Source organism: Photorhabdus bodei, from assembly GCF_003287735.1.
Taxonomy (GTDB): domain Bacteria; phylum Pseudomonadota; class Gammaproteobacteria; order Enterobacterales; family Enterobacteriaceae; genus Photorhabdus; species Photorhabdus kayaii.
The window spans coordinates 115343-173013 of record NZ_NSCM01000003.1; the positions used below are offsets into that span (position 1 = coordinate 115343).

Consider the following 57671-nt stretch of genomic DNA (forward strand, 5'->3'; position numbering starts at 1 on the left):
TTGCACAGGAACTACACCAGCAGAAGTTACCAGTGATTCAAACTCACTGAGATTATCTGTGTCTTTATCCTGCGAGAAAAAAACATGCACCACAACGGCTTGTTCGCCGCCTTCATAACGTTCAAACAAAGGTGCGACCTCTCAGGCTGAGTAAAAAACTACAGGAAAAAACATAGGTAAAACCCCCTCCCTATGTTTTTCTTCATTCTATTACTGCTCTCAAACTTATTCAGTGCCATCACTTTCCTGTTGCGCTGCCGGAGCAGAAACGCCACCAGAATGATAATTACCTACGCTCGCCCCTACACTCGTATTGCTACTGTGATGAGAAACTGGGCGGGAAGGTACAACAGTAGAGATGGCATGTTTATAAACCATCTGGCTAACCGTATTTTTCAGTAAAATGACAAACTGGTCAAAAGATTCAATCTGACCCTGCAATTTGATGCCGTTGACCAAATAAATAGAAACCGGGACCCTTTCACGCCGCAATGCGTTCAGGAACGGATCTTGCAAAGATTGCCCCTTAGCCATTCTATATTTTCCTTATTTTGTTGTTTTTAACTAAGAACCTAAAGGTTCGAAAAAATGAACTACTCAAAAATTGCGCTTTGGTACTCATCAATTGTACACAATCAATAAACCTATGCACTAACAACCTGCATAACTGTGCTTAAAGCTTGCTCTGGTTGAGAACTATCCAACCAATGAACCGACTTCCAACCTCTGAGCCAAGTTACCTGACGCTTTGCCAACTGGCGCGTCGCACAAATACCGCGATAAATCATTTCATCGTAGTCAATTTCGCCGGAAAGATAAGACCACATCTGACGATAACCGACACAACGAATAGAAGGTAAATCCACATGCAAATCACGACGAGCATAAAGTGCTTTAACTTCCTCTTCAAACCCTGATTCAAGCATTTGATGAAAACGCGCTTCAATGCGTTGATGAAGGAGCTCACGTTTTGCCGGTGCAATAGCAAATTGATGAACACGATAAGGCAGCGATTCTCCTGACAATTTAGTCAGTTCAGTGAGAGTTTTACCTGAAATAAGAAAAACTTCCAGTGCCCGAGAAAGTCTCTGTGGATCATTAGGATGAATTCTTAACGCCGCCACAGGATCAATCTTCTGTAGTTGCTGATGCAATGCATCCCATCCTTGCTCTGCCGCCTGTTGTTCTATTTGTGCCCGAATAACCGGATTAGCAGAAGGTAAAGGCGACAAACCTTCAAGTAACGCCTTGAAATAGAGCATCGTTCCTCCCACCAGCAGAGGAATACGACCAGAAGCAGTAATTTCCGCCATCTCCTTCAATGCATCATGACAAAAATCAGCAGCAGAATAAGGTTGAGAAGGGTCCAGAATATTGATTAAACGATGAGGTGCCAACGCTTGCTCTTCGGTTGTTGGTTTGGCGGTACCAATATCCATTCCACGATAAATTAACGCAGAATCAACGCTGATCAGCTCCACAGGAAGATGCTGGCGTAAAGCAACAGATAAAGCTGTTTTGCCTGAGGCCGTCGGACCCATAACAAAAATTGCCGTTGGTAGATGTTGAGTTTTCTGATCACTCATGAGTAAGAGATGCCACCACTGCTTGTAAATCAATTAATTGTAATAACCCATCTGGTGGAGATTTTACCAGTTGTGGGCAAAGACGCTCAACATCAGCTAATAACTGCACCGCCTGAGCAACGTTCCACGTTCCATACTCACTGCCGATATGACGAGCAAGCCAGGTTACAACCTGTTCTGCCGATGCTGATGGCTGTTGTGCTAAATAACCTAGCAACTCAGGAATTAATTTAGGCAGATTTTGTTGACGTAATGGTAACGATACCGCACATAGTATCGCTTTTCCATGAGATACAGATGCTTCAATACCAAAAGAGCCCAATAAGTCACTATAACGATTTAAAGCATCAGCTTCCTCTTTACTAAGAGATAGTTTCAGCGGTATCAACAATGGCTGTGATTTCAGCCCTTGCTCTGTTGGTGTTAACTGTGCTTGTCTTAACCAGCGTTCAGCTACCGGCAAAGATAACAACCCAATTCCCAATGGAGATTCAATCAGAGCATAACATGGTGAATATATGCTCAATACCTTACCAAAACTATGATTGCTATTTTTAACCTGAACAAGAGCAGAAGTGACCTTTTCTGCCATAACCGGAGCGGTTCTTGCTGGAAACAGCTCCCTTTTTTCTTCAGGTTCAGACTGCATCAGTTTCTGATATACCTCACCCTGACGTTTCTGATAATGATCTCCATGATATTGGCGATTTTCACCACCGCGAGAGCCCCCCATATTCCCTTTACTTGACAAAACCTCTTTTGGTGATGATGTTGCCACAGATGTCGCATTGTTTTGCCGAGAAAAATGATTTCCCCCTGCTGATGGCCGGTTTTCCGGCTCCCAGGCTGGCGCAGGTTCACAGCAAGCCATATCCAGTTCGGCGCCGCTTCCGCGCTGTTTCAATACGGCGGTTACACCCTGATAGATAAAATCATGTACCAAACGGGCTTGATGGAAGCGAACTTCATGCTTCGCAGGATGCACATTCACATCCACTTGATGTGGATCAACCTCCAAATATAAAACATAAGCAGGCTGTTGTTCTCCTCGGAGCAAATCTTGATAAGCCTGACGGATAGCATGATTAATTAAGCGATCACGCATCATACGCCCGTTTACATAACAATATTGAATATCGCCACTCGCCTCAGTATTCATCGGGTCAACAACCCATCCTTTAATCGATAAATCGCCGTGCTGCCAGGAAAGAGAAAGTGCCCGTTGCATAAAAGCGGTACCACAAATGGAGGCCAACCGCCGCTCATACTGCGATTCATCTTTTGCCGGCCGGTATTGGCGCACCAATTTACCGTTATGATGCAAATTGATTAATACATCCAAACGCGCCAACGCAATGCGTCTAACGACTTCATCAATATGACCAAATTCCGTTTTTTCTGTTCGCAGAAACTTGCGCCGCGCGGGGGTGTTATAAAAGAGATCCAATACTTCAACAGTACTGCCTACTGGATGTGCTGCCGGCTTTACGGTCACTGCCATATCCCGCCCTTCCGCGTAAGCTTGCCAGGCTTCATGCTGTTCTTCAGTACGGGAAGTTAATGTCAGACGCGAAACTGAGCTGATACTAGCCAGCGCCTCTCCACGGAATCCCATACTGATAATGGCTTCCAAATCATCAAGGGTAGCAATCTTACTGGTAGCATGACGAGCCAGCGCTAGCGCAAGATCCTGATGGTTGATGCCACAGCCATTATCACGGACACGAATAAGTTTTACTCCACCGCGCTCAATTTCAATATCAATACGGCTAGCGCCAGCATCAAGGCTATTCTCCACCAACTCTTTTACTACTGATGCAGGGCGTTCTACGACTTCGCCAGCCGCAATTTGGTTTGCTAATTGAGGAGGTAAGATCTTGATCGCCATATTTAACCTTTACTTCTTGGCTGTTTCAGGTACAGCCTGTAATGGATTTGCTAGAAAATAGTTGCGCAACCCCCGATGGATAGCACTTGCTAGCTTATCCTGAAAATCATTGGAACCCAGTAATGCTTCTTCAGCCGAGTTACTGATAAATCCTGTTTCCACCAAAATTGAAGGAATATCTGGTGAACGTAACACACCTAAGCTAGCATGTTCTGGCGAACGTTTATGTAATAAACCGACCTTGCGCAATTCACTCAAAACCTGTACTGCAACGTTATAGCCCACCCGCTGGGAGTGGCCGAATTGCAAATCCAGCACCGCCTGGCTTAGATAAGGATCAGCACCATTTGCCAAGGCATTACCTGCACCACCCAGTAACTCAGACTGTTTCTCATGCTGTTCAAGCCAATTACCCAATTCACTGTTTGCACGCTTGTTTGACAGCACCCAGACAGAAGCACCACGCGCACTGCGATTAGGAGCGGCATCCGCATGAATAGAAATCAGCATATTTGCGCTATGTTTACGTGCAACCTCAGAACGACCAGCAACAGAAATAAAATAGTCTCCATTACGGGTCAAAACGGGTTTGAACATAGGATCATTGCGTAACAATGCTTCAAGTTTGCGCGCTACACTGATAGTCACATTTTTCTCTTTCAATCCACGTTGCCCAATCGCACCGGGGTCTTGACCACCATGTCCTGCATCAATAGCGACAACTACCCGCTGACCGCCCTTAGAAGTTGCTTGCAAAGCAGCCTGTTTTGTCGTCTGCAATTTGCTGTTAGTAAGTGATAGCTTACCTGTAGCAGCTTGTGAACTCTCTCTAAAAATAGACTTGCCAGTAGATACCCCAGAGGCCCGCAGGGTAAAAATCACCCGATATTCACTATCCGATTGCTGCACTATAGAGTTGACTTTAACTTTATTATTTAGTTCAAATACAATGCGTTTTTTTTGTCGATCAGGTGCCTGGCTGGAACGGATTTTCCTCACTAAATCCTGCCCCGGTAGATTCATAGGTAAACCAACAATTTTTTCTGTTTGATGGATATCTACCACTAAACGCTCTGGCGAATGCAATGGAAAAAAACTGTAATTAGGGCGACCACCGGAAAAAACCATTGTCACTTTAGATTCATTTATGCTGTTACTGACGTGAATATTGGATAAAGTCGCCGCAGTGGCGGTTGTTACCACTAAACTGCTCATCATAATAAACAACCAGCACATTATCATAAAACTGATCTGCCATTTCTTTATCATTTTTGCGACTAAAGGACACATCATGGTCGGGTGATCCCTTATAAATATTTCAAATTATCTAACAGGCTCTCACCATATTTAGACAAAGCAATAAAATGTGCCAGTCTCCCTTCGGACTGGTAACTCAAATGTAATTCAATATCTGCATCCGGTAATACGCCTTCTCCTTGCTGAGGCCATTCCACCAGACAAATGGCATCTTGATGGAAATAATCACGTATTCCCATAAATTCCAGCTCTTCCGGATCTGCCAATCGGTAAAGATCGAAATGGTAAACCGACCTCGGTGTTAAAGCATAAGGCTCAACCAAAGTATAAGTTGGGCTTTTTACATGCCCTTTATGACCCAGGGACTGCAAAAAACCACGGCTAAACGTAGTCTTACCGGCACCCAAATCACCATATAAATAAATTACACTACCACTATTACAGGCAGCAGCAACCGCGCTTCCAAGAGAAACTGTCGCATCTTCATCTTTAAGTGATAAAATAAGTTCTTTCATCGAATAATATCTGTTGTTTTATTAATTCATCAGCTAAAACGATAACCCTAACACACTTCTATTATCAACATTTAACATCTTCTGCTCAGTTTCATTATCAAACCCACTATTTTTGGGCTGAAACAAATTATGCTACACTGCAACACCTTGCAGTATAAGCCGATTTCCACCATGACAACGCCTCTCGATCTTAATCTTTTAGCCGTCAACATCAAACAATGGGGTCTTTCTCTTGGTTTCCAACAAGTTGGCATTTGCGATACCGATTTATCCGTGGAAGAGCCAAAACTTCAGGAATGACTGGATAAACAGTATCACGGGGAGATGGCATGGATGAAACGCCATGGCATGATGCGTGCTCGCCCGGATGAACTTTTTCCAGGGACATTGAGAGTTATTAGCAAAAACCTATCCTGTGTGACGATGGCAAAGATGCGCCGGAAAAGCCGGGCGTTATCACCCGCGTGACAGGATGTGATATGGGTTTATCTCACTATCTTATCCAGTCGACTGGAGAAAAGGTCAATAACCCGCATCACCTTATCAACACCACCCGTAACCTGCGTCGAAAGCAGAAATCGCTGTCCCGCAAACAAAAGGGCAGTGCTAACCTCAGCAAGGCCCGTTTACGTCTGGCGGCAGTCCATGAGCGGATAGCCCATGCCCGGTTTGTCATGTCGAACATGACCGCGATATCAATGCGGCGATCAACATCCAGCGCAAGGGCATACTGGAATTACAGGCGGCGGGACTCGTCGTTTCTGCCCACGGAGGCCAGCGTAAATCCGTCATAAAGACGGTGGCGGCCTGAGAAGTGGGAAGCCTTGCCATTTTTTACGGCGAGGAGTCGTCACAGCGATAACCAAGGGCTTGCCCAGAGATGCTTAATTATTAGCCATCTTTATGACGTATAAAAAGATTCAGATAATTTTCCTGTGAATAAAATAAAAACCCCTTGTTGATCAATGCTCAAAAAAAGCGCAAGTGATCAATGTGATATTTCTTAACAAAGGATCATTCCGAAAAATTATCAATAAGTTACAAAATAAATACTCATTTTGTAACATTCAAAGTCAGAAAAATTCAAATGCAACAGCCTGTGGATAAGTCTGTGTGATAATTTTAAAGCATCGAACTTATTTACCGGGAAACCAACTTCCGGGCTGTGGATAAAAAATAGAAATCTGTACTGCGAGGATATAACCTAAAAATCAAATCAAAGTAAGTGAGTACAACCATTGAGGAAGAAACTTAGAGCGGGAAGTAAATCCTTCGAATATCAGCTAATTCATTGATTCAAAAGAGATTTTACCCATGCCTCATTGACGAAAGGAGTGCATTATGTACTACCTCAAAAAGTTTGGCAAGCAGAAGTTGAAAAAATATTTTGCAATTATAAGGATAATACTTTCTTCACCCCTATAAATACCACCCGCTGAACTGAGCACAATCGGAATATAAAGCTGGCTACCGATGTCGAAAAAGACAAAGAATCTACAACCAAACAATACCCCTTTAGGCATAAACATCACACAACATCGATCAAGCCAGCGCACAGATTCAAACATTCAGCCAAAGCCTTCACTTGATCCACTGTTATTGCAATGAGATTCTTTTTACTCGATCAAGAAGGATCTGAATAACCATGAGGAATCAATAAGCAAGCAATTTTCATGTGCGCCAGCCATATTGGATATCGCACATCTATTGCATGCAGATAACAGTAAGATAACTCACTAGCAATGAGGATTAAAGAATGAAAAGATTTACCAAAATTGCAGTAGGTTTTCTAGCGTTAACCACGGCTCAGCTCTCCTTTGCCGCTACCAGCATGTGGTCACAAACGAGCCGTGCCCCAAATGTTTATGCTGCCGGTTACACCAACTCAAATTTCTTTACCACGCCCTCTTCGGTACCGACAAGGGCAACTATTACGACAGTATCTTGGAATATCGGTTTATATAGCAATGGTGCGACAACTCAGACTTTCAGCGTTTGTTATACCCCACGATATTCATCCACCCCATCGCAATGCCTGGATGTCTCCGGTGCCCTAAATAGCACCACAAATGCCTTTAGCGGCCATGATGCCAAAGGTTCCTTTAGAATTAGCGGGATTCTCAACGGAGGTACTTACCCCGTTTACCCGTCCCATTACAATATGATCAAAGTTGATTATCAGTATTAAGCAATCCGACCTGAAGCCTCATGGCCTCAGGTCATTGATAGGAAAGTTACTTTAGACAATTCTTTTACGTTTTAAGCACAATATGTGCTAATGGAAGGACGTAGCGTGCTATAAAGCTGAGATCATTCACTGACGAGTTCCCTGGAAGCCAGGGAGACAGCCGAACTCACCATGCGAAATTTTTTAGTCGCCAATGCGATAAATGCTTTAGTGGCTGGTGACGATTGACGTTCATCAAGCACAGCCAACCCGACATGTCGTTTCACCTTTGGATTCAGCGCTTTCTTGACATAGTGAACATCACGAGCCGGCGGCAGAGATGACTCGGCAACAATCGTCACCGCATCCCCACGTTCAACCGTAGCCAAAGTACTTAACAATTGAGACGTCCGATAGCGAATATTAGGTTGCAATCTTGCCGATAAAAAAAGCCTGGAAACCAATTCAGCCGATCCGGCTTCTGTCAATGCGAATGGTCCAACACACAGATCTTTCAACGTCACCGTATCCTGCAATACCAAAGGATGATCTACCGGCAACAAAGCCACCATCTGGTCTTCAAGAATCGGATAAGTGTCGAATTGATCTTCCGGCAAGGTCACAAATCCCACATCCACGCGCCTATCCATAAGCCATTGCACTACCTGTCTATCTGGCCCCTCATCAATATGGACCTCAATGCCGGGGTAAAGTCTGCGATAATCGGCCAGTACCGTTGGCAACAGCCACAAGGATGAAGTCGGTCCAAACGATCCAATTCGCAACGTACCTCGTTTCATTCCCCGAGCATCCGCGGCCTCTTGCCGCATGGTCTCAGCCAGACCAAGAATGGCCTGGGCTTTTTGTAGCAGACTTTCTCCTATATCTGTCAGTTCGACAGCTCCTTGATGCCGATGCAGTAGCTCTACGCCAAGCTCCTGTTCAAGGAGTCTGATGGCATGGGAAACCCCAGACTGAGAGATCTTGAGCTGGGCCGCAGCTAAGGTAAAGCCCTTCCGTTCAGCAACAACAGCAAAAATTTCGAGCTGGGTTAAAGTCATTATCTCCCCCTTGAGTAATCACTCATTTCCGCATGATCATACATCTGAATAAGTATATGCAATGCGGATATAAAACAATAGGCGAAGCATGCTCGCCGAGCGCTCAACCGAGTTTCCAAACCATAATTAATTAAAAAAGGGGATTTTATGAGTTACCAATGGCCTTCAGATGGCTCATCTTCCATATGGCCGGAGATAAACAGCATGTTCTTATCCCTCCGTGGATTTTCAGACGAATTTATTCCCATGAATGACACTCAGCGAACCTACAAAAAACTCCTGATGGGATTTGATGCCATCACCTCTTGCGAGATGAAAGAGCTTTATAAATTCAAAATCACATTAACTCAAATGAACGAGCACGACCTCTCTCTCCCTGAGCTTTGTCTTATCCATAAGGCATTCAGCGCATGGGTAAAATTTGATTACGAAAACGCGAGATCGCTTCTGACCCAACATATTCGAGCATACCCATCGGATATTATCGCGCTCTTCTTCATTCACATGCTTGATTTCTGCACTGGCAAAACAACCAACCTAAGGTCTCTTCTACTTTATTGTGACGAACACATTCCTGGCACTCACTACCTCTACCCATATTATCTTTCCATAAAATCATTCGTCCTTTGTGAAGCTCAATGTTTTGATGATGCCTTAGCGGTTGGTTTTAAGTCTGTTAAATTAATGCCGGACAATATCTATGGCATTCATGCTGTCGCACATGCCTTGCATGAGCTAGGTCGATGGAAAGAACTTTGCCACTTCCTGACCAATTGCAAAGAACATTGGATAACCAACGCCGGAATGGGAATGCATGTATACTGGCATCTCGCCATTGCGTATGAACGATCCGATGAAATCACGCTGGCATTGCAAGCTTTTGATGAATTATATGCGCTAAAAGACAATCCATTTGCTAAACAAGATTTGGACGCCGTAGAATTCTTGTGGCAGCTTAGGCTCAAATCTGCCGACGCTAAGTTCCAACCAATATGGGAGCGTCTTGCCGTCCTTTGGACAGGCAGCATCAGCTCATCCACCTCTTACTTCCACAAGATACATGCAGCACTTGCTTTTTCTGCAACAAATCAGTCTTTTCTTATTGAAAAGCTGATTGCGGAAAGCGATGGATTTGGCATCGAACCAGACACACATTCCACAGGGATAGACGTCCTTAAAGCGATCTTACTATTCACATCTAGACACTACGAAGAGTGTTTAAGCAAACTCCGTCTCAGCTATGAGAAATGGCCATTATTGGGAGGTAGCCGTGCTCAACGTGAAATATTGGAACAGACTATGGAATACGCCGCCTTGAAAGCATCTTCCACCCTATAAATTGCGATATTGACAAACATGAAAAGCAACCACGCATCAACGCAGTCGGTCAACAACTACTCAACCTATATCAAGCTGTCTCTTGTGGCTATCATCTGGGGAGGAACATTTGTTGCAGGTCGATACATTTCTGTCGAGACACCGCCCTTGCTATCAGCAAGTCTCAGATTCATTCTTGCGGGCATGACGTTAACTATCTTCCTCATTTTATCAGGAAAGATGTTCGTCAAGATTAGCCTATCTCAGTTATTGAAAATCACTGGACTTGGCCTCTGCGGAATATACACCTACAACCTGTTCTTCTTTTATGGTCTGCATCACACAACCGCATCCAGAGCTTCACTTATCGTGGCACTGAATCCAGCAGTAATGGCGATTTTCTCATATCTCTTTTATAAGGAAAGACAATCGCCATTGAAAATACTGGGAATTATTCTTTGTCTGCTTGGTGCAATGATCGTGATTTTTAGCAAAACACCACAACTGACGGTGGGAGAAGAGGGTAACTGGTTGGGTGACAGCTTGATCTTTGGCTGTGTTTTAAGCTGGGTTGCTTATAGCGTCTTCTGCAAGAACATTGTGAACCAAATCGGCCCGCTACATACCGTTACATACTCCATCCTGGCAGGCGCGATCATGCTGACAGCAACGGCCATTTTCACAGAGCAAATGAGTTTATCTGCAATACATACATTGCCCATAACTGATCTCTACAGCTTACTTTATCTCGGTGCAGTAGGTTCAGCGGTGGCCTACATCTGGTATTACGACGGAATCCAAAGAATTGGTTCCACTCGCTCTGGCGTATTCATTGCGCTTAACCCTTTGACCGCGGTATTGCTCGGCGCAGTACTATTAGACGAGAAATTAACATTCCCAATGTTCATCGGCGGTGCGCTTGTAATCGGAGGTATTTTGATCTGCAATAAGAGATCAACCGATAAAAAACTTATTCCACACAAATCTAAACCTGGAATCAACCATATGGTGAAAACAAAGAGTTACAGGAGATAAGCCAGAAATTTCCCCCTATCGACGCTTTGGTACAGAACAAAAGCGTCTATGCTTACAGAAATCTGATGGCAAGCCCGATTTCTGAACTTACCATTATTGACTTTTTATAGTCTATATTTGGTCTTTTTTGATGAGAAGGATTCTATGCGTTATTCAGAGAACAGATTAAGCCTATCTGCTACCTTAAAGCCAATGCAGCCAAGATAATGACGACACTCATTGAGTTCCACTCACCGATGATTATTACGCAAAATGGCGAAGCAAAAGTGGTGATTCAGGAAACTATGGCATTGTTAAAAATTTTGGCTTTAGGGAAACAACAGGTTAAAGCGAGCGAAATTACACTGGTAAAAGATGTGGTTCAACGTTTAAAGAATAAAGGGAAGTTCGCCTAATGCCATATTATGTCGCGCTGACTAGAAATCCGAAGCGATTTAGAGGATATTTATGATTACCAATGGTCGGAGGGATATGCAAACCCTGCTTACTCACCCCGGTTGCTAAATGGCTAGATTTTCTCTGCATATGTCACATTATCAAATAATTTATTCAATCCACACACAGTGCCGAACAATGAATGTTAAGCTCACAAGTTAAAGACAAAAAATCTAAATAGCCCAAACAATGCTTAAAACATCATGCAACGAATTATTGCGTGAAAACAGATTTAAAAAGGGAGTTTCTAAGTTATCGGCATGAAAGGAAGACTTGGAGCGGGAAACGAGACTCGAACTCGCGACCCCGACCTTGGCAAGGTCGTGCTCTACCAACTGAGCTATTCCCGCATTACTGACTGGTGATAACCTGAAATAATATACTAATCCTAGGAAATCAATTGCGAATCTAAACTTGGAGCGGGAAACGAGACTCGAACTCGCGACCCCAACCTTGGCAAGGTTGTGCTCTACCAACTGAGCTATTCCCGCGTCACCGATTGGCTAACGATAGCCAGAAATAACATACTGATTCCAAATCAAAATTTGGAGCGGGAAACGAGACTCGAACTCGCGACCCCGACCTTGGCAAGGTCGTGCTCTACCAACTGAGCTATTCCCGCATATCTTTTAGTATGCCATCCATACCTTATGAAATTCTTCATCGGTATGGGGAGCGCATTATACGAAAAATCGTTGCGCTCGCAAGCCCTTCAACGCAAAAAAACAAACTTTTCGGCCAAATGACGATTTAAACATCAACATAGATTAATTAATCGTCATACTGAGCTTGCGTTATCAAACCAGCTAAAACTTTCTGGCTTACAGTTGAATAAAATGTTCCCGATAATAGGCTAATTCAGCAACTGATTCACGGATATCATCCAGCGCCTGATGAGTATTCTGTTTCTTAAACCCAGCGAGGATTTCCGGCTTCCAGCGACGAGCTAATTCTTTAAGTGTACTGACATCCAGATAGCGGTAATGAAAGTAAGCTTCCAATTCTGGCATATAGCGGAACAAGAAACGCCGATCCTGACTCACACTGTTACCACAAATGGGAGAAACACCTGCCGGAACCCATTTTTCTAAAAATTCAATCGTCGCCTTCTCTGCCTCACGATCATCAATTTTACTGGCTTTAACACGTTCAACCAACCCACTGCCCGTATGGGTGCGCACATTCCATTCATCCATCAGAGCAAGTTGTTCATCAGACTGATAAACCGCAATGACAGGCCCTTCAGCCAGGATATTCAAATTTGCATCGGTGACAATTGTCGCAATTTCAATAATGCGATCCCGCTCTGGATCTAAGCCCGTCATTTCTAGATCTATCCAGATAAGATTGTGCTCACTTTTTGACATGTTATATCCTAGATTGGAGAGAGAGTTATTATTAATGGTGTATCATAGCGCTTTTAAGCAATAACAGCGATAAATGTGGAACAAGTGAGGTTCGGTGGCTAAGCATAAACTATCCAAAGGCCAGCAACGGCGGGTACAGGAAAATCATCAGCGCAGGCTGAAAAGACAGGATAATAAACCTGAAATGGATGATAGTCAGTTAGGTGAACCTCAGGAAGGGCTAGTTATCAGCCGTTTCGGCCAACATGCTGATGTCGAGGCAGAAGACGGTTCTATACAACGTTGTAATATTCGCAGAACTATCCGCTCATTGGTAACCGGCGATCGAGTGGTATGGCGTCCTTCGCTGCAAACCCAAGTAGATGTTAAAGTGAATGGTATTGTTGAAGCCGTTCACGAACGGACTTCCGTACTTACGCGGCCTGACTATTATGATGGTATTAAACCTATCGCCGCCAATATTGATCAAATAGTGATTGTGTCAGCCATTCTTCCTGAACTGTCACTCAATATTATCGATCGCTATCTTGTTGCCTGTGAAACATTGGGCATTGAACCGTTGATTGTATTGAATAAAATTGATCTTTTGGACGAAGAAAGCCGTGCATGGGTCAGCGAAATCATGTCCACATACCACAACATTGGTTACAGAGTATTGAAACTCTCAAGCCATACTGGCGAAGGTATGGAAGAATTAACGAAGATGCTCGCAGGTCGAATCACTATTTTTGCCGGTCAATCTGGTGTGGGTAAATCAAGTTTACTCAATACACTCTTGCCGGAAAGTGAAGCAGAAATCTTGGTCAATCAGGTTTCAGATGTTTCCGGTTTAGGTCAACACACCACAACAGCATCCCGTCTTTATCATTTCCCTCATGGCGGTGATGTTATTGATTCTCCTGGTGTTCGAGAGTTTGGCCTGTGGCATTTAACACCGGAGCAGATAACTCAGGGTTTTATCGAATTCCGTGATTATCTGGGCAGTTGTAAATTCCGTGATTGTAAACATCGGGATGATCCAGCGTGTGCGTTACGCAAGGCAGTGGAAGACAATGAAATAAATCAAGAACGTTTTGAGAATTATCACCGTATTCTCGATAGCATGGATCAAATTAAGCCACGCAAGACTTTTACAGATAACGATAGCTAACTGACATCAAATGAAAGGACAGGTACAATAACCCCCTTTTGTCTAATTTTGCCAATAGAATCCAAGAGGTTGACGTGCTGGATAACATTAAAATCAGGTTGCACTATTTACTGCCTAAACAGGGAATAACTCATCTAGCTGGCTGGTTTGCCAACAAAAAAGCTGGCTGGTTTACTCAACTGGCAATCAAGGCGTTTGCCCGTGTTTATAAAGTGGATATGAATGAAGCGAAAGCGCCTGAGTTTTCAGCATACACCACATTCAATGAGTTTTTTATCCGCCCATTAAAAGATGATATTCGCCCAGTTGTCAGCAATGAACACCAATTAGCTCTACCTGCTGATGGTACTATCAGTCAGTTAGGCAATATCCGAACATACCAGCTCCTTCAAGCCAAAGGACATCACTACACACTTGAAGCTCTACTCGCCGGCAATCACCAATTGGCAGAGATATTCCGTGATGGGCAGTTTGTAACGACTTACTTATCACCTAAAGATTATCACCGTGTACATATGCCTTGCGATGGATTACTGAAAGAGATGATCTATGTCCCAGGCGATCTATTCTCTGTCAATCCATTGACTGCTGCCAACGTGCCAAATCTGTTCGCTCGTAATGAAAGAGTCATCTGTCTGTTTGAGACTCAATTTGGGCCCATGATACAGATTCTGGTTGGTGCAACTATCGTCGGCAGTATTGAAATGGCTTGGTGTGGTACGGTTACACCACCACGGGAAGGTATTATCAAACGCTGGACTTACCCCGAAGCCGGCGCAACTGGCACAATTTCTTTAAAGAAAGGTGAAGAAATGGGGCGTTTCAAATTGGGTTCTACCGTCATTAACTTGTTTGCACAAAATCAGATACAGTTAGCCGGGCATTTAAGCAGTGGCTCAACAACCCGCATGGGTGAACTGTTAGCCCAAGCTATCATGCCTGACGAACCCACTGACAACATAAGCTAATCCCTTGCCAAGGAGAGCCCTTTATCGTGCGCCTGATTATCAGCTTACTGCTTAGCCTGATCATTATTAATCCGGTTCTTGCTGCGATTCCACTTGATGAGAACCAGCTCAAACAAGAACTGAAACAAATCGAATCCAGCAAAAACCCGCAGGATGCAGAAGTTACTCAGGCGTTGCAAGGCGCTCTCAATTGGATTGCCGATACTAAATCAGCTAACGACAGAACACAAAAGTATCAGACCGCCATTGATGATTTTCCTAAAATAACGAAAGAACTTCGTCAAAAATTACTTACTGAAAGTGATACTCCCCGCCCAATTCCTGCTAACCAACCCATAGCAAGCATTGAGCAACAGATCATTCAAGTCAGCAGTCGGTTGCTAGAACAAGGGGGGCAATTACAGCAAGAACAGGACAAAGGACGGGAAATCAGTGACTCTCTCGTACTATTACCGCAACAACAATCAGAAGCACGACGCTTGCTAACTGAAGCATCTTCTCGCCTGCAATCATTAGGAACACCCTCCACCCCATTAGCAGAAGCTCAATTTGCCTTAGCCCAAGCCGAAGTCAATGCCCACAAAGCGACAGTCAATGAACTCGAAATAGCTCAACTTTCTGCGAATAATCGACAGGAAATTTCCCGTATGCGGGTTGAACTGTTCAAAAAGCGATATCATCGACTTGATCTTGAACTGCAACAACTCCGTAGCCAACTTAATGCACAACGCCAGCAAAAAGCAGAATTAGCCCTAGAACATACCGAGATGCTGGCGGAACAAAGTGATCAGCTACCAAAATTTCTGCTTGATGAATTACAACTGAACCGGAATTTATCTCAGGAATTAAATCAACAAGCACAACGAATGAATGTCATCGGCTCAAAGCAACGCCAAGCCGCCAGTGATATTATTCAGGTCCGGCAAGCATTGAATACTATTCGTGAACAGGCACAATGGCTCGGTGGCTCTACAACACTCGGAGAAGCGCTCCAAACTCAGCTTGCCCGTTTGCCTGACATGTCTAAACCACAGCAACTTGATCGGAATATTGTCAAATTCAGGGTCGATAGGCTGAAATACGAAGACATGCTGGAGCAGCTACAAAAAGACACAAAACCCGTACAGAAAAGCAACGTTGCGTTAACTGCTGAACAAGAGAGGATTTATGATTCTCTTACCCGCACCCGCAAAGAATTACTTAATTCATTATTATCTGGTTACGACAGTGAAATCCTTGAATTGACCAAACTGAAAGTCGCTACCAGTCAGCTAAATGATGCGCTAACCGAAGTTAAAGAGGCCACACACCGTTATCTATTCTGGGTCGCGGATGTTAACCCCATTTCGCTCAATTACCCAATTAGTGTTGTGCAGGATCTGACCCGTCTATTATCGCTGGATACCTTCTCTCAGTTAAGCGGCGCTCTAATAGTCATGCTGACCACTCAGGATACGCTGCTGTATCTGCTTGGAACCCTATTCCTGGTTATATTCAGCGTCGGTTCTCTCCGCCATTATCATGCATTCCTTGAACGCGCGAGTAACCGTATCGGCAAAGTCACCTATGATCACTTTTCCCTCACTTTACGTACCGTATTCTGGTCGGTTGTGGTCGCGTTACCTTTGCCCATGCTCTGGTCCGCCATTGGCTATGGGCTGCAAAGCGCTTGGCAGTATCCTATGGCGACAGCTATTGGTTATGGTGTCAGTGCTACGACGCCCGTATTATGGATCTTCATACTAAGTGCCACTTTCGCCCATCCCAATGGGTTATTCATTGCCCATTTTCGTTGGCCGGAAGAACGTGTTAAACGGGCTTTACGATTCTACCAACTATCTATCTTTGCTATTGTGCCGTTGGTCATGGCATTGATAACGTTTGAACATTACAGTGATCGAGAATTTTCTTCCACACTCGGTAGGCTCTGCTTCCTCGTCCTGTGCATCTCCTTAAGCCTGATCACTAACAGCTTGAAACGGGCAAAAGTCCCGCTCTATCTGGATAAAAATGGCTACGGCGAAAATGTTATCAATATTGCTCTCTGGTGGATTTTACTCTCTGCGCCGATAGTCGCAGCGCTAGCTTCCATACTCGGGTATTTCAGCACATCACAAGCATTGCTAGGGCGTTTAGAGACTTCCGTTGCTATCTGGTTCTTCCTACTGGTTATTTACCATATTATCCGCCGTTGGATGCTGATTCAGCGACGCCGGATCGCTTTTGACCGGGCAAAACAGCGACGGGCGGAAATTCTGGCCCAACGCGCCAAAGGAGAAGACGACTCAACAGGTTCAAGCAGTATCGAAGGCGCCATTGAAGTTGAGGAACCCATTATTGATCTGGATGCAATCAGCGCCCAGTCACTGGGATTAATCCGTTCAATTCTGACTCTGCTTGCCTTGGTTTCACTCATTTGGCTCTGGTCTGAACTTCATTCCGCTTTCTCATTTCTAGAAAATATCCGACTGTGGGATGTCACCACCACAATAAACAATGTAGAAACTGTTCAACCCATCACCGTAGGTTCTGTCTTGATTGCTATCTTGGTGATTATTATCACCACTCAACTGGTGCGTAACCTGCCCGCGCTGCTTGAGTTGGCCCTACTACAGCATTTGGAACTTACGCCAGGTACCGGCTTCGCCATCACCACACTCACCAAATACACCATTACTTTGATTGGGGGTTTAGTGGGTTTCTCCCTGATTGGTATTGAATGGTCAAAATTGCAATGGCTTGTCGCTGCGTTAGGGGTTGGATTAGGTTTTGGTTTACAGGAAATCTTCGCCAACATCGTTTCTGGCCTGATGATATTGTTTGAAAAACCCATTCGTATCGGAGATACCGTGACTATCCGCAACCTGACCGGTAGCATCACCAAGATCAATACACGGGCAACAACCCTGTCAGACTGGGACAGAAAAGAGATCATTGTTCCTAACAAAGCCTTTATTACCGAGCAATTTATTAACTGGTCATTATCTGACACCATCACCCGTGTCGTGCTGACAATTCCTGCGCCGGCAGAAGCTAGCAGTGAAGAGGTCACCCAAATCCTGTTAACCGCGGCTAAACGCAGTTCTTTGATTCTTGATAACCCGACACCTGAAGCCTATCTGGTTGATCTTCAACATGGTATTCAAATATTTGAATTACGTATTTATGCTGCTGAAATGGGGCATCGCATGCCTGTTCGTCACGAAGTCCATCAGCTTATTTTGCAAGGATTCCGCGAACACGGCATTACTCTGCCATTCCCGCCATTTCAGGCGAGTATTGATGTGGTTGGTCGGGATATTCGCAGTGCGACAACAAATAGATCAGGCCGTAATCCACCACGTCAACCGGGTAGTTTGTAAAAAGATAATGAAGCACTGAGCATCTGTACTTGGATCAACTCACCCTATTTCAGGCAAAATATGGCCTTTTACCGCCATCCTATGCTTGAAATAGGCTTTGCGAAGCAATTAATGTCGCGCCACAAGAGGTTTTCATTCCCTCCAGCGCATACATTTGTCCATTGGAGCTGACTATTTTAGGCGTCCCTTCCACAATGGTTTGATTGCCACCACATTTTGGACAGGATACCGCATCCCCAACCCGAGCCGCTTTCTTCCCTAACACATCAAAGCCTCCATCACCGGCTAACACCTTGCCACCATGCGAAGTCGAATCACCGACCAAAATAATAGGACGTGACATATTTCCCTACATTAACTAATAATTAAATATTAATTTCAGCTTCCAACATCTGGCTATCATGACGCCATAACTTGATTAAAGAAAACTTATCTAAATAAAACTCATTGAAATAAATTACATAATTATGTTAATTGAACACCTAAAAAATTTACCTTATTAACTGTTTGAAACAAAAAATTACACATAATTAAATTATCAACCTTGATATCCATCAGCTCAAAATATAAATTTACATTAATATTTGATCGAAAAAAAGACAAAGGTGGATATGAAAAATTTTGAGGACTTCTATAGGGAAGCACTTTCACAAATAAAGCATGATCTGCGCAACGCGGCGCAAGAGCATCCACACCTAGCTCCGTTTACCCCCGAATCCGGCGACCCAGATATTCTCCGCGTACTGGAAGGTTTTGCGCTTATCACTGCCGGTCTTCAACAAAAAATTAATGATGGTTTCCCGGAAGTCGTCAACCCGCTTCTACGAAAAGTATGGCCGATACCTTTACATCCGATCCCGTCAACCAGCATTGTCCAGTTAGATATTCAACCGGGCAGCATGACTGAAACCACCAACATTGCCAAAGGCAGTGAAATTTCCGCCATACAGCAGAACCAATCCATTACATTCAGAACCACTCAAGATATCAATATTGAACCCATCACTTTGGTCCATAAAACGCTGACACACAGCGGAGACAAAAGCCTGATATCACTGACCTTTCAATATCATGGGCAAACTCCCCACTGGAAGACAGGGCAAATCTCACTTTTTCTCGGAGAAGATCAAAAACTGGCGTCTTTACTGACCAAATACATAGATCAATCGCTGAACAAAACTTATCTGAAAACATCCCTAAAAGAGACGAAGATGTGGCTGGCTATTGAGATCGCTCCACGCCTGAAAGAAAACTTGGTCCTGCCAAGACCACATGACTATTTCTGGCCGTTGCAGGTGTTATACGAATATCTCTATCTGCCACATATTAATGATTTTATGTCATTTGATTTATCGAGGGAAATTGCTGAGCTCCCTTTGGGAGAGGATAAGCAATTTACCATTATTCTAGAATTTGACTGTAATATTCCCATCGAGGATATTACCCCCGCATTTATTCCCCATTGCGCATCGGTTATCAACCTGGTTCCGGCAAGAACAAAACCGATAGTATTTGAAAAGGATAAATCGCGTTATGTATTAGCGGCAGATGAAATCTTTGGTATTGATAACGTTAAACTCCAATCCGATCCTGATGGAACATCCAGTGGATCTGACCACTGCATTCCTCTTATCAATAGAACGCGACTGGCCGCCTGCCATTTTGCCGAACCCAGTGACAAAATATTACTTATTGTCGATTGGGCCATTTTTTCTTGGTCATATTGAATCAGTCAGATCTCTGGTCAAACAACTTGATACCTTCGCGCGTCTGGACACCCCGCGTAGCCAGCATATCCAGCGCATGGCGGACGGTCTCAACGCTATCTACATTGAACCATACTACCATCTTGACAAGGGAATTCCTGTGAGAGGTCAAGCCATCACACTGCACATGACACCAGAACATTATGAACATGAAGGAGAAATGTATGCTTTTGCCAAAACACTACACACCGCTTTCTCCCTCTGCCTGGTTGAAACCAGCTTTCACAAATTAACCGTTATCAATAACGGCACCAATGAATGCTGGGAATTTTGCAAGATGCCCGGGCATCAGAAGATCATGTAACGTCATGAGGAAAAATTATGAAAACTGGACTCCGCTTTTCCTGCACTATCGGCAATCTGCCGCCCATGACTTTCGCGGTAGTGAATTTTACATTAGATGAAGCGCTTTCATCGCTATTTACCCTGTCTCTCACATTAGCGGCAAACCGTTCAAATATAGACACGGACACCCTGCTGCTCCAAACCGTCCGGTTCACCGTTACCCGTGACGATATTCTGCAACGTGAAGTAAAAGGATTGGTTGCAAGCGCGGTCATTGGGATCACAAATCGACATCAAACTCAATATCACCTGACAATCAGGCCAGAAATGTGGCTGCTGACACTCGATCAAGACAGCCGTATCTATCACCAGCTCAGTGTCCCCGATATTTTACAACGCATCCTGAAACAGAAGAAACTCCGGGCCAATATCCATTTGAATAACCCACATTCAATACGGGAATACGTCACCATGAAAAGGGAATCATCCTATGATTTCTTTACCCGCCTGGCGGCTGAGGAGGGGATTTTCTTCTGGTTCGCCGATGACGGGCTCTATCTGAGTGATAGCTACCTGAACATGAGAGCGCCGGATACGCTGATTTACAACCCGGACATTGCCAACGCAGTAGAAGAAAATGTTATCTACAAATGGTCTCTTGGCTCCTACATGCGCCCGGAATCTACCGACCAAAAAGACAGAAATTATCACAACCCCAATTACGCTTTACAGCATAACGCCACGGATTTTGAAGCGGAGAACGGCACGCCATTTCATATTTTTGAAAGCTACGGCCGTTTTCAGAAAGATAAAGAGGGCATCCCGTTTACCCAGTACCGGCTGGAAGCCCTGCGTGTTGACAGCAAATCAGGGCAAGCGGACAGTAATTGTATCCGATTAATGCCCGGCAGAATCTTTACATTAACCAACCACCCGATTGACGCCATGAATGATCGCTGGCAAGTCACCTCTTCCCAACACATCGGGCATGTCCCCGCCGTGCTGGGCGATGGCGGAACCGGCACTACCCTGAATTCACACACCCGGTTCATTCCTGGTCGCAATAACTGGCGTCCCCCATACCGCTATAAGCCATTGGCCGATGGCGACGAAGTTGCAACCGTTGTCGGGCCTGGGACTGAAGAAATTTACGTCAATAAAGATGGCGCGGTTCGCGTTCATTTCCACTGGAACCGTTATGACGCGCCTGACGACCAGGCTTCTTGCTGGGTGCGGGTTGCACAAGGGTGGAATGGCAACGGATTTGGTTTTCTGGCAACACCGCGAGTCGGTCAGGAAGTGATTATCTCCTATCTCAACGGCGATATTGACCGGCCTATTATTACCGGATGTACTTACAATGGCCTTAACCGCCCACCGCTGAATCTACCTGCGGAAAAGACGCGCACCACGTTCAGAACCAAAACACATTAAAGGTAATGGCTTTAACGAATTACGTTTTGAGGATGAAAACGGCAGTGAAGAAGTATTTATTCATGCTCAACGGGATATGAATACGCTGATTCTGAATGATGAAACCCACAATATTGGGCATAACCGGACACATCATATTAAACATGATGCCCATTTACGCATTGATAATGAGTACCGCGTACAGACGGGAAATGACATTTCCCTATCTACGGGGCAGAAACTCCATATCAAGACAGATGATGCCCTGTTAACTCAAAGCGGTAATGAAATTCACCTAAGTTCCGGCGCTAAAGTCGTGATTGATGCCGGCAGTGAACTGACCCTACAGGCCGCCGGGCACTTCCTTAAAATCGATGCGGGCGGTATTACCAGCAGTGCGAGCATTAACTTCGGCAGTGGATCACCCGGCAGCGGCTCAGGCTGGGGTGGCAAGCTACCGGATAGGCTGGATAAACTGAAACAAACCTGTGTCGTGCAGGCAGAAAAAGCCCTGACGACACCATTGAAAGAAATCTGTCTGACCTGTCTGATGAAAGCAGAATTGAATGGTACGGCAATGGTTATCAGGGGGCAGTCATGACGCCAGAATTACAGAAAAAATGGAGTGAATACAGAGAAACACATCCCGAAATGAAATGGTATGCCTTAGTCAGCGCCCTACAGTATGAACGTCATTTTGCTGAGGAGATTAAGTATATCGCCGGCATGAATAATCCCCTGTTCCGGCAATACCCGGATGCCAAAATTGCGTTCGCGGGACCGTGGTTGTTTGATATGGCTTATGCGAAATCATGGGAAGAAAAGTTATCTGCGCTGGAAAAGGCTGCACCTTCGGTATCCTGGCTACACACCACGCTGTCTTTAGACAAACTGACTCGTCACCTTGAAAACTACCTGAATGTTGAGCTGGAAACGGGTGAAACGGCATTACTGCGTTTTCACGATCCCCGCATTTTGCATCAAATTCGGGATATTTTCAGCCCAGAGCAATTGTCGGCATTCACTGACGGTATTCATGAGTGGGTGTATTCTTTTGATAATAATGATCATTTCGTAAAAGGGGCCTAACGATGATAAAACTCAGCAAGGAGCAGGTCGCTAAATTTATTGATGCGGAAGATGAGGCTTATGTGACCCAGATCCGACAACGTATTCTGGCTGAACACAGTGAATTAGTCGAAAATGAAAGCGAACACAGCCTACACGAACGATTAAAGAAAGCTTATCTGGATTTGGTTGAGGTGGGGTTCAAGGATGAAGCATTGATCCGCTCTTATTTATATTTCGTTGCGTTTAACCGTGATTTTCACGGCTCGCCAGCAATCCAGAATATGTTGAACGCCGGGGATAGCCCGGAACAACAATACCGTGATTATTTGCGGGTTATGGATAATTTATTAAAAAGGAGAAATTAATATGCCATTACCACTCCTTGCGCCAGCGGCTCCCGCTCTTTTAGCTGCTGCTGAATGGACACTGGCTGCTTGTGCAGCGGGATTAGCCGCCGTTGGTGTGATGGAAAGCACCAAAGATAAAGAAGGTGAGCAAGACAAGGCAAAAGCGGATACAAAAACAATTGCTTCGTCCCGTACCGAATGTGAGAAATGTCCGGCTATTGGGAAAGTAATGATGGTTTGGGAAAAAACCACATCGTATTCAGAAATAACAATTGCTTATCAAACGAAAATTGCCGGGACGATATACAACCCTGAATTAAACATAATTGAAACTTGGTTATGCATGGATACAAATTTTGATGGTTGGAAACCTGCACAATGCTTATTTCTTGAGGCCAAAGCTAAATATGATCAGTTTTTTGAAAAAGGTAAACCCAAACCTTGGTGGAAATCGTCCAACTACTCAATGCAAAAACAAGGAAAAAGACAACAATGGGTGTGTACTTCATTAAACAGTATACCAAATTCTCATTGGCATTTTATGCAACCTATAAGCTATGCCTATTATTTAGAAAAATTATCTATTTATCCCAATATTAAAGTATTTCATACCCCTTACTAACCGAATAATTTCTAATAGGAAAAATGAATGACTATTTTATCTTTAGATATAGAAATATATACAGATTGGAAAAATCCATTAACTCCAGACATTGCAGTTAATGATACCTATAAAATCGTAAAACAATTAGAAGATATCTTCTTTGGATACTCTAAAATATGGTACTTAGGCGGAAATAGCCGCGAAGAAGCATTAACTCGGGTAGCTTTTGATAAGAAAGGAATAACAGACGAATGTATAAACGACTTTAAAGAAAATTATACAGAAGAAGATCCTACGGTTATATCAGGAGTCTGGGATGGAGGCGAGGATGGGCAAGCATGTTCAATTAGTTACTTTAATTATCATGTTGAAAGACAAGGCCAAACAAAAATAGAGATTAATATATCCATTAAAGAAAAAGAGTTTCGCTTTCTTAAGTTGATTGATTTTATCAAGTTTCTGGTTTTTAGCCATAACTCACCTTATATTATGGTAGAAACTGATAATTATAGAATAAAAAGAAAACAAGTCTTCCCAGACCGTTTAAGTGCTGGCTGGATGCTCTATTTACCAATAGAAATAGACCCAGCTTTAGTTCCAATGGCAGAAGAAATAATATCTATTTCTGATAAAAATGACAAAAAAGGCTCATTGATTATTACGACAAAAGATATTTTTGATATTGAAAACCAGGAGCATATCAATAAATCCAATGATATTGAAATATGTTTACGGGATTTACAAATACTACCATTGATGACAGAGTTATAAATATGACAAATAGAGCCGTAATCCGATTAAACGACACAACCGATCATGGTGGTAAAGTTATTACCGCCATTGATGATTGCGTGTATCAAGGCGTGCCTATTGCTGCTAAAGGTGATTTAGTAAACTGCCCTAAGTGCAAAGGGGTTTTCCCTATTGTGGAAGGTAGTAATGACTTAAAGCATCAGGGAAAACCTATTGCATTGGAAGGTATGCAAACAGCCTGTGGCGCAAAACTGATTGCCAGCCAGAAAGATTTTCTCACTTAATGAGACAACAATCACTTTGGCCTATTTAAGGCAGCACTGACGACGCTGCGCTTGCCTTCTCCGTTTTACCGGGCTAATACATTAATCCGGTAAAACAGAGAGCCGAGAAAAATACCATGATTATTGGCGGGTTATAGATAATTTATTGAAAAGGAGAAATTGATATGCCATTACCACTTCTTGCGCCAGCAGCTCCCGCTCTTTTAGCTGCTGCTGAATGGACACTGGCTGCTTGTGCAGCGGGATTAGCCGCCGTTGGTGTGATGGAAAGCACTAAAGATAAAGAAGGTGAACAAGACAAAGCAAAAGCGGATACACAAACAATCGCTTCGTCCCGTACCGAATGTGAGAAATGTCCAGCAATTGGCAACGTTACGATGGTTTGGGAAAAAACCACATCGTATTCAGAAATAACCATTGCCTACCAAACAAAAATTGCCGGGACGATATACAACCCTGAATTAAACCTAATTGAAACTTGGTTATGCATGGATACCAATTTTGATGGTTGGAAACCTGCACAATGCTTATTTCTTGAGGCTAAGGCTCTGTATGATCAGTTTTTTGAAGACGGGTTACCCAAGTGGTTTTATGCTGAATTTAAGAAAAAACCAACAGATAAGACCGGGCTTGAAAGCATGATGTGGCAAGCAGAAAGACAAAATAATGCATGCGCTTCATTAAAAAATATTCCTAAATCACATTGGCATTTTCTGCAACCAATATCTTACGGATATTTTACCAAGGCTTTTGTTAAATTTATTAACATTAAAACATTTAATACACCTTAAATGTGGATATTTATTTTAAAATTAGGATTAAAAAAATGAACATAATACACGCTAGAATAGAAATGTTTTATGATTTAAAAGAGAAGATAACACCGGAATTAGCATTGGATGACACATACTGCATCATGCAACAAATAAATAAGGTATCTAATAGCTCAAGTAGATGGCATCTACCAGGATATGATCTAGACGAAATAAAAGAAAATAACGTTTTTGATGGAAATGGTATTACTGAATATGCCATAAATCAATTCAAAGAAAGTTATGATGAGAATTTTAAATCTATCATAAAAACATTATTTGATGTTCCAGGTGATGTAAAGTTAAAAAATAGAATCATGTATTCAAGCCGAGATTATGATAATAGGCTAGGAAAAACAGATGTAGGTATTGATCTTAGTTTCGAAAAAGAAAAATTCAATCATTCTAAGTATATTGATTTCGTAGCTTCTTTAGTTAGCAACCATTACTCTCCAATAATCATGATGGATGCCAGAGGATATTCGCTAAAACAAAAACAAGTCTTTCCAGATAGGGTTTATGCCGGCTGGATGCTCTATTTACCAATAGAAATAGATCCGACTTTAGTTCCAATGGCAGAAGAAATAATATCTATTTCTGATAAAAATGACAAAAAAGGCTCATTGATTATTACGACAAAAGATATTTTTGACATCGAAAACCAGAAGCATATCAATAAAGCCAATGATATTGAAATCTGCTTGCGGGATCTACAAATATTACCATTGATGACAGAGTTATAAATATGACAAACAAAGCCGTAATCCGATTAAACGACCTAACCGATCATGGTGGTAAAGTCATTACCGCCATTGATAATTACGTGTATCAAGGCGTACCTGTTGCCACTAAAGGTGATTTAGTAAACTGTCCTAAATGCAAAGGGATTTTCCCTATTGTGGAAGGAAGTGATGACTTAAAGCATCAGGGAAAACCTGTCGCATTAGAAGGTATGCATACGGCATGTGGTGCAAAACTAATTGCCAGCCAGAAAAATTTTCTCGCTTAATGAGACAATAATCACTTTGGCCTATTTAAGGCAGCACTAACGACGCTGCGCTTGTCTTCTCCGTTTTACCGGGCTAATGCATGAATCCGGTAAAATAGAGAGCCGAGAAAAATACCGTGATTATTTGTGGGTCATTGGATCATTTATTGAAAAGGAGAAATTGATATGCCATTACCACTTCTTGCGCCAGCAGCTCCCGCTCTTTTAGCTGCTGCTGAATGGACACTGGCTGCTTGTACAGCGGGATTAGCCGCCGTTGGTGTGATGGAAAGCACTAAAGATAAAGAAGGTGAACAAGACAAAGCAAAAGCGGATACACAAACAATCGCTTCGTCCCGTACCGAATGTGAGAAATGTCCGGCAATTGGCAACGTTACGATGGTTTGGGAAAAAACCACATCGTATTCAGAAACAACCATTACCTACCAAACAAAAATTGCCGGGACAATATACAACCCTGAATTAAACATCATTGAAACTTGGTTATGCATGGATACCAATTTTGATGGCTGGAAACCTGCACAATGCTTATTTCTTGAGGCCAAAGCTAAATATGACCAGTTTTTTAAAAATGGAGAGCCTAAAAATTTCTATAAAGATGTAAAACTAAAAGGAGATATGTCTGGGCATGACAGTATGATTTATCAGGCTAGAAGGCAGAATTTAGTGTGCGAGACATTAGATAATATTCCAAAATCCCATTGGCACTTTCTAGAGCCAATATCTTATGAATACTTTCTTACGGCATTTTCTATGTTTCCTAACATTACGGTATTTAACACTAAACTTTAATCATTCGCACAAAAAGGAGAGTTAAAAATGTCAATAATCTTTTCAAGAATAAAATTATTTCATGACTCAAATGAGGCTTTAACTCCTGAAAATGCATTACTTGATTTATATCAAATTACATGCAAGATAAATAAGTTAACAACTAGAAAAAGTGGTTGGTATTTGCCTGGTTATACTCAAGAAGAAAGATTAAAAAATAATGCATTTGATGAAAATGGACCTACTAAATATGCTATAGAGGATTTTAAAGAAACTTATGATAAAAACTCTGGATTTATTGTGAAATCATTATCTGATGGAGTAGATGAGAACAACAACAGTATTCTATATATGGGTGAAGATAAAATCCATGTTAATCCTGTTAGATTAGGTAAAACTAATATATCTATAAGCATCAATTTAGATAAAGATAAATTTAATTTTCAAGATATTATTGAGCTTTTAAAAAATTCAATATCGCTTCGGAACTCTCCATTTATTTTAGTAGATACAAGAGGTTACTCGTTAAAACAAAAACAAGTTTTTCCAGATAGGGTTTATGCCGGTTGGATGCTCTACTTACCAATTGAAATAGATCCGACTTTAGTTACAATGGCAGAAGAAATAATATCTATTTCTGATAAAAATGACAAAAAAGGCTCATTGATTATCACGACAAAAGATATTTTTGACATAGAAAACCAAGAGCACATTAATAAAGCCAATGATATTGAAATCTGCTTGAGGGATCTACAAATATTACCTCTGATAACAGAGATATAACTATGGCAAGCAAAGAAGTTATCCGATTAAACGACCTAACTAATATTTAAGCAAGGGTAAAAATAAATGACTACATTATCATTAAATATGAAATTATATACAGATTGGAAAGAACCATTAACACCAACAATAGTTCTTACTGATTTATATAGAATTACACAACAAGTAAATATATTTTTTGGACGCCATAAAACTTGGTATTTACCAGGAGATACTCGTCAAGAATCTTTACAACATATTGCTTTTGATCAGAAAGGGGCAACAAAAGAAGCAATAAAAGAGTTTGAAGAAGATTATACAGAAGAAAATCCTATAATTATTAAAGGGATTTGGGATGGCGAAGATGATGACCATTCATGTTCAATTTGTTATATGAATTATCGTCGAGATAGGTTAGGACAAACCCAAATAGATTTTCATATATCTATCGAAGAAAATGAATTTCAGCTATCACGATTAGTCAACTTTATTAATTTTCTGATTTCTACTCATAGTGCACCTTACATTATGGTAGAAAACAATACATATAGAATAAAAAGAAAACAGGTCTTCCCAGATCGTTTAAGTGCTGGCTGGATACTCTATTTACCAATAGAAATAGACCCGACTTTAGTTCCAATGGCAGAAGAAATAATATCTATTTCTGATAAAAATGACAAAAAAGGCTCATTGATTATCACGACAAAAGATATCTTTGACATAGCAAACCAAGAGCATATTAATAAAGCCAATGATATTGAAATCTGCTTGCGGGATCTACAAATACTACCATTGATGACAGAGTTATAAATATGACAGACAGAGCCGTAATCCGTTTAAACGACCTAACCGATCATGGTGGTAAAGTTATTACCGCCATTGATGATTGCGTGTATCAAGGCGTGCCTGAATCCGGTAAAACAGAGAGCCGAGAAAAATACCATGATTATTTGCGGGTTATGGATAATTTATTGAAAAGGAGAAATTGATATGCCATTATCACTTCTTGCGCCAGCGTCTCTCTCACTGGCATTTTCTACAACCTGTATCTTATTCATATTTTACAGAGGCTTTTATTCCATATCTCAATATTAAAACTTTTAATACTATGATGTCTTAATAACCAGAATAATTTATAGGAGAATTGAAATATGTTCATTATACACCCAAGAATAAAACTATTTTATGATCTTAGAGAAGCCATCACACCGGAATTAGCATTGGCCGATACGTATCAGTTAATGAATCACATTAATAACCTCAGTAATAATTCAAGTGGTTGGCATTTACCTGGGTATAGTGAAGAAGAAATTAGAAAAAATAACGTATTTAATGAAAATGGCATTACTGAATATGCTTTAAAAGAATTCAGGGAAATTTATGAGGGTGACGGAAGATCTATTATAGTGTCACTATTTGATAATCCTATAATTGATAATTCTGAAAGTGGAAAATTAGAAAATAATATTACATATATTGGCCAAGATGATATTCATTCTAACCCTAATAGATTGGGGAAAACTAATATATCTATTAATCTTGCACTTAAAAAAGAAAAATTCAACCTTAAAAACTTTATCGATTTTATTAAACATTTGGTTTCTCATAGATATTCTCCAATTATTATGACAGATACTAGAGGCTATAGATTAAATCAAAAACAAGTTTTTCCAGACCACCTAAGTGCTGGCTGGATGCTCTATTTGCCAATAGAAATAGACCCGACTTTAGTCCCAATGGCAGAAGAAATAATATCTATTTCTGATAAAAATGACAAAAAAGGCTCATTGATTATTACAACAAAAGATATCTTTGACATAGAAAACCAAGAGCATATTAATAAAGCCAATGATATTGAAATCTGCTTGCGGGATTTACAAATATTACCTCTGATAACAGAGATATAAATATAGCAAGCAAAGCAGCTATCCGATTAAAACGACCTCATACACTGAACCTTAAGCATTAAGCCTCTCGACAATACCCTCCAACGTATTGTCTTTATCGGATTTTCTTTGAGGCAACTTCAACGCGTTTTTGGAGAGATATTTCAGGGCCCAATCCAGATGGTGTTCTATTTCCGACCCGGCATGATGAATAATCGCGCCCAATATCGGCAACAACCAGACATCAACATTCTTGGCTGCCTTGAGAAAGGAGACTGAAGGCAAAAACCGTCTCGCCAGACTGCGCCGGACTATCAACGCCAGCAGACTTGCCCAGATGAGTCCTTCCGCTATCGCTTTCTGACCGGTCGCAAAGCCTGTCCGGTTGGTGTGGGATTTTAATTCCTTGAACAGCAGTTCGACCTGCCAGCGACAGCGATAGAGCGCCATGATGTCATCTGCGGTAAAGTCGGATGGCGGCAGGTTGGTGAGCCAAAAACAGAAGCGCTTTTCCTGCGCGAACCAACGCCGGATGACCCGAAATTCGAATCGGCCACGCCGACAGGTGAAATCCAGTACCTCATCGCGGTTATTTTTGCGGCTGATGTCCCTGAGTTTTTTGCCCGCCAGTGTCGGTAATTGTCGCCCCTGTCCATTACGGGCACTGACAATCAGGGGATTAAGCGATTGGCTGAACAAAGACAGGGTCATATGGCACTCAACCGCTGCCTTCAATGAGCTGAAGCGGCAGGGGAAAACCCCCGCTAAATCGGGATGAACGTTGAATGAGCCGCCATCCTGCAAGAGGATATCGTCAAACTGCTCAAATTTTTTGGGTAAGGGCGGCAGAACGTTTTCAATCAATTGAACCATGGCGAATGTCACCAGTGTCTTCATAAAATCGGCGAAGGTGCTTTTACGCAACTGATTATGGAAGGGTTTATAGGCGACAGTGTGTTTTTCACTCAGGCACATGCCGTTAAACTGCCGGTGCAAGTCAGCGATGGAAGTGCAGTTTCCTTTGCTCAACGCGGCTATCAAACTGAGAACCAGAGGCTGTGGCCCAATATTTCTGAACCGCTCCATAAAGCCACATCTGCGGGCCGTTTTTTCAAGAAAAGTGTCACTGAAGAATTGCATTAACTGAGGTTTTGTGGAGATAATTGTCATCGGCTTTATTCTCTGATCTCTGTATTTTGTTTGGCGACAATTATCAGATCATAAATAAAGCCTTTTTTCTATCTAAAATAACAGGTTGCCGCTAAAGATCCTGTTTATGAAGATGGCTTATTAAAGCCGAGTGGTTTTTTAGGAACATCAGGCGCGGAACTCATCGAGGCGCGGACATCCTTGCCTATAGTGACGCCGGATAGATTTAAGCAAGCTCAAAATTCATCAAAATTAGTGTTGCAAAAACGAGGGTGACCATAGATTTAACCTTTCATATGGAAGAATAAAAAAATCCGCCTGTACTTAATATCATACAATTCCCTCGTCTTTATAATCCTTCTTACTAAGAAGAATAACCATCAAAAAATAATATATAGAAGGAACACAATGGATATCTATCAGGAAAGTATCAGATTTTTAGGTAACGGTGCCGATTTCGATGAAAATGGATTATTTCAATGTGAGTTATCATTCGATACTAATGACCATGGTGAGGCGCTTTTCTTAACCATATTTAAGAATGAAACAACCATTAATTTACACATATCTCTGACCAGTCCAGTTGAATTACCAACGCCTCTTCCAGAAGCGATTGCAGTCACGATCGGTGAACACGCGCTAGAACCTTTTAGAGGTGGCTTTGGTATTGGCTTAATGCCTGATAGCCGTAGATTAACGATTTATAAGATTATTTCTCTATCAAATAAGCCTCAAAATTATGTGCAAAACATCTTTCAGCAACTGTTAGAAAAAATGGAGCAATGGCACCATTTTATTGAACAAACGAATAACGCAGAAACGATCCCAGAAAAACTACCTGTCGGGATTTTTATTTAATCCCTGCAGCGAACACCCCTATTTATAATATGAGGTTAATTTATGTCAACAATTCAAATTAATAGTCAGCACAGAGGTAGTTTAGACTTCGCGGATATTCAAAATATCAAAACCAATGCGAAAGAAGGTGATACGGTTAAGTTTGGCTCTGTATTTGGTAAAGAATACCGCGTTACTAAAAACAGTGATGGTGAAGTTAGCCTAAAACAAAAAGAGAATCGCAGCTTTTTTAACCGCTTCTTTAGCAATACAGATTCATCGAAAAACAGTGATTTAAAACTGAATCTGATGAACCAACAGCTGCACAAAAAAGAGAACAGCGGCAACGTTAAGGTCTTAACATTAACCTACAACCAGGCTAACCAAAAGATGCCGGAAGAGACTAAGAACTACTTCCAGAATCTGATCCAAAAAGGTGATTATGATGTGGTCTTGTTTGCTGAACAAGAGTCTAAATTGCTTGCTAACGACCTAGAACTCGATGGCATGAACCTCCTTAGCCAAAACAAAATGAAAGTAATGACCAAAGGTCTTGGTGAAGGTGTTAGTTATACTTCTATGTCTGTTTTTGCTAAAGATGGCGTCGATATTAACGTGAAAAAAGAGTCTGAGTATCGTCACGGTATCGGTGGACGAAACATGGCATTCTTCATGGGTATCACTGGTAACAAAGGCGGGGTGAAAACCGCTTTAGAGATCAATGGCCAAGCTTTAAACGTGATTTCCGCGCACTTGGATTCTAACAAAGAAGTAAAGCGTGAATTCGAAGGAAACAAGTTGATGGAGGGGATCAAACCGAATGAAGAGGTTCTGATCACCGGCGATCTCAATGAACGTGAGAAGCGTGTTGCTGAAGGCTCTGATGTGTTGTACGACCCAATTGCACACGATGATACGCATTTAGCAAAACATGGCTTTAAGTTCAAACCACTCGATAGCCATACTTACATGCAGCTTGATAAGCACACTGGCAATATTAAACAGAAAGAAGGTCGAGATCGCCCTGATTTCGGTGAGCTCGATAATACTGGTTTAACCAACAAAACGGGTAACTTACAGAACCATGAAACCAGTGTGATCACTGATGGATTTGTGAATGTCAGTGACCACAAACCAGTGCAGTCTACGTTTGAGGTAAGAAGTTTCTCTCAAAAACTCATAGAAAACGCGATGACTCAAAATGCTGGTGACTTCAAAAATGACGCGGCGTACCTAAAGCCTGGTACTGATCCAGCTAACGCGACGTTTGACGATGTCACTTCCGCTAACCAGGCACGTCTGGGTTTAGAAAGCTTAAGTCCCAATGAACAAGAGTTCGTAAAAGAGAACTTTTCGAGTTTTATTATCGGTAAAGATGCACTCTTCAGTCAGTTAACTAGCGGCTTTATGGAAGAGATGGGTCAACTTCACGCATCTGATCTTGTTAAAAACCCAGCTCAACTACAAACGCAGCAAATTGCATTGAGTGAAAAGTACGAACTTCTCAGTGATAAAGTGAATGCTGAATTTAATAAACAATTCGTTGCCAACCTCTAATAGCAATCTAACAATTGCTCTCTGTTAGATATTAAAAGCAAAGAGTGGTCAGTTTTTGAAAGGGCGTTTATCCCGAAAAAAGTATGCTAAATTGAAAAATTGGCATACTAATCAGCTCGAACATAACGAAGGCGATTCTACCTTAATCGGGTGATGCCTCCGATCGGTTGAAGCGGTATGATGGGTGCTTTTGAGACTCAGCACTTCATAGCATCCATCACCGTTCACTGTCCTCGTTGCCACTCCGACCGCGCATATCGCCACGGTAAGACCCCTGCCGGTCACGTTCGCTATCGTTGCCCAGCCTGTCCCCATGTTTTTCAGCTCACCTACACCTATGAAGCTCGCAAACCTGGCGTCAAAGAGAAGATTGTCGATATAGCGTTCAACGGCTCGGGTGTCCGTGACACCGCTCGTGTCCTCAAGATTGGCATTAACACCGTCCTGCGCGCCCTAAAAAAATCGCACCAAGGCAAGTAACTACCGATTGGAATGAAGATTTTACGAGCAGCTTTGAGCGATAAAATTTCTATGAATAACATACATCAAACAGCAAATCATAACCACCCGCATAGCGGGTGGTTTGCTCTAGCCCTATAAGGGCATATTACCGACTGCGCCTAAATGACGCCCTTTCTCTTCGTTCAAGCTAAGTATCTTTGCTTCTTTGGCTTACCCCTTGAAGGGGTCTTCATGCTCTCGTGTACTTAACTTATCCTGCATTAAATCTGACTTTTCTTGCTCTCTGATGTATTTTCGGATTGTGGCTTCATTTAGCCCTACCGTACTCACGTAGTATCCTTCTGACCAAAACTTCCTATTGCCAAACTTGTATTTTAAATTGGCGTGCTTATCAAATATCATCAATGCGCTTTTACCTTTTAGATATCCCATAAAACTTGAAACACTTATTTTAGGTGGGATACTCACCAGTATATGGACGTGATCTGGCATGAGATGCCCTTCGATGATTTCTACTCCTTTATACTTACAAAGGTCTCGTAAAATCTCACCTATCCTCGAACGGATACGGGTAAAAATGACTTTTCGTCTGTATTTCGGCGAAAAGACGATGTGGTATTTGCACAGCCACTTTGTATGTGCTGAGCTTTGTGCTTTAATTCCCATAAACACCTTTCCTTATTTGAGTTACGTATATTAGCTTGAACATCTATATCGTAACGGAAAGGTGTTTTTCTTGGTATAACCCTTGATTTCCACCCGCATAGTGGGGGGTTTTATGTTTAAGAAGCTGACGCTACTTAAACTGGCTAAAGCCATAATAATCTGACAGCGCCAATAGCGCTGCAATTACCGTGGATAATAAATTAAACCCGATACATTTCGCACAAATAGTGGGGAACCGCATCATCAGCGTTTGAGCCAATCACTTCCATATCCGGCAAGATATCTTTCAAACGCTGGTGAGCATCCTGCATAATGCAGCCCTTACCTGCTACCGTCAGCATTTCAAAGTCATTCATGCCATCACCAAAAGCAATACAATCACTCAGTTTATAACCCATAGATTGGGCTACCCGCTCAAGTGCATGACCTTTCGACACCCCACCCGCCATCACTTCCAGGCAATTGCGCAACGAGAAACTCACATTGACTCTATCGCCCCAACGCGTTTTGATTTTCTCTTCCAACACAACCAATAGATCATGATCTTCGCAGGTAAAATAAACTTTGCATACATCATCGGTTTTGAAGTTGTCACGCTCAAAAAGTTGATAATGAAACACGGATTCCTGAAAAAATTCTTTCTGCTCAGGGCATTCACGGTTCATATACCAGTGATTATGGCAATAATAATTCGTCAGAATATCAGCGTTATCAAACTCCATTAGACACAAGTCATGCACAATCTCAGGCTCAACATTGTGACTGAAAACCAGTTCACCTACAGCATTGTGTACCCGAGCGCCATTGGAAGTAATCATATAGGCATCAATACCAAGAACATCTCGGATTTGCGCAACATCTACATGATGACGACCAGTAGCAAAAATAAAATGAATGCCTTTATTGGTCAGTAAATTAAGGGTTTCCTTGGTGTAAGAAGTTAATTTGTGATCAGGAGACAGCAAAGTGCCATCTAAATCTGAAGCAACAATGTGATACATAGTTATCGTTCCTATCATTTAATTGAGTCAATTCTGGTCAAAAAAATCACAAATGGCGTTGAGTGCCTGGCTACGTAATTTATCTTTTTCAAATAGGATTTCATGATGCGCCCCCTGAATAATTAACAGTAACGGCTCTTCAATGAAAGCCCTCTCTCTCCTACGTAATTCACAAAAAGCCCGTATTTTCTGATTATTAATGACTTTATCCTCACTGGCTTCCAAGACCATCAGCGGTGTCTCAATTTCTCCGGCTTTTTCTATCAGCATATCGCCAATCCAGATACTTTCCCTCATCCAGTGATATGTTGGGCCACCTATGCGTAATTCCGGATTATCCGCGTAATAACGGAGGTAACGGCTATAACGTTCATAACTGTGTGTCAGAAGGTTTATCAAATAAGGCAACGGACGCCATTTCCCAGTTAGTACCGCATAATGGTTGCGCATATCTGGCCGCTTTTCAGCCCGATTTACCAGGAAAGTTGCCAACCAACGTGGCATAGGAAAGTGAATACCAAACATAGGAGCACAAAGGGCTGCTGCATCAAATACCTGGCCGTGACGTAATAAAAATCCCCCTAATATTGCCGCCCCCATTGAATGAGCTAACGCATAACAGTGAGAATAATGACGAGGAAGAATTTCTCTTTCTATTAATATTTCAACGTCATCAATATAATCATCAAATTTTTCTACATGCCCTTTTTGTGGATCTGCAAGCATCCTGCCGGATCGCCCCTGTCCACGATGATCAATAATAAAAATGTCGTAGCCAAGGTGATAAAAATCAAATGCTACTTCCGAGTATTTAACATAACTTTCACTACGGCCAGGAAAGATAACAACCGCTCTATAATTTTTTATCGTTGCACAAAAACGGACATAACGTATCAGTACATTATCGACACCAATAAATTCACACTCTTCCCTGGCTTGCCAAAAATCTAATAAAGGCCCGTTGGCAAAAGCAGAAAACTGCATCTCACGATTGAGCCAACTTTCTTTCAACATTTCTGGCGTCATAAGTTGCCCTCTGACTATCCAAACTCCTCTAGATGTTCACGTATTAAGGCCATAAAGACATTACCAAAACGTTCAAGTTTCCGTTGCCCTACCCCGTTGATTAATAACATTTCACCCTCCGTTACCGGGCATTGCTCTGCCATTTCAATCAGCGTGACATCGTTAAATACAACAAAAGGAGGGATATTTTCTTCGTCAGCAATAGATTTCCGTAATTTACGTAGCTTGGCAAATAGTTTGCGATCATAATTACCACTATACGATTTACTTTGCTGATTACGCCCTTTCAGATTCTGTATTCGTGGAACAGCCAGTTTTAGCGAAACTTCACCACGCAATATCGGACGCGCAGCTTCCGTTAATTGTAATGCAGAATAATTGGCAATGTTTTGACTGATAAAGCCTAAATGAATAAGCTGCCGCAATACACTCACCCAGTGTTCCTGACTTTGATCTTTACCGATACCATAAACCGGCAAATGATCATGTCTCATATCACGGATACGCTGATTATTCGCGCCTCTAAGCACTTCAACAATATAACCAATACCAAAGCGCTGCCCAACCCGGTAAATACAAGAAAGCGCTTTTTGGGCATCCACCAAGCCATCATAATTTTTTGGTGGATCAAGACAGATATCACAGTTACCGCAAGGGGTTTGTTTGCTTTCACCAAAATAGTTCAATAACACCAGACGGCGGCAAGTTTGCGCTTCGGCAAAAGCCCCCATTGCATTGAGCTTATGCCGCTCAATATCCTGCTGTGTGCCCACCTCTTTCTCTTCCAGACAACGGCGAAGCCATACCATATCAGCAGGATCATAAAACAGCACCGCTTCCGCCGGCAGACCATCACGCCCGGCACGCCCGGTCTCCTGATAATAGGATTCGATATTACGTGGAATATTAAAATGAACCACAAACCGAACATTGGGTTTATTAATTCCCATACCAAATGCTACGGTTGCCACTACAACCTGCAAATCATCACGCTGAAATGCATCCTGCACCCGCGCACGCTGGCTGTTATCCAACCCGGCATGGTATGGCGCAACACTCAAGCCACGTTTTTGTAAACGCTCTGATATCTCTTCAACTTTGCTACGGCTATTACAGTAAACAATACCGCTTTTACCTTTTTGACCGCGAATAAATAACCACAGTTGATCCAATGGTTTGTATTTTTCTATCAAGGTATAACGAATATTGGGGCGGTCAAAACTGCTGATATGGATAAGTGGATTATTAAGATTCAGTAGTCGGACAATATCATTGCGAGTCGTTTCATCTGCGGTGGCCGTCAACGCAATGACAGGTAATGTCGGAAAGCGTTGCCTGAGCTGCCCCAACGCCCGATATTCTGGTCGGAAATCATGGCCCCACTGTGAAATACAGTGAGCTTCATCCACAGCCAGCATTGCTGGTTGCCATTCCAGAAGTTGCTCAAGGAAGTTATCCATCATCAAACGCTCAGGGGCGATATACAGCAATTTAATCATGCCCTGACGGCAACGCCGGATCACATCAATCTGCTGTTCGCGGACCTGAGTTGAATTCAAGCAATCCGCCGCAACGCCATTTGCCCGCAGTTGATCCACCTGATCTTTCATTAAAGAGATCAACGGCGAAACAACCAAAGTTACCCCTTCCTGTACCAGCGCCGGAATTTGGTAACACAATGATTTACCGCCACCAGTCGGCATAATGACTAAACAATCACGCCCCTCAAGAATGGTATTGATAACTTGTTGCTGACCAGGCCGGAATTGCAAATAACCAAAGGTTTCCCGCAATACCTGCTCTGTCAGTGATATCGTATTAATGACCTCTGCGGTAGACACACTTTTCCTCAACCATATTAAAAAATCACAGACGCTTTTCAAAACGCCTGGGCATTATGCTATCTCACTCTGGAAATAATTACAGCATGTCATTGAACATCATCTCAGTATAAAAGCGGGTTTAATTGAAGGTTACAGCCGATCAAAAATTCTCCCCCAATTCATCTTACTCATCCCAACGCAGCGCCATAACGCCACATTTTTGACTGCTATTTAAGCAAAAATAGAGTAAATCCTTACACTTACACAGTTGTTAATGATAATAATTTGTATTAATGTTATCAAAATTGAATACCCCAAAAGTCACCTGTCTAAGAGAACCGGAATGAATACCTGGAAAAGGATGCTTATATTCGAAAATTTCAGAATTAAGCGTACCGATTTGTTTCCAGTGTACAACGACTATATTGGATAGGATTTTTGATTATGAATAGGGATTGTTATCACCATGAGTTCACTGCATATTAACTCCGATAATCACACTCTGCACCTCAACGCAGAGAACTGGCTCCATGCCAATCGCCATCTGGTGACAAAAATATTACGTGAGCTATATCACGAAAAATTAATTAATCCTACCTATCATGGACAGCAGCAGTATTCTCTGACAATAGGTGACTACCAATACCATTTTCAAGCGGAAACTTATCAGCTCGATCATATTGATATTGATGCCGCTTCCGTAACCAAATTCAGGGATAATCAATCTCAACCACTTGATGCTATTCAACTGATTATTGAGTTGCATCCGCTGTTGGAAATCCCGGAAAAAATGCTGCCGATTTATCTCGACGAGATATCCAGTACGCTCTACGGTCACGCTTTTAAATATCAGTACAACCGACTTACAGCCCAAGATTTAGCTTATGCCGATTATCAAGTCGTTGAAACGACAATGAGTGAAGGCCATCCAGTCTTTATCGCCAATAATGGCCGAATTGGTTTTGATGCCGATGATTATCAGCGTTATGCGCCTGAAAGCGCTAGCCCCGTGACTTTAATCTGGATTGCGGTTCATAAGAATAAAGCTATTTTCTCGTCATTATCCGATCTCTCATACCAACAATTAATAGAAGAAGAGCTAGGGAAATACCTGCCAGCCCAATTTGAACGCCATCTTAATATGTTGGGATTATGCCCATCAGATTATTATCTGATGCCTCTCCATCCCTGGCAGTGGCAGCACCGTATTGCCATCAGCTTTGCGGCAGATATTGCCAATAACAATATTGTTTATCTTGGCGAAGGTCATGATCGCTACCTCGCACAGCAATCTATCCGTACTTTCTTCAATATTACTCAACCGAAGAAGAACTACGTTAAGACTGCCCTCTCCGTGTTGAACATGGGCTTTATGCGCGGGCTCGATCCACACAGCATGGTCACAACCCCATCAGTCAACGAATGGCTCAGTAACTTAGTCCATAATGACAGTTTCTTCCAACAGAAGGGTTTTACCGTATTACGGGAACGTGCCGCTCTCGGTTATTTCAATAACTACTTTGAGTCAGCCATTAAGAAAGACAGCCCACATAAGAAAATGTTGTCAGCACTGTGGCGCGAAAGCCCAATGACGCTGTTGCAGGATAACCAGCGCCTGATGACAATGGCTTCGTTGCTGCATGTCGATTATCAAGGTCATTCCGTCGTCGCAGCTTTGGTAAAGTGTTCTGGTTTAAGCGCAGAAGAGTGGGTGTCACGTTATCTCGATGCTTACCTCTCGCCATTACTGCGCTCTTTCTTCACCTATGATCTGGTATTTATGCCACACGGCGAAAACCTGATGTTGGTATTGGATAATAACAGCCCGACAAAAATGTTGATGAAAGATATTGGTGAAGAAGTTGCTATTTTGAATGGTGATCTTCAACTGCCTGAAGAGATTAATTTCCTGCACGTCACTATCGAAGACGACATGAAAATTAACTACATCTTCCTTGATATTTTCGATTGTTTCTTCCGCTACCTAATTCCGCTGTTGCAAAAAGATCTTAATCTACCCGAAGAGCGTTTCTGGTTACTGGTTGCACGCTGTGTCCATAATTATCAGTCACAACATCTGCATCAGATTGAGAAATTCCGCAAGTTCGATCTGTTTAAGCAGGAATTTGTTCGTACTTGCCTGAATCGTCTGCAAATGGCGAATAATCAGCAGATGATCGATCTTGACGACCGTGAAAAGAATCTCAAATTCGCCGGAACTTTAGTGAATCCACTATACGCTTTACGCCATGAATACTCGGTTACTTTTCGTCAGGCAGAGCAGCAATAAATAAAAATATCAACATAGATATACCCTATGGATTTCAAGATGCATCGCGACGGCAAGGGAGAGAATCCCCGGGAGCATAGGTAACGATGTGACCGGGGTAAGCGAGTGCAGCCAACAAAGAGGCAACTTGAAAGATGACGGGTATAAATACCAAAAGACTTAATTTGGGGATGTAATGAATAATAAGAAAGTGATGTATCCGTTTTTGCGAAAGGATTCCATGATTAAAAAGACAACCCTTGCAATGACGATACAGTTAGTATTGATGGGAAATAGCTACGCAGTCGCGGAAAGTGCACAGAGCACAAGCGATAAAACCACTGCCCAAAATGACAAGATACTCGTCACCGCTTCACGAGCAGAACATGAAGGGGTGACCGAAGAATCCGGGATGTACAATACCACGTCGATGGTCACCGCCACCGGTTTAAACCTCTCGGCGCGTGAAACACCACAGACCGTCAGTGTCGTGACCAAACAACGTATGCTTGACGAAAATCTGGACAGTGTTAATAGCGTCATCGATAGCACAACCGGTATGAGCGTACGCCAGTTTGATAGTGATCGTTTTGGGTTTACTTCTCGTGGCATGTCCATCAATAACATCCTGCGTGATGGGGTTGCGACCTACTACGACACCCGCTTTAACTATGGCGACAATCTTCTGGATGCTGACCTGTTTGATCGTATCGAAGTGGTACGTGGAGCGGCCGGTTTGATGGTTGGCCCAGGCAATCCTTCAGCAGCCGTTAACCTGATTCGTAAACGTCCGACCCGTGATTTCCGTGGCGAACTCTCTGCCGGCGTGGGTTCTTGGGATAAATGGCGCACTGGCCTTGATCTCTCTGGCCCGTTAAATGACAGTGGCAACCTACGCGGGCGTTTCGTTACAGCCTATCAAGCGGCCAACTCTTTTATTGATCGCAATAACAACGAAAGATACCCGTTCCATGGCGTTCTTGAAGCAGATTTGACAGAAAATACCTTGCTGACTATAGGCGTTGATTATCAACGTAACCACACCCGCGGCGGTATGTTTGGTGGTTTGCCAATCTACTTTGCAGACGGCAGCAAAACAGACTATAAACGCAGCGACAGCTACGCACCCGATTGGGCTTTTTCAAAAGTTCGGACCTTCTCTACCTTTACCAGCCTGCAACATAACTTTGACAACGGCTGGAGTGTAAAAGGCACCTTTACTTATGATAATAACGCTCTGGACCAAAAAGTCCTGTGGGCAACAAGTTTTCCTAACCGTAGCACCAATATTGGTATGGTGCCAGGTAACATGACACTCATCGATGGCAGTCGCCGCCAGAAAAACTACGATCTACAAGTGAACGGTGACTACCGATTATTTAGCCGTACTCATCATGTCAGCTTCGGCTTAAACCACCAGCAACAGGATTTCCAGAACGATTACTTCAACGCAACCTGTATGCTTACACGTCCAAATAGCTGTCCAGGGATGGGTGACTTCACCTCTCCTGGCTGGCAATATCCTGAACCAGAGTGGAGTAATACGCGAACTTATGGCTCAAAAGGGCGTAATGAACAGACCGCAGGTTATGCAGTCACTCAGATTTCTCTGGCAGATCCATTGACTTTGATCCTTGGTGGTCGAGTAACCAGTTGGCAAACACGCGGTGATAATTTCAATACTCCACAAAATGCCAGCTATAGTGACGAATTTGTTCCTTACGGTGGACTGATCTACAACATTACTCAAGACTTGTCGATTTACACCAGTTACACCGAAATATTCAACCCGGAAAGCCACCGTGACCGCAATAATAAATTGCTTGCCCCAGTGTCCGGACAAAACTATGAAGTGGGCCTAAAAGGTGTTGCCTTCGATAACAGCCTTGATTACTCACTGGCAGTCTTTGAAATCCGTCAAGATAACCTGCCATTAGTAGATAACAATGCACCGAGACTACCGGATCTCTCCATTCCTCGTTATACAGTGGATGGCACCAAAACTCGCGGGTTTGAAGCAGAAATCAGTGGTCAACTGACGGATAATTGGCGTTTTTATACTGGTTACACGCAATTCCGCGCAACAGATCCTAATGGTGTACGAATCAATACCAATACGCCAAACAGGTTGTTTAAACTGTTTACCACCTACACCCTGCCAGGTGCGATGAGTAATCTGACCATCGGTGGTGGTGTTAACTGGCAGGATAAAACCTGGTTAACCGTTGATGGGCCTGGGAAAACATCAATGCAAGCGAAGCAAGACAGTTTCGCGGTGGTTAACCTCATGAGCCGTTATCAATTCACACCGGATCTCTCTTTAACGGTTAACCTGAATAACGTCTTTGATAAGACCTACTACACCCAGTTCGGCCAATATTCTCAGTATTACTATGGCGCACCTCGCAATATTGAAGCGATCTTGCGTTATAAGTTCTGAGTTTAAAGTCATAATGACACTGCGGACGGCAAACCTTATGTTTCTATTTATTTGAAGGAAAACAAAATAATGAAATTGAAGCGTTACAAAGGGTTTGCCGTATTGGTGCTGTTGGTCAGTCTGCTGGCTGGCTGTGATAAGCCAGCCAGAACAGACAATATATCGTCAGACAAGCCCGGTTATCCTAAAGAAATAACTACCGCATTGGGTACAGCGGTGATTCCACATCAACCCCAACGTGTTGTTGCCTTGGGTGCAGGAGCGGAAGATATCGTACTGGATCTTGGCATCGTTCCTGTCGGTATCGAATCCCACCGTTGGGGCGGGGATGAACAGGGCTATCTGCCGTGGTTTAAACAGGCGATACAACAGCGTGGCGAGACTTTGCCAACTGTGATAGATATGTACCCCGAATTAGACATTGAGAAGGTAATTAGTCTCAAACCGGATCTGATTGTGGCAACCCAATCAGGCATCACCCAAGAAATTTATGACCATTTATCATATTTCGCCCCAGTGATCGCTTATCCATCCGCCCCTTGGCTCACGACACCACAACAGCAGATTGAATTAATTGCTCGTGCGCTAGATAAACAGCCGCAAGGAGAGCAACTCGCTATTGAACTGGATGCCATATTACGCGAATCAGGTAATACTATCCCGCATATCAGTGGCTACACTTTCGCCTATATCAAAGCGGGTATCAGCAGTAACATGCTATCGGTATACGTCAAAGGCGATCCACGCGTCGATACCTTAGTCCATCTTGGTTTAACGCTACTGCCATCGGTCAGCACACTGGCCGATCCCTTCGGCAGTTTCGCCGCCAATATTGGACTGGAAAATGCGGATTATCTTAATGGCGCTGATATCTTAATAACCTGGTTCAATAATGAACAAGAACGTAAAGCAGTGGAAGCACAGCCGTTATTTCAATCCATCCGAGCTGTACATCAGGGAGGTTATATTCCGCTAACCGATCAATCATTGGTCGTTGCTATGTCTTACGGTACACCGCTTAGTTTGCGCTGGGGTTTATCACAATTTATACCGATTCTGGCAGAGGCAATTAAATCATCATGACAAATCCTAAACGCCGATTCTTACTGCTGCTTGGCTTAGGTCTCATGATACTACTGACCTTCATTTGTATTATTGCCAGCCTGAGTCTGGGCGCAAAAATGTTACCACTATCAACCATATGGCATCACTATTGGTTAGGTGACAGTGGTAGCTATAGCGATCTGGTCATCAATGCCCGCAAACCACGTACGTTAATTGGCATCATGGCCGGCGCAGCACTGGCGCTTTCCGGTGCCGTAACACAGGGATTGCTGCGTAATCCACTCGCCGAACCGGGTTTACTGGGCGTTAACGCTGGTGCTGCTGCGGTGGTCGTCAGTTTCTCTTTCATACCCATACTGAATGAACTTCCACGCTTCTGGACAGCATTTATTGGCGCAAGTCTAGCTACATTGCTGTTCTACCTGCTCAGTGGAGGACAACGTAATAACAATCCAGCACGCATGGTATTGACTGGTGCTGCCATTAACGCCTGTCTATTTGCTTTTGTGCAAGGTTTCGTATTAATGAATGCGCATGTACTGGATAGTTACCGCTTCTGGACTATTGGATCACTTAGCGCAATGTCTCTGGCGGAAGCGAGTTCACTGATACCCTATCTGTTATTCGCCTTGATATTGACTCTTTCACTCAGCTCTTCCCTGAATGTGATGGTGTTTGGTGAAAGCATCGCCAGTTCACTTGGCGCCAATGTTGCCCGCACCCGCGTGTTGTCGCTTATTACTGCTACTATGCTGGCGGCAGTGGCTACCGCTATGGCAGGCCCCATTGCCTTTATTGGCTTGGCTGCCCCCCACTTGATGCGGGCTTTAGTTGGCAGCGATTTCCGCTGGCTACTACCCTATTGCCTATTCGCCGGGCCTTGCCTGTTGCTCATTTCCGATATCCTGGCGCGGTTGGTGATAGCACCCGGGGAGATCATGGTGGGAATTATCACCGCAGGAATCGGTGGACCGTTGCTCTATCTGGTTATTAAAACCTATCGTGGAGTTAATTATGTCGCAGATTAACCTATCCAGACCGGCAAAAATTCGAACCTTCATGTTGGGAACTGCTGTTTTTCTTGTACCTCCACAACGGACCCAAAGAGCCATCTTATTGATATTGCTACTGCTTGCAGTGCTATTTTATCTCTCTCTAGCACTGGGTAAGCAAGGTATCGACAACCCCTGGCTAACAACTTCAACCCCTTATCAGGAATTTATTCTCACACAGCTACGTTTACCCCGCGCATTAGTGGCTATCGGGGCAGGCGCAACACTGGCACTCTCAGGTTCACTTTTTCAACTAACAACCCGTAACGCACTCGGTAGCCCCGATATTATCGGCGTGAATGCCGGTGCTGCCGCAGGGATCGTCACCACACTGATCATCTGGCCTGGCGTTTTCCCCGTTGCTTTAGGTGCGCTGCTAGGAGCCAGCTTCGCGGTACTACTGGTATACGCAGGAAACATTAGCGCCTCCGGACAAATGCAAACAACCAGAATTGTCATCTCTGGAATTGCTATCGCCGCCCTTTGTATGGCATTTGTTAATTTTGCTATCTCGAATGTGCGCCTTGAGCAGGCGCAACAACTTGCTTCGCTGCTGCACGGTAGCCTCGCCAACCGGCGCTGGCAAGATGTTGGGTTAATTTATGGAACGATGATACTGTTTGTTCCGCTTCTACTCTGGCTAGGACGGCAATTGAACTATGTTAATCTGGGCTATGAAGTTGCTAATACGCTCGGTGTACCCGTACGTATCATTCAGCTTATGAGTTTGTCACTGGCGGTCATACTGGCCTCAATGGCGGTACTGGTTGTCGGACCGGTGGCTTTTATCGCACTTTCTGCTCCACAAATCGCCCGCCGCTTAGTACGGGCCAAAGGCACCGCGCTGTTCTGCTCGGCACTGGTGGGAGCATTACTACTGCTCGCTTCCGATTTAATGACTTTGCTACTTCCTACTTCGGCACGTCTGCCAATAGGAGTTATCACCGCAGGGGTAGGCGGTGTCTATTTGATGTATTTGCTGTACGCTGAATTAAGGAGAACAAAGTCATGTCATTCGATATGAATTCCTCAACCACCGCCTCACGACTAACAGCCCAAGCGCTTTCGCTAGCATACGGCAAGAAAACGATTGTTGAGTGTCTGGATATTTCTATTCGTGATGGTGAATTCAGCGTCATCATTGGCCCAAATGGTTGTGGAAAATCGACACTACTACGCGCCATTAGCCGAGGTATAACTCCACAGCACGGCGAAATCCTGCTTGATGGGAACAATATTCAACATTACAAACCAAAAACGGTAGCACGTGAGCTATCTCTGCTAACACAAGGGGCAATCATCACCGAAGCGTTGACCGTATACGATTTGGTTTCACGTGGACGTTACGCTCATCAATCCTTTTTACGACAGTGGTCAGCAGAAGATGAGCGAGCAGTTAACGACGCTTTACATGCGGTCGAACTCCAGGAGATGTCGCAACGGTTAGTGAATGAGCTTTCCGGTGGTCAGCGCCAACGCGCTTGGTTTGCTATGACATTGGCACAACAAACACCCATTGTACTGTTAGATGAACCAACCACTTATCTGGACATCACCCATCAGATTGAAATGCTCGATCTTTGTCAACGTTTACATTTACAGGGAAAAACATTGGTGCTGGTACTACACGATATTAACCTGGCACTACGTTACGCCTCACATTTAATCATGATGAAAAATGGCAAAATTTACGCCGAAGGTGTGCCAGAAGAGATTATCAATGAGCAGAGTATCGCTGATGTGTTTGGTCTAGCCTGCCGTATTATTTGCGATCCAGAATCTGGTAAACCTTTAATTATCCCAAGATACAATCCTATCTGAACGGGAAATGAGCTGCCTATACCCTATGGATTTCAAGATGGATCGCGATGGCAAGGGAGCGAATCCCCGGGAGCATAGATAACTATGTGACCGAGGTGAGCGAGTGCAGCCAACAGAAAGAGGCAACTTGAAAGATGACGGGTATATAGTTTTGTCGTATTAACAAGCAAGCAATATAGGCGCTCAAAATATTTACCACTTGATAATAACAATGATAATAATAATAATTATCATAATTATATTTACAATGATTAGTCATATGTAAGATACTACAATCAGGTGGTATGAACATGTAAGCAGGGAGTTGGTGGTGTCAGAGACAAAGCATTCAATTACACCTTTAACCACAGTGGTAATTGAAGATATCATTCAGTTATTTGAACAAACGTTTAGCCATTTTTCTTCCACCATGAGAATAAATGCAGATAATATCCCTACTACTAGCATGAATTTCCCTCAGTGGTCAGACATAAGGAAATTTCCAGTATTAATTCAGCGCTATCAAGATGAATATTACGGTGACAATGATATAAAACCTAACCAGAAAGCCCTATATTCCTTATGGGCACAATGGTATTTTGGTCTAGTTATTCCCCCAATGATGTTAATGTTGCTGGAATATCCACAAGCAGTGGATACCCATTACAATCTTTTTCAGGTTGAATTCCATGATAGCGGTAGGCCAGATATTTTTTACTATAATTTGACCTGGCTGAATGAGGCTCCTTCATCATTACTCCATCGCCACTATTCTCTCTTGGAGCGCCATATTATTCCCGTATGCGAAAAGATTGAATCATATCAAGGGATAAATAGACGTCTCCTGTGGAATAATATTGGTTATCTTATGTATTGGTATCTTGCAGAATTCAGCTCAAGAATAAATAGCAAGTTATATCAAGAAATTATAAATGGTCTTTTTATGGAACCACAATTACCTGATGGTAGAGATAACCCCCTTTACCGTACTGTCATTTTACGGCATAACAATATGCAACGTCGCAGTTGTTGCCAGAGAAATAAACTACCTGGCGTCGGTAATTGCCATGATTGCCCTTTGGAATCCAAAGTAGAAAACAAACATTAACATTCTATTCTATAACTTTTAATTTTTATCTGCTTAGGTAGAAAGAGATTATTATGATTTAATCGCGCTATTATTCAACAGTTATTTACTCTAACCCAATATTACACATAATAAAATTAATTATGTTGGGAAATAACCAAATTACAACCTATATATGAAATAACAAGGACATATAATGTACGGAGATGCTCTGCTATTAAACCATCCACTCACGGAAGATAGTCATATAACGGAAAAAGATTTTTCCAGATATTTCTTAAATATGCATAGTGCTGGAGACTATCTTGATGACGCCTATAATGTCATTACCAGAATAAAGAAAATACTACAGCGGGTAGATAGACCTTTCAGTGGGATATTACCCCATGAACTATCCCCGCTATTTTCTAAAGTGAATTTAGATCTTCCTCTGACCTCGTTAAACCAGGCCTTAGATGAGCTACAGCAACTTTATCTTAAAGATGCTGTTTATTTTCATCATCCAAAATATGTTGCTCATCTTAATTGTCCACTGGTATTACCCGCTGTTCTGGCTGAAACCATTATTGGCGCGATTAATTCTTCACTGGATACCTGGGATCAAAGCGCTGGCGGGACACTAATAGAGCAAAAAGTTCTCGACTGGACACGAGATAAAATGGCATTAGGCACAAATGCCGATGGTATCTTTACTAGTGGCGGTACCCAATCAAATCTGATGGCAATACTACTTGCGCGGGACCACTTTTGTCACCAGCGCAATCCTGAACATAAAAATCAGCTACATGGTCTGCCGACAGATTTTCATAAACTACGTATTTTTACCTCGACAGTCAGCCACTTCAGTACACAAAAAGCCGCTGCTATCCTTGGTTTGGGATATAACGCCGTTATCTCTGTTCCTCATGACAGTGAGTTCCGCATGGACCCTCAAGCATTGAAACAAAGCATTAACCAATGCATCGAACAGGGCAACATTCCTTTTGCCATTGTTGCTACGACGGGTACCACAGATTTCGGCAGTATTGACCCACTTCATCCTATCGCGGCTATCGCCAAACAGTATGGTATCTGGTTACATGTGGATGCGGCATACGGATGCGGTTTACTGGTTTCGCCTCGCCGCGCTCATCTACTGGAAGGCATCAATTTAGCGGATTCTGTCACGGTGGATTACCATAAGTCATTCTTCCAACCCGTTAGTTGCAGTGCTTTCTTCGTCAAAAATAAGAAGCATTTATCCCATTTGACTTATCATGCCGAATATTTAAATCCACTCAGTGCGTTACAAGAAGGTACGCCCAATCTGGTCAATAAAAGTATCCAGACAACTCGTCGTTTTGATGCATTGAAAATGTGGCTGACATTACGAATTATGGGTGCAAAACGACTCGGACAAGCTTTTGATAAAGTGGTCGATACGGCTCAGGATGCCTATCGATTAATGGCACAGAATCCCTATTTTGAACTTATTCATTATCCAGAATTAAGTACTTTGGTTTTCCGTTTTATTCCTAAACAAAAATTACCTGATGCAGATATTGACGCCATCAATGCGGACATTCGTAAGGCACTATTCCGTGAAGGTAATACCGTTATTGCGGGTACCAAAGTCAATGGTAGACAATATCTGAAATTTACTTTCCTTAACCCGGCAACAAACCAGCAACATCTACAAGAAATTGTGCACAGCATCGTAATGCACGGAAACGATTTTCTGGCAACCCATAATAACAACTTATGAGATTAATACTGTTTACCAGGAGAAAATTTTATGACAACTCGCCCTTATGATTTTATCGCCATTGGAATAGGTCCTTTTAATCTCGGACTAGCATGTTTAACTCAGCCACTAAAAGATGTTCATAGCCTGTTCATTGATCAAAAACCGGGCTTTGATTGGCATCCGGGAATGATGCTAGAAAATTCCACCATGCAAACCCCTTTTATGTCAGATCTGGTGACTCTGGCATCACCCACTCATCCACTTAGCTTCCTTAATTACATCAAGCAAAAAGGGAGAATATACTCTTTTTATATCCGGGAAAGTTTTTTCCTGATGCGTAAGGAATACAACCAATATTGCCAGTGGGCGACAGAACAATTATCTAATCTACGCTTTAACACACGCGTTGACAGCATTAGCCATGATGAACATGCCTCGCTGTATACATTACATTGTTCAGATACGCTAACTGGGCAACAACACCAATTTGTTTGTAAAAAATTGGTATTGGGTACCGGACCTGCACCTTATATTCCAAAGTGTTGCCAACCCTTCTCTGATCAGATGGTGACATCGGGTAATTACTTGAAGAACAAAGAAGCTTTACAACAAAAGCAATCTATTACTGTTCTGGGTAGTGGACAAAGTGCCGCAGAGATTTTCTACGATTTGCTCAGTGATATTGATAAATTCGATTATCAACTTAATTGGCTTACCCGTTCGCCACGTTTTTTCCCGCTGGAATATACCAAGCTGACACTAGAAATGACGTCACCAGAATATGTAGATTATTTCTATAGTCTCCCGGGCGAAAAACGTGATGCATTAAATTTGTCCCACAAGCAGCTTTATAAAGGTATCAATAGTTCATTAATCAACGATATTTTCGATTTAATGTACACCAAAAGGTTAAATGGTAAGTTAAACGTCAATTTATATACCAATAGTGAATTACAACAAGTTAGCCATGCCCAAAATGGCCGCGACCTAACATTGGCGTTATTCCAACACGAACAGGAGCAACCATTTTCTCTGGACACCGAAGGAGTCGTTCTGGCTACCGGCTTTCAGTATCAAATCCCGACTTTTATTGAAGGTATACATCACCTTATCCGTTGGGATGAGAAAGGGCGTTATGGTGTACAGCGTAATTACAGTATCGATCAGAACAATACCATTTTCATACAGAATGTGGAGTTACATACCCACGGTTTTGTCACGCCAGATCTGGGAATGGCCTGTTATCGCAACTCCTGCCTGATTCATGAAATTACCGGTATTGAACATTATCCGATTGAGAAAAGTATCGCTTTCCAGCAGTTCAGCGTTGACACCGAAGGAGTATGCTAATGTCCGTCTTTAATCCTACACTGTTTGAAAAATCCTTGCCTGAAATAGGTACCTTCGCATTACGTTCACTGGATCTGGAACAGGACATTCCCATATTAACTGACTGGGTTAACCGGGATTACGCCCATTATTGGGGAATGCAAAACAATACTGAGAAACAAGTATGGGAATTTTATTATAATTTAGAATCCAGCCATCCGGGCAGTGTCTTTATTGGAATATATCGGGGGCAACCTACTTTTCTATTAGAGTGTTATCGTGCACAAGATGATCTGATTGGAAAATATTATCCGGCACACCCAGATGATATGGGAATGCATATTCTGGTTGCACCACCGCAAGAAAAAATAAGGCATTTCACCTGGGGAATTTTCCAAACCATCATGGCCTTTATTTTTAGTGATCCTACTGTGGCTCGCATTGTGGTTGAACCTGATATACGTAATGAGAAAATTCACAAGCTTAATCTACGGGCTGGTTTTGCTTATCAGAAGGCATTGGTATTACCGAATAAAACAGCCAAGTTGGCCTTTTGCACCAGAGAACAACATCAGATTGCGTTACAGCGGGAACATCAAGCGACAACATCAACCCACTCAGGCTCATTGATGACAAATGCCATGCACTTGCAACCGGCGGTCTGGCTGAAAGTTAATCGTCTGCACTTGTGTAAAGCGATTTCTGAATTTTCACATGAATGTTTACTCGTGCCTCAACAGTTAACTGAAAAAGCAGATAGTGATGGATATCACCATTACCGTTTGGATAACGCTGACCCTCTGGTCAGCTATACTTTCCGGGCACGGCGTATGGCACTGGATCACTGGCTGATTGATGCCGATTCGTTACAGAAAAATGCCAACGGAGAAGAAAAAGCACTCGATTCCTTGCTATTCATTATTGAGTTCAAACAACAAATTGGCATCAGTGATGTCGTAATGCCTACCTATCTGGAAGAAATTACCAGTACTCTCTATAGCAGTGCTTTTAAGCATAACAGAATCGGTATCAGTGCAATGGATCTCGTGAATACTGATTTTCAGGCGCTGGAAGGGGAGATGATGGAGGGACATCCCTCTTTCGTCGCCAACAATGGCCGGATTGGTTTTGATATTGGTGATTTCCAGAACTTTAGTCCCGAAGCCGCCTCTGCTATGCATTTAATATGGTTGGCCGCACATAAGAGCAAGGCACACTTTGCTTGCATCGAGCAACTCAATTATCAACAGTTGCTGGAACAAGAGCTAGGCACAACCACAGTAGCTGAATTTAACCGGCAGTTAATCGCGCTTAACCTTAATCCAGAAGACTATTTCCTGATGCCAGTTCACCCCTGGCAATGGCAGAACAAACTGGCATCGGTGTTTGCTCCTGATATTGCTAATCAGAAATTGGTCTATCTTGGTATTGGTGCTGATACCTATCAGGCACAACAGTCAATCCGTACCCTATTCAATCGCACTCATCCTCAGCGATATTATGTAAAAATGGCATTGTCCATTCTAAATATGGGATTCATGCGCGGTTTATCACCTTATTATATGGCGACGACGCCAGGCATTAACGACTGGCTATTCGATCTGGTAACACAAGATCCCATCTTGCAACATTATCGTTTTAAAATTCTACGAGAAGTCGCCAGTGTTGGATTCAAAAACAGCTATTACGAGCAAGCAATCAGTAGTGATACGCCTTATAAAAAAATGATGGCGGCACTGTGGCGAGAAAACCCACTGCAACTAATTGAACCTGGGCAACAAGTGATGACGATGGCTGCGTTACTGCACAGTGATCAGCAAGGGAATGCCCTGTTGCCTGCATTAATTTCAGCCTCCGGCCTACCTACTCAGGAATGGTTACGTCGCTATTTAGAGAGTTATCTTGCGCCACTGTTACACTGTTTGTACGCTTATGATCTGATGTTTATGCCACACGGCGAAAATATCATCATGGTATTGGAAAACCATGTTCCACAGCACATCTTCATGAAAGATTTAGCGGAAGAGATTCTGGTCATGAATCCCGACGCCGATTTACCGGAAAAAGCGCGTCGAGTCAAAGTAGACATGCCCGAAGATATGAAAACACTAACTATCTTATCTGATGTGTTTGACGGTATATTCCGCTATCTGGCTGCAATACTGGATGAACAGGGTGACTATTCACAGGATCTTTTCTGGCAGGCCGTAGCAGATTGTATTTTAAGCTATCAGCACAACCATCCTGAATTGAGTGAGCAATTTGTACGTTACGATCTATTTACACCAGAGATTAAACGCTGCTGTCTAAACCGCCTGCAAATAGCGAATAACCGTCAGATGCTTGATTTAGCTGATCCGGCTCAAAGTTTACAGTTTGCTGATAACCTGATTAACCCAATTGCCAAATTTGGTCATTCGTAAAATAGAGCTATCAATGAGCATGGAGAATGGTGAGTAACATGCTCACTACTCTATTAAGGCGGTGCTGCTACAGTACTGCCTTCTTTATTTGCATAATTTACCTATGCACGTAATTTCAGTGGATTAAATTCCAGCACCGGTATTATTTTCCGTTTCAACTTACCTATAGTTGTATTCAATTATGCTATTCAGATTATTGCCAAACATTCCTTAAAGCTGGCAAGATTAGCAATAAAAGCATAATATTAACAAGTCATTAACCATATAAAGTCATATTGGTAACATATACCTTTGATTTAGGAATAAAACTAAATGTCTACAACGCTATTAACCCTGGAAGAAGCCCGGCAAGTGATTGGTCATGCTTTTGTTCACGATATGCCTTTTAACCAATTATTAGGACTTGAACTGATTCGGTTTGAACAAGATTACGTAGAAATACAATTCCGTAACCAAAGTAAATTAGTAGGAAATATCGCACAAAAAATTTTACATGGTGGTGTCATTGCCTCAGTGCTGGACGTATGTGGTGGATTGGTCTGTATCGGTAACGCCTTGACCCGTCTGGTGCCCGCATCATTAGAAGAATTAGAAAAACGATTATCAATAATGGGAACAATTGATTTGCGGGTGGATTATCTACGCCCCGGTCGTGGTGAATTATTTACCGCCACCAGTAGTATTATCCGCAATGGCAACAAAGTTTCTGTTGCCAGAGCAGAACTACATAATGAGCAGAGAGCCCATATCGCCAGTGTAACGGCGACCTATTTGGTAGGATGACAATATAATTTTAATCGCTTGCGTAATATTCAGCCCGGTGACATATTATTTTCACGTTAACGGGCTAAAAACCCATGACACTCTTTCCACCTTTATTAACATCAGGACAATATGAACAAGCCACAAACTACCAAAGGAGTACTGTACGCCTTCGGTGCCTGTTTTATCTGGGGAATCGCACCAATTTATTTTAAACATATCCAGCAAGTACCTGCTGACGAAATCCTGACCCATCGTATTATTTGGTCATTTTTCTTTATGTTGCTACTGCTAACATTGACTCGTCACTGGTCACAGGTAGTCAAAGTTTTTCATCAACCTAAAAAAGTGCTATTACTGGCAGTGACGGCCACTGTCGTTGCCTGTAACTGGCTGATTTACATCTGGGCGGTAAATCACGGCCATATGCTGGAAGCCAGCCTGGGTTATTTCATTAGTCCACTGGTTAACGTTTTGTTTGGTATGCTGTTTTTGAGTGAGCGTTTCCGCCGCATGCAATGGGCGGCGGTTATTCTGGCCTTCACCGGCGTGTTAATCCAATTATGGCAATTTGGTTCTATACCGGTTATTGGATTAAGTTTGGCTGTGACTTTTGCCCTGTATGCCCTGCTGCGAAAGAAGATGAATGTTGATGCTCAAACAGGCATGACGATTGAAACACTGTGGTTACTGCCAGTTGCCGCCATTTACCTATTTGGTTTTGCCAACAGCCCAACCAGTGATCTAAGTAATAACTCAGCAACTCTCAATTTATTTCTGATTGCCGCGGGCATTATTACTACTGTGCCATTACTGTTATACACAGAAGCCGCTGCCCACCTGCGTCTATCTACACTCGGATTCTTTCAGTATGTCGGCCCAACGCTGATGTTCTTGCTAGCAACCTTGGTTTATGGTGAACACATAGGCACTGACCGTCTGATTACTTTCGGTTTTATCTGGGCTGCATTAGTGCTGTTTACACTGGATGCCGTGTATACACAACGTAGATCGCAGAGATAGCACAATAATGAAAATAACCATCAGATTAGCCAATACAACTGAACAGATCGCACTTGAAGCTCTGCAATTACGGGCGTCTCTTATGTGGGAAGAAGATAGAGAATTATTACTAGCAAATCCCCACATGATACAACTGCCTATAGAGCATATTGAAGCAGGGTATGTTTATGTTGCAGAACAAGCTAGCGTAATTCTAGGGTTCAGTGTTGTATTGCCTCAATCTGATGGAAATGCTGAACTTGATGGATTATTTGTTGAACCAACCTTTTGGCATCAAGGCATTGGCAAGCAATTGGTGCAAATCACATTGAATGATCTTCATATATACCCTATGGATTTCATGATGCATCGCGGCGGAAAGGGAGCGAATCCCCAGGAGCATAGATAACTATGTGACCGGGGTGAGTGAGTGCAGCCAACAAAGAGGCAACTTGAAAGATGACGGGTATAAAAGGCAAAGCATCATTACAGGTGCTAGCTAATCCGCAAGCAGAAGGGTTTTATATTGCCCTTGGCTTTAAACACTTGGGAAAAGAATATACTCAATTAGGAATAGCGATTCGTATGATTAAGTACATCCTGTAAAATAATCTAATTCTATTTTATATATTAATGCCTTTCTCGTTACATCTATTTTATCTTTAATAATCAAATACTTTTTTCAAAAAATATTTTTATTTAACTCATCCTACTTTCACATTTAATATAAAACTGTAGAATTAAGGTTAATAAAATTTCAATTAAAAAAATTAAAATTTAGATTATATTAAAGATAGAAAACAATAATAAAAACTTCTTTTAAAACGAAAATTACTCCAAGTTATATATTCAATCATAGATTATATAAATCATATAGAACTAGCATTTAAGCATTTAAGCATTTAAGCATTTAAGCATTTAAGCATTTAAGCATTTAAGCATTTAAGCATTTAAGCATTTAAGCATTTAAGCATTTAAGCATTTAAGCATTTAAGCATTTAAGCATTTAAGCATTTAAGCATTTAAGCATTTAAGCATTTAAGCATTCTATAATAATGTTAAGATTGTTTCCACTCAATAATCAATATTTTAAAATAATAATAAAACCCAATACTGCACAAAAATATTATTAACGTATTAACGTATTAACGTATTAACGTATTAACGTATTAACGTATTAACGTATTATTTTCATATCTCTATTATAGCCGCTATAATACAATTATTACAGCAGCTATATATTAAAGCCAGTTCTTCCGCTTAAAATAGAGATACGGTGCAAGGCCGGCCGCAATCATTAAACCAATTGCGCCCGGATAACCAAATGTCCAGTGTAACTCCGGCATAAATTCAAAGTTCATACCATAACTGGAAGCCACCAGCGTTGGCGGCAGGAATACCACAGAGACAACCGAGAAGATTTTGATAATTCGACTCTGTTCAATATTGATAAAACCCATTGCCGCCTGCATCAAGAAATTAACTTTTTGAAACAAAGATTCATTATGTGGCAACAGTGATTCAATATCCCGCAAGATTTCACGGGCCTGCTCTAGTTGAGCTCCCGGCAAACGGGCCCGTCGCACCAAGAAGTTAAGCGCACGCTGTGTATCCATAAGACATAAGCGAACCTTCCAGCTAATATCTTCCTGTTCAGCAAGACTGGACAAGGCAATATCAAACTCATCACCCTGTTTCCCTTCCATAATGACCCGGCTCAGGGATTCCAGCACGCTGTAAATATTTTCGATGACATCAGCCAACTGTTCAATCTTGGTTTCAAACAGATCCATCAGCACTTCATAAGCATTACCATCGACTAATGTCTGATTACGAGCACGCATACGATACAATCGGAACGCAGGGAGCTCCCGCTCTCGCAACGTATAGAGACGACCATCACGAATAGTAAATGCAACTGTTGCGTTGCCAGCATGGTCTTCCGCGTCTTCAAAGTAAAAAAACGAGTGGACGTGTATCCCGTCTTCATCTTCAAAAAAACGCGCCGACGCCTCAATGTCATCCAGTTCCGGTCGGGTTGCCAGAATTTGGCCTAATTCATTTTGAACTTGCAGCCTGTCTTGTTCTTCCGGCTCAACCAAATCTACCCATAAGGAATCAGATAACTTTTCTCCCTCTTCAAATTCAAGACGGAGCAGGCGATTATTCTCTAACTTAAATGCGCTCAGCATGTATCATAAGTCTCCTTTACTCCCTACGTGATCGTAAGGCGCGAATGTTACGCTTAGAAGAAAAAGCCTGTCAACATTCAACCTGGATATTATTTTCAGACCATTTCAAGTCTGGCATAAGCAGCAACCAGC

General features: G+C 42.5%; 53 protein-coding genes, 3 tRNA genes and 4 pseudogenes (2 of these 60 running past the window's edge). 41 read left to right on the forward strand and 19 right to left on the reverse strand.

What is annotated here, in order from left to right; translation table 11 throughout:
* From hflX to tsaE, 6 genes are all read right to left on the reverse strand, one after another.
* A protein-coding gene (hflX, locus tag CKY02_RS03915) for a ribosome rescue GTPase HflX (RefSeq protein WP_112894296.1) crosses the window boundary here: on the reverse strand, positions 1 to 129 show its 5' end (the start). It extends 1152 nt beyond the left edge of the window; 129 of the gene's 1281 nt are visible here — the first part of the coding sequence; the start codon lies at positions 127 to 129; its stop codon lies off the left edge, out of view.
* A 96-nt stretch (positions 130 to 225) separates the two neighbouring features.
* Positions 226 to 534: an RNA chaperone Hfq gene (gene hfq, locus CKY02_RS03920; RefSeq protein ID WP_011148654.1), complete on the reverse strand. Its 309-nt coding sequence runs from the start codon at positions 532 to 534 to the stop codon at positions 226 to 228.
* 110 nt (positions 535 to 644) lie between these two features.
* Positions 645 to 1586: a tRNA (adenosine(37)-N6)-dimethylallyltransferase MiaA gene (gene miaA / locus CKY02_RS03925; RefSeq protein ID WP_112894297.1), complete on the reverse strand. Its 942-nt coding sequence runs from the start codon at positions 1584 to 1586 to the stop codon at positions 645 to 647.
* A complete protein-coding gene (gene mutL / locus CKY02_RS03930) occupies positions 1579 to 3474 on the reverse strand; it encodes a DNA mismatch repair endonuclease MutL (protein WP_112894298.1) in 1896 nt (631 codons plus the stop codon). Before mutL ends, miaA begins: the two co-directional genes overlap by 8 nt.
* Positions 3475 to 3483: 9 nt before the next feature.
* Complete coding sequence (locus tag CKY02_RS03935) at positions 3484 to 4767, reverse strand: N-acetylmuramoyl-L-alanine amidase (RefSeq protein ID WP_112894299.1); 1284 nt, start codon at positions 4765 to 4767, stop codon at positions 3484 to 3486.
* Positions 4768 to 4781: 14 nt separating this feature from the next.
* The gene (gene tsaE / locus CKY02_RS03940; RefSeq protein ID WP_112894300.1) at positions 4782 to 5246 is read right to left on the reverse strand and encodes a tRNA (adenosine(37)-N6)-threonylcarbamoyltransferase complex ATPase subunit type 1 TsaE; all 465 of its coding nucleotides are present in this window, start codon (positions 5244 to 5246) and stop codon (positions 4782 to 4784) included.
* Positions 5247 to 5417: 171 nt separating this feature from the next.
* Here tsaE and CKY02_RS03945 point away from each other — a divergent pair.
* From CKY02_RS03945 to CKY02_RS03955, 3 genes and pseudogenes are all read left to right on the forward strand, one after another.
* Positions 5418 to 5660: pseudogene (locus CKY02_RS03945) on the forward strand (tRNA epoxyqueuosine(34) reductase QueG); the annotation flags it as partial.
* Positions 5657 to 6057 (forward strand): annotated as a pseudogene (locus tag CKY02_RS03950) (transposase); the annotation flags it as partial. The pseudogenes CKY02_RS03945 and CKY02_RS03950, both read left to right, overlap by 4 nt.
* 945 nt (positions 6058 to 7002) lie before the next feature.
* A complete protein-coding gene (locus tag CKY02_RS03955) occupies positions 7003 to 7434 on the forward strand; it encodes a flagellar protein FlhE (RefSeq protein ID WP_112894301.1) in 432 nt (143 codons plus the stop codon).
* Between the two features lie 122 nt (positions 7435 to 7556).
* On the opposite strand, the gene CKY02_RS03960 is transcribed toward CKY02_RS03955, so the two are convergent.
* Entirely contained in the window at positions 7557 to 8474 is a 918-nt protein-coding gene (locus CKY02_RS03960; protein ID WP_112877151.1) for a LysR family transcriptional regulator, read from the reverse strand.
* A 147-nt stretch (positions 8475 to 8621) separates the two neighbouring features.
* On the opposite strand from CKY02_RS03960, the gene CKY02_RS03965 reads away from it, so the two are divergent.
* The 3 genes from CKY02_RS03965 (at position 8622) to CKY02_RS03975 (ending at position 11221) form a co-directional block, all read left to right on the forward strand.
* On the forward strand, positions 8622 to 9812 hold the full coding sequence (locus CKY02_RS03965; protein ID WP_112894302.1) for a tetratricopeptide repeat protein: 1191 nt from the start codon (positions 8622 to 8624) through the stop codon (positions 9810 to 9812).
* An 18-nt stretch (positions 9813 to 9830) separates the two neighbouring features.
* Positions 9831 to 10826, forward strand: a complete 996-nt coding sequence (locus CKY02_RS03970) for a DMT family transporter (RefSeq protein ID WP_112894303.1) — start codon at positions 9831 to 9833, stop codon at positions 10824 to 10826.
* Between the two features lie 206 nt (positions 10827 to 11032).
* Positions 11033 to 11221 carry a hypothetical protein gene (locus CKY02_RS03975; protein WP_112894304.1) on the forward strand — a complete coding sequence of 63 codons (189 nt, stop codon included), beginning with the start codon at positions 11033 to 11035 and terminating at the stop codon, positions 11219 to 11221.
* A 314-nt stretch (positions 11222 to 11535) separates the two neighbouring features.
* Here CKY02_RS03975 and CKY02_RS03980 read toward each other — a convergent pair.
* The 4 genes from CKY02_RS03980 to orn all read right to left on the reverse strand — a co-directional run bounded on the left by CKY02_RS03980 (position 11536) and on the right by orn (position 12628).
* Positions 11536 to 11611 (reverse strand) — tRNA-Gly (locus CKY02_RS03980).
* 65 nt (positions 11612 to 11676) lie between these two features.
* Positions 11677 to 11752, reverse strand: a tRNA-Gly gene (locus tag CKY02_RS03985).
* 55 nt (positions 11753 to 11807) lie between these two features.
* Positions 11808 to 11883: transfer RNA gene (locus CKY02_RS03990), tRNA-Gly, on the reverse strand.
* 199 nt (positions 11884 to 12082) lie between these two features.
* Entirely contained in the window at positions 12083 to 12628 is a 546-nt protein-coding gene (gene orn / locus CKY02_RS03995; protein ID WP_112894305.1) for an oligoribonuclease, read from the reverse strand.
* 94 nt (positions 12629 to 12722) lie between these two features.
* Between orn and rsgA the strand changes: the two genes are divergently transcribed.
* The 3 genes from rsgA (at position 12723) to mscM (ending at position 18108) form a co-directional block, all read left to right on the forward strand.
* Positions 12723 to 13778 (forward strand): small ribosomal subunit biogenesis GTPase RsgA, encoded by a 1056-nt coding sequence (rsgA, locus tag CKY02_RS04000; RefSeq protein ID WP_112894306.1) that lies wholly within the window; start codon positions 12723 to 12725, stop codon positions 13776 to 13778.
* Positions 13779 to 13852: 74 nt separating this feature from the next.
* Entirely contained in the window at positions 13853 to 14746 is an 894-nt protein-coding gene (gene asd, locus CKY02_RS04005) for an archaetidylserine decarboxylase (RefSeq protein ID WP_112894307.1), read from the forward strand.
* Positions 14747 to 14772: 26 nt separating this feature from the next.
* Positions 14773 to 18108: a miniconductance mechanosensitive channel MscM gene (gene mscM, locus CKY02_RS04010; protein WP_112894308.1), complete on the forward strand. Its 3336-nt coding sequence runs from the start codon at positions 14773 to 14775 to the stop codon at positions 18106 to 18108.
* Positions 18109 to 18187: 79 nt separating this feature from the next.
* Here mscM and CKY02_RS04015 read toward each other — a convergent pair whose 3' ends face one another.
* Positions 18188 to 18451 (reverse strand): PAAR domain-containing protein, encoded by a 264-nt coding sequence (locus tag CKY02_RS04015; RefSeq protein ID WP_112894309.1) that lies wholly within the window; start codon positions 18449 to 18451, stop codon positions 18188 to 18190.
* A 268-nt stretch (positions 18452 to 18719) separates the two neighbouring features.
* Here CKY02_RS04015 and CKY02_RS04020 point away from each other — a divergent pair, with 268 nt between their 5' ends.
* The 16 genes and pseudogenes from CKY02_RS04020 to CKY02_RS04095 all read left to right on the forward strand — a co-directional run bounded on the left by CKY02_RS04020 (position 18720) and on the right by CKY02_RS04095 (position 29892).
* The gene (locus CKY02_RS04020; protein ID WP_240001985.1) at positions 18720 to 19835 is read left to right on the forward strand and encodes a type VI secretion system baseplate subunit TssF; all 1116 of its coding nucleotides are present in this window, start codon (positions 18720 to 18722) and stop codon (positions 19833 to 19835) included.
* A complete protein-coding gene (locus CKY02_RS25495; RefSeq protein ID WP_240001986.1) occupies positions 19783 to 20178 on the forward strand; it encodes a type VI secretion system baseplate subunit TssF in 396 nt (131 codons plus the stop codon). The genes CKY02_RS04020 and CKY02_RS25495 overlap by 53 nt, the downstream gene beginning before the upstream one ends.
* A gap of 17 nt (positions 20179 to 20195) precedes the next feature.
* Positions 20196 to 22173, forward strand: a pseudogene (locus CKY02_RS04025) (type VI secretion system Vgr family protein).
* Positions 22170 to 22661 carry a DUF4123 domain-containing protein gene (locus tag CKY02_RS04030; protein WP_112894310.1) on the forward strand — a complete coding sequence of 164 codons (492 nt, stop codon included), beginning with the start codon at positions 22170 to 22172 and terminating at the stop codon, positions 22659 to 22661. Before CKY02_RS04025 ends, CKY02_RS04030 begins: the two are co-directional and overlap by 4 nt.
* A 2-nt stretch (positions 22662 to 22663) precedes the next feature.
* Positions 22664 to 23008 (forward strand): hypothetical protein, encoded by a 345-nt coding sequence (locus tag CKY02_RS04035; RefSeq protein WP_112894311.1) that lies wholly within the window; start codon positions 22664 to 22666, stop codon positions 23006 to 23008.
* 1 nt (position 23009) lies between these two features.
* A complete protein-coding gene (locus CKY02_RS04040; protein ID WP_112894312.1) occupies positions 23010 to 23612 on the forward strand; it encodes a restriction endonuclease fold toxin 5 domain-containing protein in 603 nt (200 codons plus the stop codon).
* 27 nt (positions 23613 to 23639) lie between these two features.
* A complete protein-coding gene (locus tag CKY02_RS04045; RefSeq protein ID WP_112894313.1) occupies positions 23640 to 24365 on the forward strand; it encodes an immunity 52 family protein in 726 nt (241 codons plus the stop codon).
* Between the two features lie 2 nt (positions 24366 to 24367).
* Positions 24368 to 24631, forward strand: a complete 264-nt coding sequence (locus CKY02_RS04050; RefSeq protein WP_112894314.1) for a PAAR domain-containing protein — start codon at positions 24368 to 24370, stop codon at positions 24629 to 24631.
* A 164-nt stretch (positions 24632 to 24795) separates the two neighbouring features.
* Positions 24796 to 25422, forward strand: coding sequence for a restriction endonuclease fold toxin 5 domain-containing protein (locus CKY02_RS04055; RefSeq protein WP_112894315.1), 627 nt, complete (start codon positions 24796 to 24798; stop codon positions 25420 to 25422).
* 35 nt (positions 25423 to 25457) lie between these two features.
* A complete protein-coding gene (locus CKY02_RS04060) occupies positions 25458 to 26186 on the forward strand; it encodes an immunity 52 family protein (RefSeq protein ID WP_112894316.1) in 729 nt (242 codons plus the stop codon).
* A 2-nt stretch (positions 26187 to 26188) separates the two neighbouring features.
* Positions 26189 to 26452: a PAAR domain-containing protein gene (locus CKY02_RS04065; RefSeq protein WP_112894317.1), complete on the forward strand. Its 264-nt coding sequence runs from the start codon at positions 26189 to 26191 to the stop codon at positions 26450 to 26452.
* 165 nt (positions 26453 to 26617) lie between these two features.
* A complete protein-coding gene (locus CKY02_RS04070; RefSeq protein WP_112894318.1) occupies positions 26618 to 27244 on the forward strand; it encodes a restriction endonuclease fold toxin 5 domain-containing protein in 627 nt (208 codons plus the stop codon).
* 27 nt (positions 27245 to 27271) lie between these two features.
* On the forward strand, positions 27272 to 28006 hold the full coding sequence (locus tag CKY02_RS04075; protein ID WP_112894319.1) for an immunity 52 family protein: 735 nt from the start codon (positions 27272 to 27274) through the stop codon (positions 28004 to 28006).
* Positions 28007 to 28072: 66 nt separating this feature from the next.
* Complete coding sequence (locus CKY02_RS04085; RefSeq protein WP_112894320.1) at positions 28073 to 28795, forward strand: immunity 52 family protein; 723 nt, start codon at positions 28073 to 28075, stop codon at positions 28793 to 28795.
* Between the two features lie 2 nt (positions 28796 to 28797).
* Positions 28798 to 28974, forward strand: coding sequence for a PAAR domain-containing protein (locus tag CKY02_RS25505; protein ID WP_238399122.1), 177 nt, complete (start codon positions 28798 to 28800; stop codon positions 28972 to 28974).
* Between the two features lie 162 nt (positions 28975 to 29136).
* Entirely contained in the window at positions 29137 to 29892 is a 756-nt protein-coding gene (locus CKY02_RS04095; protein ID WP_112894321.1) for an immunity 52 family protein, read from the forward strand.
* A gap of 51 nt (positions 29893 to 29943) precedes the next feature.
* Here CKY02_RS04095 and CKY02_RS04100 read toward each other — a convergent pair whose 3' ends face one another.
* Entirely contained in the window at positions 29944 to 31041 is a 1098-nt protein-coding gene (locus tag CKY02_RS04100; RefSeq protein ID WP_112894322.1) for a transposase, read from the reverse strand.
* Between the two features lie 387 nt (positions 31042 to 31428).
* Between CKY02_RS04100 and ati1 the strand changes: the two genes are divergently transcribed.
* The 3 genes and pseudogenes from ati1 to CKY02_RS04115 form a co-directional block, all read left to right on the forward strand.
* Positions 31429 to 31878: an Ati1 family type III secretion system chaperone gene (gene ati1 / locus CKY02_RS04105; protein WP_112894323.1), complete on the forward strand. Its 450-nt coding sequence runs from the start codon at positions 31429 to 31431 to the stop codon at positions 31876 to 31878.
* Between the two features lie 42 nt (positions 31879 to 31920).
* Positions 31921 to 33414 (forward strand): VPA0450 family T3SS effector inositol phosphatase, encoded by a 1494-nt coding sequence (locus CKY02_RS04110; protein ID WP_011148686.1) that lies wholly within the window; start codon positions 31921 to 31923, stop codon positions 33412 to 33414.
* Positions 33415 to 33594: 180 nt separating this feature from the next.
* Positions 33595 to 33888 (forward strand): annotated as a pseudogene (locus tag CKY02_RS04115) (IS1-like element transposase); the annotation flags it as partial.
* A gap of 198 nt (positions 33889 to 34086) precedes the next feature.
* Here the strand turns inward: CKY02_RS04115 and tnpA are convergent.
* The 4 genes from tnpA to recQ all read right to left on the reverse strand — a co-directional run bounded on the left by tnpA (position 34087) and on the right by recQ (position 38410).
* The gene (gene tnpA / locus CKY02_RS04120; protein ID WP_112894324.1) at positions 34087 to 34542 is read right to left on the reverse strand and encodes an IS200/IS605-like element ISPlu5 family transposase; all 456 of its coding nucleotides are present in this window, start codon (positions 34540 to 34542) and stop codon (positions 34087 to 34089) included.
* 200 nt (positions 34543 to 34742) lie between these two features.
* Positions 34743 to 35543, reverse strand: coding sequence for a sugar/pyridoxal phosphate phosphatase YigL (yigL, locus tag CKY02_RS04125; RefSeq protein ID WP_112894325.1), 801 nt, complete (start codon positions 35541 to 35543; stop codon positions 34743 to 34745).
* A gap of 27 nt (positions 35544 to 35570) precedes the next feature.
* Positions 35571 to 36569, reverse strand: coding sequence for a lysophospholipase L2 (gene pldB, locus CKY02_RS04130; RefSeq protein ID WP_112894326.1), 999 nt, complete (start codon positions 36567 to 36569; stop codon positions 35571 to 35573).
* 14 nt (positions 36570 to 36583) lie between these two features.
* A complete protein-coding gene (gene recQ / locus CKY02_RS04135) occupies positions 36584 to 38410 on the reverse strand; it encodes an ATP-dependent DNA helicase RecQ (protein ID WP_112894327.1) in 1827 nt (608 codons plus the stop codon).
* A gap of 448 nt (positions 38411 to 38858) precedes the next feature.
* Between recQ and CKY02_RS04140 the strand changes: the two genes are divergently transcribed.
* From CKY02_RS04140 to CKY02_RS04200, 13 genes are all read left to right on the forward strand, one after another.
* Positions 38859 to 40682 carry an IucA/IucC family protein gene (locus CKY02_RS04140; protein WP_112894328.1) on the forward strand — a complete coding sequence of 608 codons (1824 nt, stop codon included), beginning with the start codon at positions 38859 to 38861 and terminating at the stop codon, positions 40680 to 40682.
* A 175-nt stretch (positions 40683 to 40857) separates the two neighbouring features.
* Positions 40858 to 43101: a TonB-dependent siderophore receptor gene (locus tag CKY02_RS04145; protein WP_112894329.1), complete on the forward strand. Its 2244-nt coding sequence runs from the start codon at positions 40858 to 40860 to the stop codon at positions 43099 to 43101.
* Positions 43102 to 43170: 69 nt separating this feature from the next.
* Positions 43171 to 44184 (forward strand): iron-siderophore ABC transporter substrate-binding protein, encoded by a 1014-nt coding sequence (locus tag CKY02_RS04150; protein WP_112894330.1) that lies wholly within the window; start codon positions 43171 to 43173, stop codon positions 44182 to 44184.
* Positions 44181 to 45194 (forward strand): FecCD family ABC transporter permease, encoded by a 1014-nt coding sequence (locus CKY02_RS04155; RefSeq protein ID WP_112894331.1) that lies wholly within the window; start codon positions 44181 to 44183, stop codon positions 45192 to 45194. The genes CKY02_RS04150 and CKY02_RS04155 overlap by 4 nt, the downstream gene beginning before the upstream one ends.
* Positions 45181 to 46242 (forward strand): FecCD family ABC transporter permease, encoded by a 1062-nt coding sequence (locus CKY02_RS04160; protein ID WP_112894332.1) that lies wholly within the window; start codon positions 45181 to 45183, stop codon positions 46240 to 46242. Before CKY02_RS04155 ends, CKY02_RS04160 begins: the two co-directional genes overlap by 14 nt.
* Positions 46227 to 47039, forward strand: coding sequence for an ABC transporter ATP-binding protein (locus tag CKY02_RS04165; protein WP_112877262.1), 813 nt, complete (start codon positions 46227 to 46229; stop codon positions 47037 to 47039). Before CKY02_RS04160 ends, CKY02_RS04165 begins: the two co-directional genes overlap by 16 nt.
* Positions 47040 to 47349: 310 nt before the next feature.
* Entirely contained in the window at positions 47350 to 48126 is a 777-nt protein-coding gene (gene fhuF / locus CKY02_RS04170; RefSeq protein WP_167405263.1) for a siderophore-iron reductase FhuF, read from the forward strand.
* A 175-nt stretch (positions 48127 to 48301) separates the two neighbouring features.
* Positions 48302 to 49849, forward strand: a complete 1548-nt coding sequence (locus CKY02_RS04175; RefSeq protein WP_112894334.1) for a pyridoxal phosphate-dependent decarboxylase family protein — start codon at positions 48302 to 48304, stop codon at positions 49847 to 49849.
* A 30-nt stretch (positions 49850 to 49879) separates the two neighbouring features.
* A complete protein-coding gene (locus CKY02_RS04180) occupies positions 49880 to 51181 on the forward strand; it encodes a lysine N(6)-hydroxylase/L-ornithine N(5)-oxygenase family protein (protein WP_112894335.1) in 1302 nt (433 codons plus the stop codon).
* Positions 51181 to 53583 carry a GNAT family N-acetyltransferase gene (locus CKY02_RS04185; protein ID WP_112894336.1) on the forward strand — a complete coding sequence of 801 codons (2403 nt, stop codon included), beginning with the start codon at positions 51181 to 51183 and terminating at the stop codon, positions 53581 to 53583. Before CKY02_RS04180 ends, CKY02_RS04185 begins: the two co-directional genes overlap by 1 nt.
* A gap of 312 nt (positions 53584 to 53895) precedes the next feature.
* Positions 53896 to 54366: a thioesterase family protein gene (locus tag CKY02_RS04190; RefSeq protein ID WP_036782681.1), complete on the forward strand. Its 471-nt coding sequence runs from the start codon at positions 53896 to 53898 to the stop codon at positions 54364 to 54366.
* A gap of 111 nt (positions 54367 to 54477) precedes the next feature.
* Positions 54478 to 55368, forward strand: coding sequence for an EamA family transporter RarD (rarD, locus tag CKY02_RS04195; protein ID WP_112894337.1), 891 nt, complete (start codon positions 54478 to 54480; stop codon positions 55366 to 55368).
* 7 nt (positions 55369 to 55375) lie between these two features.
* A complete protein-coding gene (locus CKY02_RS04200; protein WP_162120222.1) occupies positions 55376 to 55756 on the forward strand; it encodes a GNAT family N-acetyltransferase in 381 nt (126 codons plus the stop codon).
* 832 nt (positions 55757 to 56588) lie between these two features.
* On the opposite strand, the gene corA is transcribed toward CKY02_RS04200, so the two are convergent.
* Positions 56589 to 57539: a magnesium/cobalt transporter CorA gene (gene corA, locus CKY02_RS04205; RefSeq protein ID WP_112877284.1), complete on the reverse strand. Its 951-nt coding sequence runs from the start codon at positions 57537 to 57539 to the stop codon at positions 56589 to 56591.
* 95 nt (positions 57540 to 57634) lie between these two features.
* A protein-coding gene (gene uvrD / locus CKY02_RS04210) for a DNA helicase II (RefSeq protein WP_476641906.1) crosses the window boundary here: on the reverse strand, positions 57635 to 57671 show its 3' portion. 2126 nt of this gene lie beyond the right edge of the window; 37 of the gene's 2163 nt are visible here — the last part of the coding sequence; the start codon falls outside the window, past its right edge; it ends in the stop codon at positions 57635 to 57637.

Bases quoted from the DNA above. Each gene is read 5' to 3' on its own strand.
- hfq (WP_011148654.1), bottom strand. From the start codon at position 534: ATGGCTAAGGGGCAATCTTTGCAAGATCCGTTCCTGAACGCATTGCGG.
- miaA (WP_112894297.1), bottom strand. From the start codon at position 1,586: ATGAGTGATCAGAAAACTCAACATCTACCAACGGCAATTTTTGTTATG.
- mutL (WP_112894298.1), bottom strand. From the start codon at position 3,474: ATGGCGATCAAGATCTTACCTCCTCAATTAGCAAACCAAATTGCGGCT.
- CKY02_RS03935 (WP_112894299.1), bottom strand. From the start codon at position 4,767: ATGATGTGTCCTTTAGTCGCAAAAATGATAAAGAAATGGCAGATCAGT.
- tsaE (WP_112894300.1), bottom strand. From the start codon at position 5,246: ATGAAAGAACTTATTTTATCACTTAAAGATGAAGATGCGACAGTTTCT.
- CKY02_RS03955 (WP_112894301.1), top strand. From the start codon at position 7,003: ATGAAAAGATTTACCAAAATTGCAGTAGGTTTTCTAGCGTTAACCACG.
- CKY02_RS03960 (WP_112877151.1), bottom strand. From the start codon at position 8,474: ATGACTTTAACCCAGCTCGAAATTTTTGCTGTTGTTGCTGAACGGAAG.
- CKY02_RS03965 (WP_112894302.1), top strand. From the start codon at position 8,622: ATGAGTTACCAATGGCCTTCAGATGGCTCATCTTCCATATGGCCGGAG.
- CKY02_RS03970 (WP_112894303.1), top strand. From the start codon at position 9,831: ATGAAAAGCAACCACGCATCAACGCAGTCGGTCAACAACTACTCAACC.
- CKY02_RS03975 (WP_112894304.1), top strand. From the start codon at position 11,033: ATGACGACACTCATTGAGTTCCACTCACCGATGATTATTACGCAAAAT.
- orn (WP_112894305.1), bottom strand. From the start codon at position 12,628: ATGTCAAAAAGTGAGCACAATCTTATCTGGATAGATCTAGAAATGACG.
- CKY02_RS04015 (WP_112894309.1), bottom strand. From the start codon at position 18,451: ATGTCACGTCCTATTATTTTGGTCGGTGATTCGACTTCGCATGGTGGC.
- CKY02_RS04020 (WP_240001985.1), top strand. From the start codon at position 18,720: ATGAAAAATTTTGAGGACTTCTATAGGGAAGCACTTTCACAAATAAAG.
- CKY02_RS04030 (WP_112894310.1), top strand. From the start codon at position 22,170: ATGACGCCAGAATTACAGAAAAAATGGAGTGAATACAGAGAAACACAT.
- CKY02_RS04035 (WP_112894311.1), top strand. From the start codon at position 22,664: ATGATAAAACTCAGCAAGGAGCAGGTCGCTAAATTTATTGATGCGGAA.
- CKY02_RS04040 (WP_112894312.1), top strand. From the start codon at position 23,010: ATGCCATTACCACTCCTTGCGCCAGCGGCTCCCGCTCTTTTAGCTGCT.
- CKY02_RS04045 (WP_112894313.1), top strand. From the start codon at position 23,640: ATGACTATTTTATCTTTAGATATAGAAATATATACAGATTGGAAAAAT.
- CKY02_RS04050 (WP_112894314.1), top strand. From the start codon at position 24,368: ATGACAAATAGAGCCGTAATCCGATTAAACGACACAACCGATCATGGT.
- CKY02_RS04055 (WP_112894315.1), top strand. From the start codon at position 24,796: ATGCCATTACCACTTCTTGCGCCAGCAGCTCCCGCTCTTTTAGCTGCT.
- CKY02_RS04060 (WP_112894316.1), top strand. From the start codon at position 25,458: ATGAACATAATACACGCTAGAATAGAAATGTTTTATGATTTAAAAGAG.
- CKY02_RS04065 (WP_112894317.1), top strand. From the start codon at position 26,189: ATGACAAACAAAGCCGTAATCCGATTAAACGACCTAACCGATCATGGT.
- CKY02_RS04070 (WP_112894318.1), top strand. From the start codon at position 26,618: ATGCCATTACCACTTCTTGCGCCAGCAGCTCCCGCTCTTTTAGCTGCT.
- CKY02_RS04075 (WP_112894319.1), top strand. From the start codon at position 27,272: ATGTCAATAATCTTTTCAAGAATAAAATTATTTCATGACTCAAATGAG.
- CKY02_RS04085 (WP_112894320.1), top strand. From the start codon at position 28,073: ATGACTACATTATCATTAAATATGAAATTATATACAGATTGGAAAGAA.
- CKY02_RS25505 (WP_238399122.1), top strand. From the start codon at position 28,798: ATGACAGACAGAGCCGTAATCCGTTTAAACGACCTAACCGATCATGGT.
- CKY02_RS04095 (WP_112894321.1), top strand. From the start codon at position 29,137: ATGTTCATTATACACCCAAGAATAAAACTATTTTATGATCTTAGAGAA.
- CKY02_RS04100 (WP_112894322.1), bottom strand. From the start codon at position 31,041: ATGACAATTATCTCCACAAAACCTCAGTTAATGCAATTCTTCAGTGAC.
- ati1 (WP_112894323.1), top strand. From the start codon at position 31,429: ATGGATATCTATCAGGAAAGTATCAGATTTTTAGGTAACGGTGCCGAT.
- CKY02_RS04110 (WP_011148686.1), top strand. From the start codon at position 31,921: ATGTCAACAATTCAAATTAATAGTCAGCACAGAGGTAGTTTAGACTTC.
- tnpA (WP_112894324.1), bottom strand. From the start codon at position 34,542: ATGGGAATTAAAGCACAAAGCTCAGCACATACAAAGTGGCTGTGCAAA.
- yigL (WP_112894325.1), bottom strand. From the start codon at position 35,543: ATGTATCACATTGTTGCTTCAGATTTAGATGGCACTTTGCTGTCTCCT.
- pldB (WP_112894326.1), bottom strand. From the start codon at position 36,569: ATGACGCCAGAAATGTTGAAAGAAAGTTGGCTCAATCGTGAGATGCAG.
- CKY02_RS04140 (WP_112894328.1), top strand. From the start codon at position 38,859: ATGAGTTCACTGCATATTAACTCCGATAATCACACTCTGCACCTCAAC.
- CKY02_RS04145 (WP_112894329.1), top strand. From the start codon at position 40,858: ATGAATAATAAGAAAGTGATGTATCCGTTTTTGCGAAAGGATTCCATG.
- CKY02_RS04150 (WP_112894330.1), top strand. From the start codon at position 43,171: ATGAAATTGAAGCGTTACAAAGGGTTTGCCGTATTGGTGCTGTTGGTC.
- CKY02_RS04155 (WP_112894331.1), top strand. From the start codon at position 44,181: ATGACAAATCCTAAACGCCGATTCTTACTGCTGCTTGGCTTAGGTCTC.
- CKY02_RS04160 (WP_112894332.1), top strand. From the start codon at position 45,181: ATGTCGCAGATTAACCTATCCAGACCGGCAAAAATTCGAACCTTCATG.
- CKY02_RS04165 (WP_112877262.1), top strand. From the start codon at position 46,227: ATGTCATTCGATATGAATTCCTCAACCACCGCCTCACGACTAACAGCC.
- CKY02_RS04175 (WP_112894334.1), top strand. From the start codon at position 48,302: ATGTACGGAGATGCTCTGCTATTAAACCATCCACTCACGGAAGATAGT.
- CKY02_RS04180 (WP_112894335.1), top strand. From the start codon at position 49,880: ATGACAACTCGCCCTTATGATTTTATCGCCATTGGAATAGGTCCTTTT.
- CKY02_RS04185 (WP_112894336.1), top strand. From the start codon at position 51,181: ATGTCCGTCTTTAATCCTACACTGTTTGAAAAATCCTTGCCTGAAATA.
- CKY02_RS04190 (WP_036782681.1), top strand. From the start codon at position 53,896: ATGTCTACAACGCTATTAACCCTGGAAGAAGCCCGGCAAGTGATTGGT.
- rarD (WP_112894337.1), top strand. From the start codon at position 54,478: ATGAACAAGCCACAAACTACCAAAGGAGTACTGTACGCCTTCGGTGCC.
- CKY02_RS04200 (WP_162120222.1), top strand. From the start codon at position 55,376: ATGAAAATAACCATCAGATTAGCCAATACAACTGAACAGATCGCACTT.
- corA (WP_112877284.1), bottom strand. From the start codon at position 57,539: ATGCTGAGCGCATTTAAGTTAGAGAATAATCGCCTGCTCCGTCTTGAA.